The following is a 54,584-nucleotide window of genomic DNA, read 5'->3' as shown; positions in this document are numbered from 1 at the left end:
CGACGTACTCCGCCAGGGCGACGGCTTCACGGAAGGCTGCTGTGTACGTACGGGTGCCGTGGCAGTCGCCCTCGCACTCGTCTCCGTCGCAGAAGTCGACGTACGGGTCACACCCCGGCCGGCATTCCTTCGTGTGGGTGCCAAGGCAGTCCGCGGGGCACCCGCCCTCGTAGACCTGGACGAAGAGCTGGGCGTGGTCCCAGGCGCTCGTTCCGTTTCCGCACTCGTAGACCTGCTCGTCGGAGACTTCGGTGTTCTCGCGTCCCGCGTCAGCGGCGGTACGGATGGCATCGCGGGCGACCTCGAAGTTCGACTTGTCGCCGATCCAGCCCGCCCGGTCGTCGTTCCACGTGAACATCTCTGCGTGCGTCGGAGTGTCCTCCCCTGCGTACGTCCCGGTGTACCAGGACGGCCAGGAGCGGTACGCGTCATCGAGCCGGGCCGCGTAGTTGGCCAGCGTGTCGTGCGATGGGGCGTTGTGCCTGTGGTGCATGGTCCTCACGATTCAGTCGGGAGGGCGCCCCTCCCTGCCTCCAACGCGGGAGGGGCGCCAGTCACAGGTTTACACTTGGGTGTCAGTTGGCGTCGGCGAGGGCCTTGTAGTGGGCCAGCTCATCCCGGAGTACGCGCTCCCGCTCGTCCCGCAGGCGGCGCGTCTCGGACAGCGAGTCACGCAGGATCTCGATCACCATGTTCGCCTCATCCAGGTCCGCGAAGAGGTCGAGAATCTCCTCGGCCATGCCGAGGCCAGCCTCGTGGTACAGGTCCAGCATGGCCCGCGACTCGGCCAGCGCCCGGCGGGTGGTGTCCAGCTCGCGGCCGAGCTGGAACGTGCGCTCGCTCAGGTTGTGCGAAGACTCCATGGCGATCTCAAGGAGGGAGCGACCGGCGAACTGGAGCGGGTTGTGCTTGATAAGGGAAACAGACATGTGACCTTACCTCTCTTGTTACAGGTTAACACTGTGTCGAACGAAAAGGGCCTCGCGGCCCGGACTCGACCCCCGCCCGAAGGCGGGGGGAGTCGGTACCCCCCAGAGGTTTGACCCTGTGAGGGGCTTTGCGGCCACTCGCCAGCGGCGAGCGACCCCGGCTGCATTCGCTGGCCGGTAGAACAAGGTGGGTGATTTCGCTTTTCGGGGCGGACGCTCACTCGGGCGCCCGCCTCACCGTCCATCGTCTTGCCGTTCCCGCTCCTCCCGGTTGGTTTCCCTCCCGGTCGGTCCGTTTCCGGCCGTCCGCTGGACGGTGAGCCCTGGATCGACCAATCAGGCCCCTGCCTCACACCCTTCCCCGACCCCATACCGCGCCTGCATTGGGTGCCCTCCGCAGGTCAGCATGGGTGTAGCCGGTTGGAGTGCTCCCGTCACGCCAGGGTGGATAGTCCCCAGCCGGTACGGCAGTTGCGTTCACTCAGTCGTCTGTACCCGAACCCCATACCCGAACAGTCCAGCTTGCTTCCGTTCCGTACCGCACAGGGTCACCCTGTTAGAACGTCCACGCCCCTTGGCCGAGCGGTGATTCCTCAGACCCCGAAGGGTCAGCGAGCTTCGACACGACTCCCCCACTGGGGGCCGGTCTTCCACCCTTGCGCTCGATCCACACCGGAGAGACCCGGCTGCGACATCCGGCGTCCCACCTGGGGACAGGGGCCGGATCGAGCGTCCATGCAACGTTGGCGTGCTGGGCCTTGCGGCCCGGCGAGTCCGATTCTGTCACAGGTTTACACCTGCGTCGAATCGTTGCCCTTTGCGGGGCTGTGTGCTGCTGGCCTCTGGCGGCGGCTCTCGTGAGCCCCGTTCTCGGTGGCCTTGCGGCGGTTCCGACTCTAGGCGGCCGGTCCGGCGGGTGTCAACCTGTGACTTCCACCTGCCTTGGCTGACCAGCGTTGCCGCGCTGCGGTTGCCCTGGGTACTGCACTGCGTAAGACGCTCCCTTGGGCGGTCTGCCTGCCGTCTTCCCCTGCCTGCCTTGCGGCCGGTCGGTGTTGGCGACATGGAGAACATTAGTCACAGGTTCGCACCTTGTCCAAACGTGCAGGTCAGAGCCTGTTCCCTGCCTGATTGATGCCCGATTCCTGGGCTGCCTGCCTGCCTGCCTGCCTGCCTGCCTGCCTGCCTGCCTGCCTGCCTGCTGAGCAACGGCGGAAAGGTGCGCGCGTTCCTCAGCTCCGCGCGTCACACGTACACGCGCGGTTCCCCCCGGGGGGTGTGGGGGGATGACCCCCGGTACGAAACGGCCGGCACCGCCCTGTCATAGCAGCTCGAAAACTGCCACGGTTCCCGAGGCGTTCAGACGACTATGCCACAGCGCCACTAACCGAGGTTTTCCCAGTTCAGCGACGCTTGCGGTCAGGCTCAACTCGCGTCGGTTGTACGAATTCGGGGGCAGCGGCCAGCTGCTTTCACGCTGCCAACGCTGTGCGCACATCCCATCCGATGTCAGGCCGGGCGCTACTGAGCCGCCCGACCCGTCCGTTTTGCTCGTCAGGCCTTGAGGAACGCGGCTCGCACTTCTTCGTCATTCTTGTACTCACGGTCAGGGATCTTCTCCGCAGTCGCGACTGCTTCATCCAGCCCGCCCCTGCTGCGGAGCTTGGCGATGATCGCCTGCTTCGTCGCTGGGAACCGCAAGCCGGAGAGGTATGCCGCCAGACCTTCCCAGGGCTCCATAGGGATGTGGGTCGCCGAACTGAGCAGGTTGGTCACGTCGTCGTTACCTTGCGCCATGGCTGTCTCCACCCTTTCCAGGTATGTCGCTTTCCGCTACAGAACATCACGCTCCGTACGGGGGTGCAAGTCGGGGCTGCCCCAACGGCACTAGGCAGCCCGCACCTCACCGAGGTAGCGGTACCCGGAGCGTTCCGAGCATCCAAGCCGCTCCGCCAGAGTCGGACCGGTGACCTCCTCGCCGCTGGCTTTCATCGCGGCGATCGTGTTCTTCACGACGGCGAGGGGGACGGCCTTCCGTTGGGTCCTCTGTCGGCGCGGCTTCGGCTCCGTGGCGACGGCCTCCGCCAGTTCTTCGGCGATCTCGTCGACCAGGTCGGCGGCATCGGCGGCCAGCTCGTCAACGATCTCTGCCAGTTCGTCGCACCCGTTGGCGACGCCGTGGCTCTTCGAGACGAGCTGGCGGCCTGCCAGGTCGAGTGCCTCCGCCAGTTCGCCCGCCAGGGAGGCCGCCAAGGGTCTTGCCACTTCGCTGAAGTACGTAAGGCGTCTTCACCAGGTGCCGCCCGGCAGGGCGGCCACTTCGTCTTCGCCGTTGGGCACCCTCCGGGTGCCTCGTCTCCTTCGCCGTCGCCTCACACCCGTGTGAGCACGATCACGTGCTTCCGTCTTTCCAAAAGAGAGATCTTTTAGCGACTTATAAGTGTAAGTACGTAAGTCGCAAGGCTTGAGCCCCTGCCGGGGCTCGCTTAATGAAGACGAAGTACGTACATACGTACTTCGCAAGGTGAGGTTTTCCATTCCTCATTGGAAGGACTCAGGCAGACGTGATCGCCTTCCGTCTGACTGGCCCAAGATTCGACTTCGCATTCTTCGACGTGACGGCTACCGGTGTACTGAGCGCAACCAATACGGGGAGCGCTGCACCGAGTCTGCTACGGACGTCGATCACATACTCCCTGGTGACGACCATCGAGAAGCCAACCTACGAGCACTCTGCGGGTGGCATCACCAGGTCAAGTCCTCCCGTGAAGGAGCGGCTGCCCGGCACCGAGCCCGGCGCCGGCATGCACAGCGGTTCCGCCGGACGGAGGCTCACCCCGGCTTGATCAAGTAGGAGGTGGGTCGTGCCAGGACCGGTACCCAACCGCGAGTCCGATCTCGCTCGCCCCCGCGAGCGCAAGGGCAGCGACATGCAGTCGGTGACGCGAGGAGTCGCCCGCCCTACGAAGGTCCCGAACGGGGATCGGAGCTGGCACCCGATCGCGAAGCGCCTTTGGGACTCCTTGAAAGAGTCCGGCCAGGCTGACTTCTACCAGGCGAGTGACTGGGCCCTCGCCTATTCGCTGTGCGAGGACCTGAGCTTCTACAAGAAGTCGGGGAAACGAAGCGGTCAGATGCTTCAGACCATTTACAGCGCCTTCGAGCGACTCCTCGTCGCCGAGGGCGACCGGCGCCGCGTGCGTATCGAACTGCATGAGCCCGAGCCGGAAGAGCAGTCCGCGGCCGTGCTCGCCATCGCCGACTACAAGCGGGATCTCGGACTCGACTGACCGCAGCTCCCCCCGAGTTACCCGAGGGGGTGAGACCAATCGCAGCCCTGACCGCTGAAGAGATCGACGCCCTCGAACCGTCCTTCCTCGGCCCCACCTGGCAGCGCGAGCCGGATGGCTCGTGGACGCTGCCCGAGCACACCCTTGGGTGGCAGATCGCCGGGTGGTGCGCCGAGTACCTGAAGGCCGAGGACGGCGGACCCTGGCGCTTCACGCGCGAGCAGCTCCGCTTCGTCCTTCACTGGTATGCCGTTGACGAGTCCGGCCGGTTCACACACCGGAAGGGCGTTCTTCAGCGGCTTAAGGGCTGGGGTTGACCCGGCAAGGACCCGCTCCTCGCCGTCATCAGCCTGGTGGAGTTCGTCGGCCCCTCCCGCTTCTCCGGCTGGAAGGACGGGCAGCCGGTCGGCGTCCCGCACCCGCAGGCGTGGGTGCAGATCGCGGCCGTCTCTCGGGATCAGACGCGCAACACCATGACCCTGATGCCGAGCCTTATGAGCGACAGGCTCATCGAGACCTACGGCATCAAGGCCGGGGCCGAGCTGATCCGTGCGAACGGGGGCCGGCAAAGGCTCGAAGCGGTCACCAGCTCCTTCCGCGCGCTGGAAGGTGGCCGGGTCACGTTCACGGTGCTCAACGAGACGCACCACTGGGTGAGCGGCAACAACGGCGACCGCATGTACGAGACGATCGACGGCAACGCCACCAAGAAGGACAGCCGTTATCTCGCGATCACGAACGCTTTCCTCCCCGGCGAAGACTCCGTGGCCGAGCGGATGCGGGAAGCCTTCGAGAAGATCCGCGAAGGTCGGGCCTCGGACATCGGCTTCATGTACGACTCGATCGAAGCGCATCCTGCAACGCCGTTGACGCCCGAGGCGATCCGGATCGTCCTGCCGAAGATCCGCGGTGACGCGGTATGGCTGCGGGTCGAGACGATCCTTCAGTCCATCCTCGACACGACGATTGCGCCCAGCCGCTCGCGGCGTATGTGGCTCAACCAGATCGTTGCGTCCGAGGACGCCTTGTTCGGCCCGGCTCAGTGGGACGTGCTTCGGGACGACTCGAAGACTCTCCAGCCTGGTGACGTGATCACCCTCGGGTTCGACGGCGGCCTCCGCGACGACAGCACTTGCCTCATGGCGCTGCGCGTCAGCGACATGTGCGCCTTCGTGCTGGGTCTGTGGGAGAAGCCGGACGGCCCGGCTGGTAAGGACTGGGAGGTCCCTCGTGAGCAGGTCGACAGTGCTGTGCACGAAGCGGTTCGCACCTTCGACGTACAGGGCTTCTACGCCGACGTCGCTCTCTGGGAGAGCTACATCAGTGAGTGGTCCGAGGCGTACGGCGAGGGCCTGGCGGTGAAGGCGCCGGGGAAGGACGCGATCAGTTGGGACATGCGTACCAGCCTGAAGGCGTCGACCCTGGCGAACGAGCGGCTCATGAGGAGCATCTTCGATCGCAAGCTCGCCCACGACGGCGACCTCAAGCTTCGTCGGCATGTCCTGAATGCCCGGCGCCGGACGAACAACTACGGCGTGAGCTTCGGCAAGGAGTCCCGGGAGTCGCCGCGCAAGGTGGATGCCTACGCGGCGCTGATGCTCGCGCACGAGGCCCTCTTCGATCTTCGTGCCCGTGGCCGGAAGGTCCGGAAGCGGACTGGTCGCGGCTATTTCCTCTGACCCATCTGTAAACCTGTGACTAAGGGCGGTGATCCATGGCCGACCCTTCCCCGCTGGCGCTCGCGCGACAGCTCCTGGCCATCCTGCATCGAGACGGCGATCGGCTGCGCCACGTCGACGACTACCTCCACGGGCGCCACGCGGACCCCTATATGCCGGCCATGGCGGACGACGAGTACCGGCTCCTCGCGCGGCGCGCGGTATCGAACTGGCTGCCCTTGCTCGTCGGAACTCCGGCGCAGGCGCTGTACGTTGACGGCCACCGGCCGGGCAAGGGCACTGAGTCAGCGTCCGCCCCGGACTCGGCTACCCCAGAGTGGGAGCACTGGCAGCGGTCCCGCCTCGACGCGCGGCAGGCGGCCGTATACCGGGGAGCCCTGGCCTACGGGCACAGCTTCACTGTCACGGAGAGGAACCGGTCCGGCGCCATCGTCACCAAGGGCCTGTCGGCTCTCAAGACGAGCGCGCTCTACGAGGACCCGGCGAACGATGACACCCCGTACGCGGCGCTGACGGTGACGGCCTGGCCGAAGGACGACCAGCCGGGCTCCGCCCGGCTGTGGGACTCGCGCCGCGAGTACGCGGTCAGTTTCCTGTCCTTGGACGACGAGAAGTCGGTGCGCGTGCAGGCCGGTTCGCTCCACGGATCGGCCGAGTGCCCCGTGACCCGCTTCGCGGCCTACGTCGACCTGGAGGGCCGGACGCTCGGAGTCATCGAGCCGATGATCTGCCTGCAAGACCGGATCAACCAGACCGTCTTCGACCTGCTCATCGCCCAGACTTACGGCAGCACGAAAGTGCGGACCGTCACCGGCATGGCGCCGCCGATCCAGCGCAATCCGGAGACGGGCGAGCCGGTGCTCGACGAGTTGGGCAACCCCATCCCGCTGCGGGTGAACCACAACTCGCGCAGATTCCTGTTCGCTGAAGATCCAGACGTCCGCTTCGGATCGCTGGACGAGACGCCCCTCGGGGGCTTCATCGAGTCCATCGACATGTCGGTTCGCCACCTCAGCGCGCTCGCGCAGGTACCGCCCCATCACCTTCTGGGGCAAATCGCCAACCTGAGCGCCGAGGCCCTCCAGGCGGCCGAGGTGGCGCTGAGCCGCAAGATCGCGGAGTTCCGGACGAGCTTCGGCGAGTCCTGGGAGCGAGTCTTCCGGCTTGCCGCCGAACTGGCCGGCAACGCCGCCTCCGCCGAGGACCACCGCGGCGAGGTCGTATGGCGCGACATGGAGTCGCGCTCGTTGGCGCAGGCCGCAGACGCTCTCGGAAAGCTCCGCGAACAGCTCGGCATCCCCGAACGCGGCCTGTGGCGGCGCGTCCCCGGGGTCACGCAAACCGAGCTGGAGGACTGGGAGCAGATGCGCGAGGACGACGATTCGGTGGCACAGCTTGCAGGTGCCCTCACTCGGGCAACACCCGACGTCGAGGTCCCCGTCGAGAAGGTCGCGGCGTGACACGTCCCCCTCGGCAGGCCGAGACGGACAAGGTCTCTGCCGCCTTCCACACAGCGCTGACGCAGATCGGCGCGCAGACGACTGCTGGTGCCCTGGCCCTGTGGGCGAACGTGCCGGCCGACCTGCGCGCCGCCACCGCCGGTGGCTGGCTTCGTCGAGCAATCACGCTCGTCATGAGCCACAGGCGGCAGGCCCGGGACCTGGCCCGTGCGTACTACCGGCTCGCCAGGGCCCTTCAGACGGGTACGACGGTGGCCGATCCGTACCACCCGGAGCCGTCGCACATCACGCTCGGCGACCTGCGGCGCGAGTTCTCTGCTCTGGCCGGCACCTACAGCCCGCGCAGCGGGGCGAGCGCGGACGAGGCCGCGACCGGCGAGTCTGGGGAAGCCTCACCCCGTCCGTCCGACGAACCTCGCTCTGTGGACGGCGACGCCCCGGCGGCGCCCGGCGGCAAGGGCCAGGAGATCGACGATGACTTCGACGACTGGGAGAAGGTCCTCGTCGAGGAGTTGGAGGGGCTCCGTGAAGAAGAGGAACGGACGGAGCGCGAAGCCGAAGACGAGCTGCGCACCGTCCTCGACGCTCTCGGCACGCAGAACCTGAACCGGCGCCTGGCCGAAGTCGACGACCAGCAGCCCGCGCGGGACGCCGACGCCGATCGGGCCGAAGCTCACCGACAAGCCGGTGCGCGGCAGGCAGCCGCGGCCTCCCGTGTGGCGATGAACGGCGCCCGGTCTTCGACCTGGACGCACATGCGCCGCGACGGGCGGGCCCTGGGGTACGTACGCCTCTCGCGCACGGGCACCCCGTGCGGCTGGTGCGCCATGTTGATCAGCCGAGGTCCGGTCTACAAGAGCCGGGCGTCCGCCACGTTCAACGACGGCGACAAGTACCACGACAACTGCCACTGCTACGCGATGCCGGTCTGGAGCTGGGGTCAGTACCAGTCGAGCGAACTGACCGCGCTGTCACGGCAGTACGAGGCCCTGTGGCCAAAGGTCACCAAGGGCCACACCGGCAAGGACGCGGTGTCTGTATGGCGCCGGTTCATCCGCCAAAAGCAACGAGCCGCAGCCCTGGAGGCCCGGCAGTCCACGAACACGACCCAGGAGGCGTGACCCGTGCCCGAAGAGATCAGCACCCCGGCCGAGGAGACCGCGCCCAGCGGGGAGCAGCCCCCGGCCGAGCAGCCGACATCCGCCGAGACGACCGAGTCATCCAGCGAAGACGCGCTGCCCGAGTGGGCGCGCAAGGAGCTGGCCAAGGTTCGCGGCGAAGCCGCGAACTACCGCACCCGGCTGCGGGACGCCGAGACGAAGCTCGGCTCCGCCAAGGGCCCCGAAGAGGTCGAGGCAGCACTTGCCGACCTCCGGACGCAGAACGCGGCGCTGGAGCGGTCGATCCTGCGAGCCACCGTTGCCCGCAAGTACGAGCTCCCCGATGACCTCGCGGACGCCCTGCACGGCGAGGACAAGTCCGCTCTTGAGGCGCACGCGAAGGTGCTGGCCAAGTACGTCCCGGTTCCCGGCCCTCAGTCGCTGGGCGGCGGCCTGACGCCTGATGACGGCGGAGACGGAGAGATGGACCCGCGCAAGCTGGCGCGGCTCTCTCGACGCTTTTAGCACATTCACAGAAACGTTCCCCCTTTGAACCCCCGAGCTGAATGGCCGGGGGTTTCCTTATGCCCCGGAGTTGCACCACTTGCCCACTGTTCAGCATCAGGTAGTAAAGCCTCAGAAGCTCGTCAACACTGCGGTCGGAATGCTTGAGCAGGAGCTCATCATCCCGAACCTCTTCACCAAGCAGGGTGTCGACGCTTTCAAGGGCGCCGAGAATGACACTATTTCCATGAAGGTGGAAGGGATTCTCCCTTTCCATGACTACGCATGGCGCAACGACCGAAGCTCTCCGATTCAGTTCGATGAGTATTCGGAACGAACCATCGCCGTTTCCTTCGGCGGCAATGTGTATTCGGCCGTCAAGCTCACGGACGAGCAGTATGATTTCGATATCGACGGCTGGGCGAAGCTCCTGCGCCCGCAGTCCAAGGCTATTGCCCGAGGTCTTCAGCGCCGCGCCGTCAAGCTCCTGACCGGCCAGAACTACAACGTCACCATCGGCAACGCCGCGAAGAACCTGCGCGGGGCGCTGATCGAGGCACGTCGCGTACTGAACGCTTTCCATGCTCCACGCGAGGGCCGCTACCTCCTGGTCGGCACGGAATTCGAGTCGGCACTTCTGACCGATCCGGCCCTGAATCTGGCACAGAATGTTGGCGACTCGGAGGCCGAGACAGCGCTTCGCACCGCTTCGATCGGCGAGCGCTTCGGCTTCAGGATCATCGTCGACCAGACGATTCCCTCCGACGCGGCGTACGCATTTACCAAGTCGGGCTTCATCTTCCTTTCCGGCGCCCCGAGCGTTCCTCAGTCCGTACCGTACGGCGCGACCACGAGTTTCGAGTCCATCGCCCTTCGCTGGGTGCGCGACTACGACTCGCTTTACATGCAGGACCGTAGCGTTGTGAACACCTACGCCGGTTTCCGCAGCGTTCCTGACATCCTCGTCGGCTGGGACGAGAAGAGCGAGAAGGAAGTCATCTCCTCCAAGGAGCATTTCGTGCGCGGGATCAAGCTCCAGCTCGACGGCAAGTCGGACTACCCGGAGGTCGGCTCGGAACTGGCCACCATCACCGGCATCTCGGCGGCGAAGGTCTGGACTCCGACCGGCCCCGCTGGTGAGACCGATCCAGCAAACGCCTGATCCACTCGGCGGCCGCGTAAACCTGTAACAAGGCGCTGCACGGCCGCCGACCCTTTCCGCGGAAGGAGGCTTCTTGGCGTACGCCACACTCGACGACCTCAAGGCCCGCCTGGACTGGGACCTCGACGCGGACGAGCTGCGCATCGCGACCGGCGCCCTGGAAGACGCCTCAACGCTCGCCGCGGCCTACGGCCGTAACTGGCCGGAGGCCGTCGCCCCCCGGCTGGTGCGGACGCTGGTCCTCAAGGCCGCATCGCGGTACATGACCAACCCCAACGGGTACACGCAGTCGCGTGCCGGGGACGAGACGCTCGCCTGGTCGGACGTCGGCCACGACGCGGGCACGGTCTACTTCACCACCGAGGAGAAGCGACTCCTCGAAGGACTGGCCGGCACCCGGCCCGGCCTGGCCAGCGTGATCGTCAGTTCCTGGGAGTCGAACACCCGGCAGTTCGACGGGGGGAGGGTCCCTGTCGACTACGGCGGCGACCGGTTCCCCCTGTACGGGGACGGGGTGACCCCCTGGTGAGCGTCCAGCGTAGGCGCGGCCAGCGGGCCCGGGTCTGGAGAACCGTCGAGGTCACCGACTCGCGCGGCAACACCGTGACCATGGCCGACCCGACCGGGTCCATCGAAGTCCGGGCCGCGTTCATCCCCCAACGCTCGGCCCGCGCCGAGGTCCCCGGTCAGCAGCAGATCAACGTGGTGAGGATGATCGTGGACCCCCACCTCGACGGCGTGAACCTCTGGTCCAGGGTCGAGTACGCCGGGCGCCAGTGGGACATCGTCTCCCCGCCCGCGTATCACCACGGCGACCGCAAGTCCCGGCACTGGTCGATCGACATTCGGGAGCGGCCCTGATGGCAAAGGTCTATCGGAGCATCGGCGGGCGTTCGATCGAAAAGGTCATAGCCGTCAACGACGGCGTACAGGCCGAGCTCACTGTCCGCGCATTCGAGATCGGCGTCCGCGCCGAAGAAATTCTCCTGCGGCACCGCGCGGACGGCCATGCCGAGATCGACATCGAAGCAGGCGACAACAACCGGTACGTCATCCTCTCCGACGATCGAGGCCAAAAAGCCGCCCTCTCCATCGAATACGGTCGCAAGGCTTCCGTTGTTGTCCGTGAGGACAAGTACGGCAAGAAGTACCTCGACGTGATCCCCGAGATGGACGGCCTTTACGTCCTCGCCACCGCCTCGAACCTCCCCAAGAAGAGGAAAGGCAAGGTGAAGCTCGACTAGTGGCCGGCATCCCCGATCACATCAAGGCCCTGGCCGAGCTGTCCCCCGTCGAAGACCTCCTGCTGGCAGTCCTACGTAAAGGGCTTCCCGGGGTCCGCGTAAAGTCCCTCATCGACCGGCACGAGCAATTCCCCCTCGTCCTGGTCCGTCGCGATCCGACGTTCGGTAGGTGGGCAGCGGATACGCGTTTCACCGACTCGGCGCGTGTGGTTGTGAACTGCTTCGCGTCGGACCCTGACGGCGACTCCGACGCCGCGATCCTCTCCGAGGCCGTGCGTGTCGTTCTGCGGGATGCGTGGCTCAACCAGGAAGTAATCCCAGGCCGGGGCCATATCACGCGGGTCGACATGAACTCGTCCCCGCGCCGGGCCTCGGACTGGGCCACGGCCACCGGGCCGGTCCAGTATGCGGATCTACCTACTGGCGTGTGGCGCTACGAGTCGATTTTCGACATCCAGATCCGCAAACCGCGGCAGCGCCCCTTCCCTCTTCAGTAATCCATCCCGCACGCACCCCGATCTGCCACTGGAGCAGCCGGGGCCTCTGACGTGCACATTAGGAGAATCGTTCTTCTTTGGCGCTTAACGACAATTCCACCCTTGTCGTCGGCTCCGGTAATTACCTGACCGCTCCGGTCGGTACAGCCATGCCCGATGACCTTCTCGTGCCCGTCTCCCCGTGGCAGAACGTGGGCCACACCTCGCTGGAAGACGTTTTTGGAATTACTTCCGAAGGCGGCGAGGCGACGACGATCGGCACTCTTCAGAACAAGTCCCTCCGCACCAAGTATTCGGCGCGTGTGGAGACGATGACCTTCACCTTGCAGCAGTTCGATACCGCTGCACTGCGGCTCTACTTCGGCGCGAATGCCCCTCTCCTCCCGGATGGGTCGATTGGCGTTCCCGCCGACCCGCAGCCTACCCAGTCAGCGTTCCTCGCCGTCTTCGTCGACGGTGAAAGCCATTTCGCTTTCTACGCCCCGAAGGCTGAGATTTACCGGGCCGACGACATGGCGATTGCCGACACGGAATCCCTTGCCGGCCTGCCGCTCGGAGTCAAGCCGATGGTCCACGGCAACAACGTCTGGACCTATGCGGTCACCCCGCTCGGCGGCACCCCCGCGACGGGGGCCAGCGCCGGTTCACCCGGCACCTTCACCCCCACGGGAGCAGTCGTCCCGGCCGACCTTGCCGCTCTCCGCTCGGTGATCGCGGCGCCGACCGCGAAGTGGACGACCGGCCAGCACGTCGTGCTCGGCGACGCCTCGAAGGCGCACTGGAACGGCTCCACCTGGGCGGCCGGCACAGCGGCCTGACCCCAACTCCCGGCGCGAACGCGCGGACCCGTTCGCGCCGGGCCCTCCCCCTCCCTGGTCCGCCTCCTTGTTCTTCTATCCGGAGGTCCGCACCCCCATGGCTTCTTTCTCCCTCGACGACATCCGCACCGCCGCTGAGGCAAAGTACGGCTCGACCGACATCGAGCTGGGTGACACCACGATCCGCCTGCTCAACCCGCTCCGCCTGCCCAAGGCCGCACGTACGGAGCTTGCCCAGCTCCAGGAGCGCATGGGCGGCGAGGACGCTGACCAGGAGGAGCTTCTGTCTGAGGCGATCCGCCTGGTCGCCGAGCACCCGAAGGCAGCTGACAAGCTCCTCCAGGCGGTGAACGGTGATCTCGCCCTCCTCGCCGAGATCTTCGACCGCTACGGCCGGGCCACCCAGGTGGGGGAAGCCTCGGCCTCGCGCGACTGATCGACGACTACGGCGAGGGCCTCTACCCCGACCTGCTCTTCCATTTCGGCGTCGACCTCGCCGAGGTGATCGCAGGCCGGGGCCCCTCACCCGCGCTCTGTCTGCTCCTCGTCGCGAGGCTGCCCGACACCTCCTTGACCGTCGCCCTCGCGTCCGGCGGCAGGCACATCTTCGGCTGGGGTCAGGACCGGCATCTGGCCGCCGATCTCTACGACGCGATCAACAGCAACACCCGGGCGACCGGCCAGTGGGGCAAGGGCAAAGCCCCGAAGATCCCCGCCTTCCCGCGCCCGAAGGCCGCCAAGGCCCCGGCGAAGAAGGCCAGCAAGCAGCCCGCCACGGTGGCCGCCCTCTATCAGCACTTCCAGCGGAGGTAGCCCTTGTCAGCGGGCCAGATCATCGGCCGTGTCGCCGTCAAGGTCTCCCCCGATACCCGTGATTTCAGGCGGGAAGCGGAGCGACAGCTCAACCGCATCGAGCAGCAGCTCGACAAGCTCAAGGTGTCGACGAAGATCGACATGTCCGGTGCCTCGCGCGAGTTCGTCGAGGAACTCCGGAAGATCAACCGCCGGAACAAGCAGATGAACGCGCGGAAGATCCGCTTCTACACGACCATCAGCACCGACGGCATGGCGACGGCTGTACGCAACGCCGCCCGCGAGCTTCAGCAGCGGGCCAACAGCCAGAAGGTCGACTTCAAGGTCAACGACCTCAAGGCCACGGGCAAGGTCGAGCTGGAGCTCGACGAGCACTCCGCGGACCGGGTCAAGCGCAAGCTCAAGGACTGGGCCAACGACCTCTCTCCGCTCAAGGTGAAGGTCGAGCTGGACATCGCCAACGGCACCGGGGCCCGGATCTCCGCCCGACTCCAGATGCTGACCCGCCCACGTACGGTCCCGATCATCCCGGACCTAGACAACGCGGCCGTGGCCAAGGTCGGTGCTGCGCTCGCCGCCCTGTCCGGCGCGCGAGTGCTGAACAACATCTTCGAGAAGCTCAGCAACACGCTGCGCAATCTTGACAAGAACGTCCCGGTCATCGGCTCGCTCGCTCTGGCGATTGCCGGCCTGGCCGGGTGGGGGCTCTCGGCGGCCTCGAACTTGGCCGCTCTCTCCTCCTCGCTCGCGAAGATCGGCGCGACCAGCCTGCTCCTTCCTGGCCTGCTCGGCGGCATGGCGGTCGGGCTCGGCGTAACCATCGCCGCCTTCAAGGACTTCAACAAAGTCCTGCCCGAGGTCAAGACCACGCTGAGTGGACTCCAGGACACGATCTCGGAGAACTTCTGGGCCAAGGCCGCGGCTCCCATCCGCGAGATGGTGGATGGCCTCCTGCCCGAGTTCACGGCCGGTGTCGCCAAGACGGCCACCCAGCTCGGCGGATTCTTCGGCGGGCTGGCCACCTCGCTTCAAGGGGCGCTCAACCCGGCGCTCGCCCAGATGTTCTCGGACCTGTCCGAGTCCATCAACATCGCGACGACCGGCACGGGCGCCTTCGCGAACATCATCACTGTCCTCGGCCGGGTCGGAACCAGCTACCTGCCGTCGCTGGCGCAGTGGTTCGTCGATATCTCGACGCGCTTCTCGGACTTCCTCAGCGCCGCTGAGTCGGACGGCCGCCTCAAGGGCTGGATCGACGAGGGCATTCAAAACCTCCAGGACCTCGGCCGGGTCCTGAGCAACCTCGGCGGCATCTTCGCGGGCATTTCCCGCGCCGCCGAAGCGGCTGGCGGTTCCTCGCTCGGCATGATGGCCGACACGCTGGAGCGTATCCACAGCACTGTGGACAGTCCGGGCTTCCAGTCCGGGCTGACCGACGTCTTCCGCGCGGCCCACGAGGCGATGAACAACATCGCCACCCAGTCGGGTCCGGCGGTCAAGTCACTCTTTACCGAACTCGGCCAGCTCCTGACTGCGGTCCTGCCGCAGGTCGGCACGATCATCGGCACGGCGCTCGGCGCGATTGCCTCGGCGCTCGCGCGGCCTGCCGTCACCGAAGGCGTCAAGAGCCTCTTCGACGGCCTCCAGGCCGCAGTCACCGCCCTCGCTCCGGCGATGGCGCCGCTCGGCGAAGCGCTCGGCGCTCTGATGCAGGTCATCGGGGCGTTCGCGGCGATGCTCGGCCCCCTGGTTGCAGCAGCCCTCGTTCCGCTGGCACAGGCGTTCACGGCGCTGGCCCCGGCGGTCATCCCGATCATTCAGCTCCTGGGCGGCGCGCTCACCGGAGCGATCCAGTCCCTCGCGCCGATCGTCGCGCAACTCGTCCCCGTCGTCGGCGAGATGCTCGCGGCGGCGTTCAGCGTCCTCCAGACGATCCTTCCTGTCGTCGCGCAGCTCTTCCAGCAGATCGTCACGGCGGTTGCCCCGCTGGTGGAACAGCTCCTGTCGGGGCTGGCTCCGATCCTGCCGGTGATCGCCCAGTTCATCGCGCAGGTCCTGACGGCGATCACGCCGTTGGTCGCGATCCTGATTCAGATCGTGTCGGCGGTCATCACACCGCTGATCCCGATGCTTCAGGCGATCGTCGAGGCGGTACTGCCGCCGCTCGCGGAAGCCTTCACCCGCCTCGTCGAGGCGATCCAGCCGCTTCTTCAGGCGCTGCTCAAGGTCGTTGAGTTCCTGATGCCGGTCCTGGTACCGGTCATCCAGTTCATCATCGAGATCCTGGCCAGCTCCCTGGTCGGCGCGATCAACGGTGTCGCGCTGGTGCTGGAAGGTTTCGTCGAGATCTTCCGAGGCGTCTGGGACGCCGTCAAGGGAATCTTCGAGATCTTCTGGGGCCTCTTCGAGGGCATCTTCACCGGCAACTGGTCCACCTTCAAGCAGGGCTTCGTAGACCTGTGGAACGGCATCACGTCGTTCCTGAAGGGCATCTGGGACGTCATCGTCGGCGCCCTGGGGGTCTTCCTCAACGTCGGCATCCTGGGCACGGCCGGCAAGGTGCTGAAGGCTGTCGGCGCGCTGTGGAAGGCGGCTTGGGGCGGCATCCGCATGGCGGGCGTCGTCATCTGGGACACCATCAAGGGCCTCTTCTCCGGCTTCGGCTCGACCCTGTCCGGCCTCGGAAGCTCGATGATGTCCGGCCTCGGCCGTCTCTTCTCGGCAGGCTGGAACGCCATCAAGGACACCGCCAGTTCGGCGATGTCTGCCCTGGGCCGCGCCATCTCCACGGGCGTCACCGAGACCATCCGATTCGTCAAGGAACTGCCCGGCAAAGCCAAGGACGCACTCAGCAATCTCGGCTCGACCCTGGTGGATGCGGGCAAGTCCCTTATCCGCGGCCTGATCAGCGGCATCACGTCCATGTTCGGCGCGGTCAAGGACAAGCTCGGCGAGCTCACGTCCAAGCTGACGGACTGGAAGGGCCCGGCCCCGAAGGACGCCGTGCTGCTGTACGACGCGGGACGGCTCATCATCCAGGGCCTCGTCAAGGGCCTGGAGAGTGAGTTCCCCAGCGTCAAGCAGGCCCTCAACGAGCTGACAGAGAAGATCCCGAACGACGCCTCACAGGGCCTGAAGGACCGGATCAACACCGACCGGACCGCCATGCTCAAACTGGCCGCCCAGTGGGACGCCGGGGCCGACCGGCTCAAGGCCGCCCGCGACAAGCTCGACAAGATGCGCGAGGAAGCGGCCTCCTACGCACAGCGGGTCACGGACCGGATCATCGACACCGGCGATGTGACCAAGGCGAAGAGCTCCTCCTTCAGCGGGATCACGAGCGCCCTCCAGACGGCCATCGACAAGGCGAAACGCTTCGCCTCCGCACTCAAGAAGCTCAAGGACATGGGCCTTGGCCAGGCGGCCATGGACCAGATCGCTTCGGCCGGACCCGACGCGGGCCTGGCGGCGGCCGAGTCGATCGCGGCGGCCGGCAAGAACGGCATCGCCGAGATCAACCGTCTTCAGGCCGAGCTCGCCAAGTACGCGGGCCAGGCCGGAGCCACCGCCTCGGACGCAATGTACGCCAACGGCGTCCACATCGCCGAGGGCATCGTCAAGGGTCTACAGAGCCAGCAAGCGGCGATCGAGAAGCAGATGCTCCAGATCGCCGACTCGATGGTGGCGGCGATCAAGAAGAGCCTCGGCATCCACTCTCCGAGCCGGGTGTTCGCCGAACTCGGCACTTACGTCGGACGCGGCTTCGCGAAGGGTATCGAGAGCGAAGCCGACCGCGTGGCGGCTGCGGTCGATGCGATCACCGACCGGCCCAACACGGCGGACTACACCACTGCCGCCCGCGCCGCCTCGGCAGCCGTCTCAAGCGGCCTCAGTACGACAGGCGGCGGCGCGACCCGGGTCCTCAACTACTACGCGGCACCGAACAGTTCGCTCGACTCGCAAGAGGAACTGTTCGCCGCGGCAAGCCGATCACGAATGGTGGGGTGGTAATGACCTCGCTCCTATTGGAGACCGAGCGCGACGTGCTCGACCTCGCCGGGCAGGCAATGACAGGATTCGGGTATCAGGCCACGGCCGGGATGACTGGCCGTGGCCTGCCGGCCGTGGATGTCCAGTGGCTCAGCGGCGCCGGAGACGGCGCCCGCTGGCGCGGCCAACGCGTACAGCCCCGAGACTTGGACATCCCGCTCGACATCCTCGGCCGCAACCGCAGCCACCTGTCCGAGTTGGTCTCCCGGCTCGCGCAAGCGGTCGCAGGCGAATGCCAACTCGTCCTGGTCGACGATCAGGGTGTCCGGTGGTCCACATCGGTCTACCGCACCGGGGGTGGCGACCTCACCGACGACGGTGGCACCAGCCTTCAGACAGTGATCAGCTTTCGGGCGCCGGACCCCTACTTCGTCGCGTCGAGCGTCTCCACCCAGTCGGTCGGCGGCGACCCGGGCAAGAAGCCGTTCCTGTCCAACTTGGCAGCACTGCCGCTTGCGGCCTCACAGGCAATCGGTGACATGCAGCTCGACAACTGCGGCGACGTTGCCGCCTACCCAGTCTGGGAGGTGTACGGACCGGGCCGGGACCTGACGGTGACGGCACCGACCGGTGAGACCCTGCGCTGGCAGGGCACTCTCCCGGCGGGCGAACGACTGATCGTCGATACCCGTAACGGCTCGGTGCGGGACGGCAAGAACGCCAACCGGTACGCCGACCTCGCAGCGGCTCCGCGCTTCTGGACCGTGCCGCCCGGCACCTCAACCGCGAGCGTAAGCCTGCTCGACACCACCGCGGATTCCCGCATCGTGTGCTCTTGGCGCCCCCGCAAATGGATGGTGATCTGACCTGCGCCTGCAAGACCTGACCGTGGAGGTCCGGGACAAGAACCTCACCCGGCTCGGCCTGATACGCCCCGAGGATCTCTCCCTGGAGCTCACCGACACCTTCAACAACGTCGGCACCTGGAAACTGGTCCTCGCCAGCGAGCATCCGCTCGCCGACACCCTGCGCACCCCCGGTTCGGGCCTGATCATCACCGGGCACGACGACGTGCTCATGTCCGGGCCCGTCGTCTCCTCCGAGTACGCGGCCACCCCCGAGGACCGGCGCGGAAGCATCGCCTTCGAGGGCGTCTCCGACACGGTCATCCTGTCCGACATGCTCGCCTGGCCCGAGCCCACCAACCCCGACGTGAGCAAGCAAAAGGCCGGGCACGACGAGCGAACCGGACCGGCCGAGACCTTGATGCACGCGTACGTCACCGCGAACTGCGGTCCGTCCGCCCCACCCGCTCGTCGCAGGGCAAGGCTCGTGATGGGGCCGAACCAGGGCCGGGGCCCGATGGTCAAGAAGAGCGCGCGATTCCCCGCGCTGGGCGAACTGCTCACCGAGATCGCGAGCGTGGCCGCGCTCGGCTTCCGCATTGTCCAGCGCGGCAACCAGCTCGTCTTCGAGACGTACGCGGTCGCCGACCGCACGCGGGAGGTACGCCTTGACGTCCTGGCCGGCACGCTCGCCGGACAGCGCGTCTCTGTGTCGACGCCCGGCGCGACCCGCGTCATCGTCGCGGGTCAGGGCGAACAGGAAGACCGGACGCTCGTCCCCGTCGACAACACCACCTCCATCGGCGCCGAAACAGACTGGGGGCGCCGCATCGAGAAGTTCGTCGACCAGCGCAACACCGACGACGAGAAGGAACTCACCCAGGCCGGCAACGAGGTCCTGGCCGACGCGGGCAAGACCTCAACCGCCGTACAAGCGGTGCCCGTTGAAGATTCGACGATGGAATTCGGCGTCGACTGGCGACTGGGCGACCGCGTGACCGTCGTCGCGGGGGGCCAGGAGCTCACCGCGCCCGTTACGGGCCTGGTCATCAAGGCCAGCGAAGACGGCTTCCACGTCGGCACTCTGCTCGGCGACCCGAGTTCCTTCGACCCCAACGCGGCAGCCACCGCGCAGGCGGCCACCACCCAGTCGCGAGTCTCCGCCCTGGAGCGAACGGCCGAGGCGTCTCCGCCTGGGCCCAGAGAAGTGTGGCCGGAGATCTTCACCCAGGCCAGTGCGCCCACCGCCTATCCAGACGGCGCCAGCGTCATGTTTCTGTCCGCCGAGCAGGCCACGGCGGGCGGTTGGGACTTCGGCGGGAAGTACGGGCACGTCACCACTCGCAAAGAGTCGTGGGGCGACGCCTCCCAGACGTGGAGTCGCGTCCACGCCGCCACCACCCCGCACGAGGAGTGGGTGCGGGGAGGCAACGCCAAAACCGGCTGGTCTCCCTGGCGCATGATCACGTACAAGCAGATCCTCTCGCCCGACGCCATCACCCAGGCCACCGACCCGGCCGCCTATCCGTACGAGGACTCACGCCTGTACCTCGACTCGGCCGCGTCCAAGGCCGGGGGCTGGAGCTTCGCTCCGATGGGCGGCTATGTGTGGACCACCGGCACGACGACCGGTTACACCACCCAGCGCTGGTCCCGCACCCATGGCGGCGCCGAGCCGCATGAGGAGTGGGTCCGCGGTGGCTCCCCTTCGTCTGGCTGGTCACCCTGGCGCCAGACCGCCTTCCGCGACAACACCGCGCGCGGCCTGGTCGCCCTCGCTCCCCTGAGCGCCTCCGCCTACGTGGGCGACACCCCCGCCCTGATCTACTCCTGGACCTTCCCAGCCGAAGCCCGTCGCCTGTACCGCTTCGGGTTGCGCATCACCTCGGTCGACACCGACGGCACGGGCGACTCCGGGTCGGGCACCCGGTACGCGAAGCAGTCTGGATACACGGCCGTGCGATGGGCCTCCGGAACCTCCGTCACCGCATCCAGTCCCGCACTCGGCGACATGCTGACCACGACCTTCAACGACGACTCGGACTCCTCCAGCGGCCTGTCCGCCACCTTCCACCTCAACGGACCGCCCGCCGGAATGACCACCATCGGCGTCTTCTTGAACGCCCGACGCGCGGCGGCCACCTACGGGCAGGTCCGCTACCTCACCGGGGCCGGGTCGGAGCTGTTCATCGAAGACGTGGGTCCGGCCTTCTGACACAAAGGAACACCTCTTCTTGGCAATCACGTCCTTCCCCTTCGACTCCCAGGCCGTCACGGAGAGCCAATACGGCTACCTCTTCCGGGAGTTCCAGGACTCCGGCGTCGTCGCCGCGTACGACAGCCCCGGCTTCCATGTCAGCGCAGGCAACGGCATGACTGTGACCGTGCAGCCCGGTCTCGCGATCCTGCGCGGTCACATGGTGCAGTCCACCGCGACCGAGACGCTGGCCATACCTGCGGCCGGCACGAACACCCGCGTCGACCGGGTAGTCCTGCGGCTCGACCCCGCCTCTAACTCGATCACCTTGGCCGTCAAGGCGGGCTCGGCAGGGTCGTCCACTCCCTCAGCCCTCAGCCAGACCGACACCGGCATCTACGAGATGGCGCTCGCCAACGTCGCCGTGTCCGCCAGCGTCACGACGATCACGAGCGCGGATGTCTCCGCGACTCGGCCCGTGGTCGGCCACCGGGTCGGCGTCTGGTCCACGTCCACCCGCCCGTCCTCTCCGCGCAAGGGGCAGCTCGGCTTCAACAACACCCTGGCTCGGTGGGAGTGGTGGGACGGCTCAGCCTGGGCCGATCTGGCACCGACCGTCTCGTGGGCGTCCCTCACGGGCAAGCCCTCCACGTTCGCGCCGTCTGCCCACTCGCACGCGTGGGGGGACATCACTGAGAAGCCCGTGGTCTTCCCTGTGGCCGAGCACGGCCACCACTGGGAAGGCGTCTACGGCAAACCGTCGTACTTCCCCCCGACGTCCCACAGCCACTCATGGGGACAGATCTCCGACAAGCCCGGGTCGTATCCCCCGTCCGGACACTCGCACGGTGAGTACCTCACCTCCGGCAGCACGATCTCCTGGGCCAACGGCTCGAAGATGCCGCACAACAACAGCGCGAGCGGCTCCGGTACTTGGTACGCGGTGTGGGTGGAGGGGGACGGGACGTTCTGCCGGAACACGTCCTCCATCCGTTACAAGGAAAACGTCCGGGACATCGGAATTGACCCGGCCGCCGTCCTCGCATTGCGTCCCCGCGTTTACGACCGGAAGCCGACCGAGGACAAGCCCCAGTCACGCAAGGACGAGTACGGCCTGATCGCGGAAGAGGTCGCCAAGACACTTCCCGAGATCGTCACGTACGACGAGGAGGGACGTATCGACGCCCTCCGATACGACCTGCTTGGTGTCGCCCTGCTGCCGGTCGTTCAGGACCAGGCCCAGCGAATTGAGCGCCTGGAGGCCCTCGTCGAGGAGCTTGCCCGTGCAGCTTGAGCCCTCCGTGCAGGTGGCTCTCGTCTCGGCTGGCGGCGCTGTCGTCGCAGCCCTCGTCGGAGTCCTCGTCGAGCTCGTACGGAGACAGGGCACCGCTCTGGCCGAAGTGCGCGAGCACGCGCAGGAGGCGCGCGAGCAGGTCTCCAACGACCACTCGACGAACCTGCGGGACGACGTGGACCGCGTGATTCGGGGACTCGATCGCGTCCTCGACGGCCAGGCCCAGCACAGCCGGGACATCGCCGCCCTGCGTACAGACCTCGCCCACGAGAGGACAGAACGCCTCGTGGTCGCCGAGCGACTCGATGCGCACATCACTACTTCTGTCCCCAACCCCATCTGAGTCAAATCCCCTGCATTTGGGCCCCGTTCCGCACTTGCGGACGGGGCCTTCGTCATGTCCCGAAGGAGTAAGTCACTTGGGCAACGCCCAGACCGTTATCAACATCGCCAAGGCTGAGGTCGGCTATCACGAAGGCCGATCCAATGGGCACTGGAACAACTGGCAGAAGTACAGCCCGGCCGTCCCCGGCCTGGAGTGGAGCCAGAACCAGGCGTGGTGTGCCACGTTCGTTTCCTGGTGCGCCATGAAGGCCGGCCTCTCCGGCCTGTACCCGCGTACCGCCTCGTGCTCCACGGCCGTCGACTGGTTCAAGAGCCGCAACCGGTGGAGCGCCTACCCGGCGGTCGGCGCCATGGTCCTGTTCGGGGCTGGGGGCGGCACCCACACCGGCATCGTGTACGCCTACGACTCCACGTACGTCTACACCATCGAAGGCAACACCAACGACTCCGGCAGCGCGGAGGGCGACGGCGTGTACCTGAAGAAGCGCGAGCGCCGCAGCTCGTACGTTTACGGGTACGGCTACCCGGCCTTCGCCGAGGGCATCGACTCTGCGGACCCCGCCTGGAAGAGCAGCAAGGACCAGGGAGACAACACCCCGTTCCCTGGCCGGCAGGCGTTCCGTCTCGGCCAGTCCCACCCGGCCGTGACCGTCCTCGGCAAGCGGCTCGTCGCGCACGGCTTCGGCCGCTTCTACTCCGAGGGGCCGGGACCGCGCTTCACCGAGGCGGACCGCAAGGCGACCGAGGCGTTCCAGCGTGCGCAGGGTTGGAGCGGCTCGGACGCGGACGGCTATCCGGGCCCGTCGACCTGGGCCCGCCTGACGGCTCCGGCAGGTCGCTGATGAGCAAGATGCAGATGCCCGGTTCCAAGCCCATCTCGCTGGTGAGCCTGCTGCCCGTCCGCTACCGCACGCGCGTCGGTGCGGTGCTGTCCGCGGTGGGTGTCGCGGTGTCCATCGCCGCCATCGTCTACGCCGACAGTCCCGAAGTCGCCGTCATCGTGCAGATCCTGACGGCGCTGGGGGTGGTCGCTCCGAGCGATGACGACACCGAGGAGTAACCGAATCCCCCCGCTGACCCGTGTGGTCGGCGGGGGGATTTCCTGCGTTTCAGCTACCGTCCTTGGCCCGTGCTGCGGCCTTCTCTGCTTCGATCTGCTCCGGGGTCAAGGTGCGGGCACCGAGACTCTTCCGACGGGTGGCCGTCTTCTTAGCCGTCGTACTCTTCGCGGTGGCCTTCTTCGCTGGCGCCCTCTTGGCAGCCGCCTTCTTGGCCGGGGCCGCCGGTTCGCGTGCCGGCCGGGCCGTCTCCCTCTCGTGCCCTTGCGGCCCGTCGAGGGTCACCGTGGCTTCCGGGGCAGCGGCCTCGGGCTCGAAGAAGAGCGCGACGACCGGGGCAGCGTCTTCGACGCAGAGATCCTTACGGACGGGCTCCGTGTCCCCCACGGCGAGCAGGTACTTCTTCGCGGGCCTGTCCTGTCGCTTGCAGACATCGCAAACAACCATGGTCACTGTTACTTCCACTTCTCCGCGTCTCCTCGCCGTGCGGGACTCATCGTGAGGATTGTCCCGCACGGCGAAGGTTGGCGGGGTTGATCAGCCGGTCGGGGCGTCGTTGAGCATGGCGAGGTAGCGGGAGCCCTGGCGGCGGTGCCGTCCCATGGCCTTCGCGAGATTGGGGCCGTTCACTTCCTCGCCCTGGGCTCGGAGGGTCTCGGCGGCCTTCTTCAGATCCTCGATCGAGGGTCCGGGGCGTCCGGGGCGGCGCCGGGCGCGGGCCTGGGCCACCTCGTCGACGGGGATCTCGATGTCGAGGGCCTCCTGCTGGGGCTCCTCCTGCGGCTCGTCCGGCCGGGGCTCGTGCGACACCTCCTCCAGGTACTCGCTCGCGTGCGTGTCGAGCTGCGGCTCGACGACGGCTTCCTGGCGGGCGGCCCGGATGATCATGTGGGCGACGTGGCCGACGACGATCGCGGGCACCGAGGAGACGGCGGCGGTCAGGGCCATGGATGACTGCATGTCTCCGGCGGCGATCCAGTGGGCCACGACCTGACCGGACAGTGTCATCGTCAGCGCGCAGATCGCCCCGACGATGGCCGTGCCTCGCCCTTTCTCGCCCTTGCGCCTGGTCTCGACGAACCAGACGGCGAAGGCCGTGTAGACGGACATGCAGACCGGCATGCCGGCCGCGACGAGTTCGCCCCATCCGGCGACGCGGGCGAGCTGGTACTCACCGGGGGCCGACATCATCAGGGCGACGACGAGGACCAGGCCGCCGAGGACGTAGGCGTACCAGGGCAGGCGGGAGCTGGGCATGGGTGTTCCTATCGGGGTGCGCGGTGAGAGGTGTGCGGCGGCGCCGGTCAGGCGCGGGCGGCCTTGCGGGCGCGGATGGCGGCGATCAGTTCGGCCCCAGCTCCGGTGACGTGACTCAGGAGGTCGCCGTCAAGCTCGGCGTCACGGACGAGCTCAGTGAAGAGCGGCGGCGGCACGATGCCAGCGCAGACGGCGCAGATGCCAGAGTCCTGCCCTGCGGGCAGGAGTCGGCCGCAGCCGTCCGCGCAGTCGGCGTAGGTCTTCCACTGGCGGCGCGGCTCGGGCATCTTGCGCTGGAGCCGGTCGGCGACGAGCTTCGCGGCAGAGTACACGCGCTGCGGGAGGCCCTGGGTGGTGGCGTCGGTGATCTCGGCGATGGTGGCGCCACGGCTGAGCCATTCAGCCGCAAGGGGTGCGAGGGCGGTGGTCTGCTTGGCGGTGAGCTTCAGGCGGCTGTCGACGGAGCCGAGGCGGGCCAGGAGCCGTGCGGCCTCCCGTGTGTGCTGCGCGTCCCCTTCCCCGCGGTCAGCCGGAGCCCCCTCGGGCTCAGCGTCCGGGGAGGCGGGAGGGGTCTTGTCTTCGTTCTTAGAGACAAGATCCTTAACTCCCGAAGGGAGGCTTCCCGCAGAGCCAGGCGTCGGGGCGCCGGTTCCCGGCATGGCGGGAGTCGGAAGGAAGGTCTCCTGCGGAGTGTCGAACACGTAGGTGTCCGTACGTACGCGGCCTCGGTCGTCCCGGTAGGTGTGCCGGAAGTAGTAGCCCTTGGAGATCAGCTCGTCCACGGCGTCCCGGATGCCTTTGCGGCCGATCTTGGGGTTCTTGTCGGCGAGCTTGCGTACGTCTTCGTCGGCGCCGTCAGGGAGGCTCAGCAGGTAGCCGAGGATGCCTCGGGCTGTGAAGGACAGCTCACGGTTGCGGAGCACGTCATTGCCCACGATCGTGAAATGGGCACGTCGAGGGGTACGCTGAATACGCACTGGGAGCTCATATCTCCTGGTGTAGTACCCGAAAGCGTTCGCGCGCTGCCGGGTAGAGGCCCCGGACAGCGTTGGAGCGCTGACCGGGGTCATTTCTGTGTGCCGTCAGCGTTGGAGCGCTGACGATCTTGGTCTTGTTACAGTTTGACAGCTCGAAGACCCCTGCGCAACTATGTAACAAGAGTTCGACCCTGAGCAGGACTTCACCTGAGACGAGAGACCAGTGGGAGCCAAGAAGATCGTCGACGAGTCCGAGGTACTTCGCTGGTTCGAGGAGAACCGCACGTACGACTGGATGATCGAGACGTACGAGAAGAAGTACGGGATCGAGACCACCCGGGGCATGTGGGCGACGTTTCGCCGCCGTCGCGGGCTGGACCGTCGCAATGTTCGAGATGACGAACTGATCCCCTGGAAGGTGAAGGAGGAGCATCGGTACGCGTACCCCGTGCTGATGCTGCGCGCCGAGGCACGCCGGAAGGCCGGCAAGGAGCTGACCCCGGAAGACACCAAGCGCCTGGCCTCCTGGAAGGCCGACCTGAAGGCGGAGGACGTCGTTGTCCACTACGACCCGGAGCACCCGGACGGCTGGTTCTACGTGCCCCGCACCGAAGGAGACGCGGAGCTGATCCACCCGCCCGCAACGAAGACGGGCAACAAGGCGCAGGATTGATCCTGCCGTACTCGAACGACTGTTCGCATCATCCCCCTGTCGGAGATCCGGCGGGGGGCTTCTCATTCTCGGGGTGGATATCGGACGTACCCCCTCCGCATAGCCTTAAGTCGCCCTTAAGGGGCAGCTCAGGGGCGTGCGGGGGATCACAGGTTCGACACGTAAATCCGACTTGACGGAAATTTTCCCTACGCATAGAACTGTCTTAGTTACAGATTTACAGAAGGAACATAGCTGCCATGAGCGCAACTGTGTCCCGGGGGGACACTTCGCGCGTCGCCGAAGGCGCCGTGCTGTACGTCAACGAAGAAGAGTGGGACTACCACCTCACCTTCGACCAGGACGTGACGACCACTGTGGTGCGCTCAGCTCTCGAAGCCATCCGAGCCCGCGGCCTGGAGCCTCTCGACGAGAGCGAAGGTGAGCCGTTCTTCCTTGGTGACGGGCGTATCCGCATGGACCTCGCCCGATGCGTTTTCGATCAGGACACCTACCTCGAAGGAGCCGCTTAACCATGAGGTTTGTCGACATCACCGCCCCCTCCCCAGGGGTGCCCCGCGACGGCTGGGACCGACCGCTCGTCGTCCCCAAAGGGGGTGGGAAGCCAACCGCCTTGACCCGGACGACCACCTTCATCGACGCGATCGAGGACAAGAGCTCCTTGACCGCCTGGGGCAAGCGCATGACCCTCGTGGGCGCCGCCCGACAACCCTCGATCCTGAACGCCGTACGCGACCTCAACCCCGACGACGCAGCCGACAAGCGGCAGCTCAACGCCCTGACCGAGCGGGCCGTCAGCCTTTCCGGCGCCAACGCCAAGCGCGAGCGCGGAACCCACCTCCACACCCTGTCCGAGTACGTTGACCGCGGCGACCCTCTACCCGCCACCACCTCGGAACTCGACCTGCGGGACATGTCCGCCTACATGGCCGCGACAGTCGACTTCGACATCCAAGGCGTCGAACAGTTCGTCGTCGTACCCGAGTTGGCCGTCGGCGGCACGTTCGATCGGCTGCTGTCCTACAGCGGGCCCGGCCCGGACGGCGAACCCCTCGACGGGCTCTTCATCGGCGACCTGAAGACGGGCTCCGTCCAGTACGGCGCACTGAAGATGGCATCCCAGCTCGCGGTGTACTCGCGCGGCGAGTTCTACGACCACACCCGCTTCCCCGTGGACACCTCGAACCGCAAGGCGCTTACGGCCTGGAAGAAGGCGTCCGTGCCGGCCAAGGAGGCAGTGACGGCGTACGCGCCACTGCCCGAGGTATCGCAGCAGTGGGGCATCATCATCCACCTGCCCGCAGGCTCCGGCGAATGCACCCTGTACTGGGTGAACTTGGAGATCGGATGGCGAGCCGCCAAGCTGTCCCGCGACATCCGGCAGATGCGCGGCGTCCGCGACGCCATGCGCCCCTGGGTGACCCGGATCACGCACTCCACGGCCGCTTAACTCGACCACAGGTGTTAACCTGTAACAGCAGATCAGAGAGAACGACGGAGTGAGTGAGTCGCACGAGCACGGCATCACCGTAACGATCAAGTACGGCAAGGGCTACGAGGACACCTGGGCGGTCTTCCGCGGACCCTCGGAGGTCGTCCGCAAGCAGATCATCGACTACTTCGGGTTCGAGTGTGAACCTGTTACTAGCCTAACGCTCAGCGAGCTGGTCGTCGAGGCGACGAGCATCGCGCACGGCACCGGCAACATTGCCGGCCTACTGGGCGGGCGGATCGTCGCCACCGAGGCCCCTTCGGATGAGGACGACCCGTGGGCGGCTGCAAGTGCCACACCGGCGCCAGCCGCGAAGGAAGAGCCGAACGGCTGGATTCTCGGCGAGATCGCCAAACAGACCAGCGTGGCCGACCTCCAGAAGGTATGGGCCGCCAACCAGTCGTTCTTCGCCGACCCGACTGTCATGACCGCCTACAAGGCCAAGGGCCGGGCGCTGAAGCAGGTCGCGTGAAAGCCGCTCGCCCCGCCCTCGCCATGACCATCGCCGCAGCCTTGCTCGCGGCATCCATCTGGACCTGGGTCGCAGCCCCGTGCGGGCTGTGCACCCCCCTGAAGGCGGGCGACGCACCCGCCCGCTGCATCAACGAGTGAATCCCCAAAACCAGGAGACAGACTTAGTGACTCTGAACTTCATCGACATCCCCACCCAGGGCGGCGGCTGGTTCAAGCCGAAGGACAACGTGGACGCCATCGCGATCCTCGTTGAGGTGAACTCCTTCGACCGGCAGCGCCCCACCCCGAACGGGCCGAAGGACTCGGCCCTCTGCGACATCTCCGTCTTCAAGTCCCGCGAGCAGCTCGCAGCGCTCAGCCCCGAGATCACCAAGGGCACCCGCGTGGAACAGACGCTCCTCGCCCGCGACCTTGAGACCGTCATCGGGGGCGCGACCATCGTCACCGTGACCCAGGTGCCCCCGAAGCGTCCGGGCGCACATCCCGCATGGGTCTGGCGTCCGGTTGCGGACGCCTCGGTCCGCCAGGCCGTCATCGACTACGCCACGAAGCGCGAAGCCGCGGTGGCCAAGGCCGTCGCCGACGCGCCCGACTTCGACTGACACCGCGAGGTGCGGGGGCTGACCTGCGGGTCGGCCCCCTCTCGCCCCTGGCCCTATTTCCGAGAGGAGAGTTCCGAATTGCTCACCCCAGCAAGGTCACTCGCCCTCCATGCCGAGTCCGGCAAGGAGCTGCCGCGTGTCGAAGCGTTCGAGGCCCTGTACGCGATGGGCTGCCGCCCCCGGCATGGCGAAGTCATCATGATCGCCGGAAGGTCCGGCACCCAGAAGTCGGGCTTCGCGCTGTACTGGGCGGCCCAGATGAACTTGCCCACCCTCTACTTCTCCGCCGACATGAGCGCCTTCACTGCCTCGTCGCGGCTCGCTTCGATGGCGACCGGCGATACGACGGAGATGGTCGAGGCAGGCATGGCGGCCGGTGGCCGGCATCGCCAGGAGTACCTGTCCTCGCTCGCGGGCTCGAACATCACCTTCTCCTTCGGCAGCCCGATCACCTGGAAGTCGGTGGACGAGGAGTTGGAGGCGTTCATCGAACTATGGGACGCCTTCCCGCAGCTCTTCGTCTTCGACAACCTGATGGACTTCGAGGGCGCAGAGAGTGACTACACCGAGCAGATGGCGGTGATGTCGGGGCTGACCGAGTTGGCCCGTGCGACCGGAGCCACGGTCATGGTGCTCCACCACGCCAGCGACAAGTCGTGGGAGGCGAAGAGCGACCCGTGGGCTCCGCCCAGCCGGGATCAGGTCAAGGGCGGCTTGAGCGAAAAGCCCGAGCTGTCGCTGTCCGTGGCGCTCGATCCGACCTCGCACGAGTACCGCGTCGCGGTGATCAAGCAAAGGATGGGGCCCTGCGACCCGACCGCGAAGCGGTACGCGTCCATGCGTTGCCACCCGGAACTGACCCGGTTCTCCAAGCTGGAGACACGCATCCCCGTCGCGTCGCCCTCCCAACCCTGGTCGCCGACGAAGATCCTCAACGCTGCCTAACGTGTTAACCTGTATCTAGCCCGCAGGAGCGGGCATTCCTTTGACGGAGATGTAAACCTGTGACTGAGATAGCGATGCGCAACAAGGCCAACCGGCGCAAGGGCGCCGTGTGGGAGACGGATCTGCGGGAGGGCCTGCGGGCCCTCGGGGAGGACGTCGAGAGCCTGCGCCTGGCCGGCATCGAAGACGAAGGCGACATGGTCATCCGCGAGGACGACGGCCGCTTCCTGGTGATCGAGGCCAAGAACGCGAAATTCGAGCCCGGCCCCTTCCTCGACGAGGCGATGCGCGAGCGCGAGAACTTCGCCAAGCACCGCGGCCTGGACGCGGACCTCGTCGATTCCGTGGTCGTCGTCAAGCGGCGCGGAAAGTCCTGGCGCAAGGCTTTCGTGCTCACCACGGTCGAGGAGTATTTCGACCTGGACCCCGAGTGATCACGTACGAGGAGGAAGCCGAGCTGGTGCGTCTAGCCAAGGAGCTAGGCGGCCTGTTCCTCGAATTCGCGCAGCCGCAGGGACTCGGCGACCTTGGCTATGACACCATCGGCGGCTTCTTTCGGGGGGAGCAGATCGCGTGACCCCGGCCGAGGAAGCATGCGGCTTCGACGCCTTTCTCGACTGCCTCAACGACCCCGAGTTCGACGGGCAACTCCTGGTGGAAATCGAGGAGTTCTATGACGTTCCGATGGCCGACCTGAATTGGATGCTGCTATGAGCTTCAGCGAAGACCACGACGAGAAACCGACGCTCGAAGCCGTCTTCGAGCACTACGACGTCGACTACAACGCCGAACGGTCCATCGGCATGACCCGCTGTCCCCTGCACGAGGACAACACCCCGTCGTTCTCGTACAACCTCACCCGGCAGCTGTGGAAGTGCCACTCCTGCCAAGCGGGCGGTGACAGCTACGAGTTCCTCATCCGCTATGCCACAACCGTCCTTGAGAAGGAGATGACCTTTGTCGGAGCGAAGTCCCTTGCAGCCTCTCTCGGACTCGCAACGCAAGACGCTGGAGGAGGCGACAGCCACCTATCAGGCAGCGCTTACGGCGGACGCCGCCAGGTACCTGCTGGATCGCGGGATCGGAAGGGCCGAAGCGGCTACGTACCGGCTTGGCGTCGTCGGTGACGACGCCTTCCCTGGACACGAGCGATTCCGCGGGATGCTCGCCATCCCCTACCTGGGGCGTGCCGGCCAACCGCTGACCATCCGCTTCCGGTGCCTGCTGGAGCACGATCACCGCGCGCACCACCACGGCAAGTACAACACCATCACCGGGGACCCTCCGAGGATGTACGGCGTGGATTCCATCCACGCGGCCGGGGACACCATCGACGTGACCGAGGGCGAGCTCGACAGGGTCGTCCTGCGCATGCTCGGCCTGCATGTCGTTGGCCTTCCTGGCGCTTCCCTCTGGCTGCCCCGCCACCGCCGGATGCTCGCGGGCTTCAACGTCGTGCGCGTCTGGGGCGATCCGGACGATGCCGGCGCGGAGTTCACCTCGAAGGTCTGCCGTTCCCTTCCTCGCTCCGCGCGAGGCATGCGGCTGCGGATCGGCGACGTGTCCGAGACCTACAAGCAGGGAGGCGCTCAGTCCCTACTGAACGTGATCAAGGAGAGTGAGAAGTGACCGAGATGAAGACGAAGCGGTCGGCACCCGTGACAGCGATCCTGGCCGAGGTCCGCGCAGCCCGGAAGTCCGTTGAGGACCGCACCGTTCCCGTGGCCGGAGGACATCGCCCCCACAAGGGTCGATCTCACCACCTGCATGAGGCGAGCCGGTGGCGGACGATCAACACCAGCCGGGACCTCGACGGAGTACCCGGCTGGGATTCGACTCTCCTCGCCGCGGCCTTCGGCACCCTCGCCGAGCAGCGGCCGGAGGACGCACGTGCCGGGCTCGTCCATCTGGCCGCCCTCGCTGTGGCGGCCGTCGAGTCGATCGACAGGGGGCCGTGTGAGTGAGGCACTGCCCGGACAGCCCGGCCCAACTCTCCAGAGCATCTATGACGAACTGGAGCCCGACGAGCGCGAGTCGATGGTGATCCGGCTCCTCGACGGCTCCTCCGCAGAGCGGCTCGCGCTCGTTCTCCGCAAGCACGGACACCACGTGTCCGCCTCCACCATCCGCACGTACCGCCGATCCCTTCAGGAGGATGTGTAAACCTGTGACTGACACTCTGCTGGCTGACCTGCTCGCCACGCCGACCCCGCCCCCTGTATCCAGCCGCCAGGCCGATCCCGAACGCGACTACACCCGACAGATCGAGGTCTCCGGCGACGCGGCCGAGGTCACCGTGCGCGGCCCCGCCGAGATGGACCCCGATTCCTCGGCCGCCGACGTGCTCCGTGCTCATCACCTCGACCCTGCCGACTGGGACGTGAAGGCGTTCCGAAGCTCCGAATGGACGATGCCGAACGGCGAGCTCGGAGTCTCCACCCGTTTCACCTTCGCGCGACGCCAGTCCGTAGAAGCACAGCGTCCGAACCTGGACGAGCTCCTGGCCCTGGTTGACCAATACGACCCGCCCCGCCTGCTGACCGCCCAGCGACAGGGCGACCACACCCTGATCATCGCGCTCGGAGACATGCAGTTCGGGAAGGCGGATGGCGACGGAGTGGCCGGCACGCTCCAGCGCACAATCTCCTGCATCGACAAGGCCGCCGACCTGCTCGCCGAGTACCGCAAGCGCTTCTCGATCGGGCACGTTCACCTCGCCTGGCTGGGCGACCACATCGAGGGCTACCAGTCGCAGAACGGCGCGAACGCATGGCGGACCGCCCTCACGTTGACCGAGCAGATCCGCATCACCCGCCGGGTGATGGCGCACGCGGTGCTGCGTCTCGCGCCGCTCGTCGAGCGCCTCACCGTCGCGGCCGTACCGGGCAACCACGGCGAAGCCGTCAGGTTCAACGGCAAGGGCGTCACGCGGTACGACGACTCCCACGACACCGATGCCCTCGTCGCCGTCCAGGAGGCCGTCTCGCTCGCCCCGGACGAGTTCGGCCACGTCGAGTTCTTCGTGCCCGACACGGACGAGCTGACTGTGGTCGTCGAGTGCTCGGGAACCGTCGTGGCGCACGCCCACGGGCACCAGTGGCGCAGCGGAAAGCACTTCGAGTGGTGGAAGGGCCAGAGCTTCAACAAGGCCAGCGCCATGCACCAGGCCGATGTCCTCCTTGCTGGCCACCTCCACCACGAGTTCGTGGACACGGACGGACCGAGGACGTTCATCCAGGTTCCGGCCATGGAGTCCGAGTCGACGTGGTGGCGGCACCGCACCGGCACGGTCGGCGCCCCCGGACTGATGCTCCTGATCACTCGGGACGGCGAGGTTCCCGTGAAGGAGGTGGTCCGGTGAGCGAATCCGCGGACTGGTCAGTTCTCTCCCCCGACGTGATGGCCGTCGCTGGCCGTGCCGCCCGGCGCATCGCGGACGGCTACGAGGACCGGCTCACGATGGAGTACGACGACGCCTTCCAGGAGGCCGTCCTCATCCTGGCGACGAAGGCCGCGATGGTGCGCGAGTGCCTGAACGACCCGGGCCTCGGACTCGGCGTGCTGTACCACCGGCTCGTGCTCGACCTGACGGACAAGATCAAAACGCAGGCCCGGCACCGAGCCCGGCACACCTCGTACGAGGCGGCCTGCGAGCGTGTCGGCGCAGGTGAACGATGAGCGGCTACGACCGGCGCCTGATCGAGCACCTGTTGCCGGCCGTGTGGGACGTGGAAGCGGCCTACGGCATACGCAACCCCCAGGCGCCGGACGCCGACATGCCGAAGGGCACGGTCGACAAGAAGGCCGCGGGCATCCTGTTCGCCCACCTCGCCGACATCCGGCAGGCATGGAGGATGTGCGAGCTGTCACTCGGCGAGCGCCGGGCGCTCTTCCTTCGGTACTGCCTCGACTGGCCTGACAGCCTGATCGCCGCCCGTGACGGCGTAACTGACCGGGCCGTGCGGTACCGGCTCGAACGAGGTGTCGGCAAGATCGCCTCCCACCTCAACGGCATGGACTACGTGGACAGTTACGACCAGATGGAGGCTGCGGCTTGAGCGAGCTCATGCCCGAAGGGGCGATCGAGTATTGGGACGTCGCCACCCGCACGTACTACGAGCGCCGCGAGGACGGGACGGTCCTCTCGCGGCCGTACAACGAGGCGGAGAACGCGCAGGCGGATGCCCAGACGAACCGGCGGGCGCTAGTTGATCGGGTGCTCGCGGCGTCGCGGGCCACCGCAGACGACATCGCCGAGAACGCGGTGTTCCTCACCAGGTCGGAGCCGACGTACACCGAGCTCCTCCAACAGGTCCAAGCCCTGACGCGGCAGAGCACACGACAGGGCGAAGAGCTGTCGGACTTGACTCGGCTCGCGCTCAGTCGGCTGGGGTCAACCGCGCTGGTGGTCGAGTAACGAGTCGCCGCCCGCTAGCTCCGAGGCGGCTAGGGCCTGTCCGATGGGTCGCGTGGCAGGGTGGAGAGGGAATCGTTCCGTCCGGCATGGGGCGGGATGTGACAGGGGTGGGGTGGGCTTACTTGGCTTGCGCCCGCAAGCGTCAGCCGCGCGACCTGATCACGGCACGTCGATGTGCCCGACGGGCGATCCGACATTGTCTCCGATGTTGTGCTGCCTCCAGGCAGCGTCGACCTCGTCCTTGGTGATGTTGTCGGCGCCCGGGGATTCCTTGCGCGCCTTTTCGAGCGCCGCGCCGGTGGTCATCCCGCCCTGCGTCATGTAGCTGATGGCCTTGGCGATGATCGCCGCCAGCTGTTGCGTCTTCGTTGCCATGGTGCAGCCCTCTCGCTCGTCACTGATTGTCACGAGTAAATCACGGAGAGGAGTCGCTCGCCTATCCGCTGCACCCATTCAGGTGACAGCCGGACCCGCCGGGCAGGCCTTAGGCGGCGGCGTACCTGGTTTGATCAACTCGCGGCTGCGAGAGCATCAGTGATCCGGCCACGGCTGCAAGAACGCGGCTGATCTTCATCTCCCTCTCATGCCCGCAGGGCTCATAGCCTGCTGCCTTCAACACCGCCGCCCTGGCAAGTTCTGGCAAGTTTGTCGCCTGCCACCAGAGTTAGGGGCAAGCTCTGGCACATCGATCGTTACCTTCAACGGAGGTGGACATCATGGCCCTGCGTAAGCTCGGGAAGGACCCGGAGAGTCCGAGCGGCGGCTCGCCCACGGTCTATCTGGATGACGTGAAGAACACGTACCTCGTCCAGGGGCTGAAGGTCGAAGACGCCGAGCGTCTCAAGCAGATGGACATTCCGGGCCACGAGTCGGTGGTGGAGATTCCCCGGCGCATGGTGCAGTTCTTCTTGGAGGTGAAGGGTGACGAAGATCCCGACGTTTGAGGAGCTGTTTCGCGACTGCCAGCGGACAGCGGTCCACCTGGAGATGCGCGATTCGTACATGCGGTCGGACCCGGCCTTCGTCGACTGGAAGGCCGGAGTGGCACTCGACCCGGCTGAGCGCTGGGCCGACTGGCACACCATCGTCACGGAGGCAACGTCACGTGGCGTCGAGGTTCGACGCGCCCGTATCGTTTCAACACCAGTCAGCGAGTACATCCGCTTCGAGTACGACGTGACGGACGGGCTGAACATCGCTGCCGGCGAAAACGTGCGGTGGCTCTCGCGACGCCAGGCGACCGACATCGCGCTTCCGGGCAACGACTTCTGGGTGTTCGACTCCAGCCTCGTTCTCGTCAACTACTTCGACGGCGAGGGCGAGAACATGGAGCTCGAACTCACAGAAGACCCGGAGGTAGCGAAGCTCTGCGAGTCGGCCTTCGAGGCCGTGTGGAAGCGGGCAACTCCGCACGTAGAGTTCGAGTTGGCCTGACAACCCGAACTGCACTGTCACACTGACATGACATCGCCATCTTCGAGCGTCCAGGAAGCCCGCAAGGCGCTCGGACAACGCATGGCCGAGATCCGGCAAACAGCCGGACTTACCAAGCGTGCGCTGGCCCACAACCTGGGTTGGCATGAGTCGAAGGCATCGCGCTTCGAGAGCGGCACCCGTGCCCCCTCGGAGCGCGACCTTCGTGATTGGTGTTCCGCATGCGGCGCGGATGGTGAGGCCGAGGATCTCATCACCACAGCCCGCGGAATTGAGGGCATGTACGTCGAGTGGCGCAAGATGGAACGCCACGGCCTCAAGTGGGCGCAGGAGTCGGTTGTTCCCCTCTGGGAGCGCACCCAGCGGTTCCGCATCTACTCGCCGTGGCTCATCCCCGGCCCCGTACAGACGTCCTCGTACATCAAGGCGCTCCTGACCTCCATTCGGGACCGCCGGGGACTCGTCGACGACGTGCCGGCGGCTGTTGCCGTGCGCATGGAGAAGCAGAAGGTCGTCTACGGCAACCACAAGTTCGCCATCCTTCTCGAAGAGAGCGTTCTGCGCTGTCGCATCGGCGGCTCGGACGTACTGGCTGGCCAACTCGGTTATCTGCTCAGCGCCATGGCGCTCCCCTCCGTGAGCATCGGCATCATCCCCCAGGACGCGGACCGCTCAAATCTCTGGCCTGTCGAGGGGTTCTTCCTCTATGACGACGAGATCGTGAACGTCGAGCTCGTCTCGGCCCATCTCACCGTCGTCCAGAAGCACGAACTTGCCATGTATGCCAAGACGTTCAGCGACCTGGCGGAACTTGCCGTCTATGGCGTCGCCGCCCGTGAACTCATCACCGCAGCCATCGATTCTCTAGGGTGAACGCCTGGCAAGTTCAGGCACGTTCGTGGAGCACTCTCTACCCCCCTTCTTAGCTTGATTAGCACCGCTCAAAACTTGCCCGAAGGGGGCAGTGATGGCTTTGGCAAGTACCGGCAAGGCGCTAGGGACGGCCGGGGGCGCTGCGATCGGCAACCTCCCCATCGATGTCGAGGGGATCTCCTCGCGCACCGAATCCGTCCTCGCCATGCGGATGGACACCACGACTCGCGCGGCCATGGACGGCGCCACCCCGGCCATCGTGGGTCACCTGAACCTCCTGCTTTGTGAGGAGCTCGGCGCGAACGAGGATCAGGACGTAGAGGTACTGGTCCGCAAGGGATACAGCCTGATCGACTACACGCGCCGACCGTCCGAGAGCACCCCCACCTTCGGCGCGTACATCTACATGCGGGACGCCGCCCTTCTAACTCGACGGCTCCTGTGGATCTACACGCAGCGCAACGGGCTGGGTGCGCCGTGAGTGTCGGGGAGGATCAGATCGTTCGGGAGCTCAATCGCTACATCCACAGACACCCGGAAGATCAGATGGCCTTGATGCCGGCCTACGACGCAGCCCTCGACCACTCGCGCCGTCAAGCCTGCACCCACAGCCAGCGCTGCCCCCTCGTCATGGCGGCTGCCGTCGTCGTCGACGAACAGGATCGCGTCCTGTGCTTGCGGTACGAGAGGGGCTTTGCCCTCGCAGAAGCTGAGCCGGAAGACGAGGACAACTCCCTTGCCGAAGCGGCTCTCCGCCTCTTGGCTGAGGAGGTCGGCATCCGGGACGTGTGGACGCAGCCCGCCGACGAGGGCCCCTTCTTGGTCGACGTAACGGAACCGAGACGACACACGTACGGGCCACGCCTGCGCGTTGGGTTCCGCTACCTCTTCCGAGCGCACTCGGGTGCGGTCTTCCCCTCGGCTATCGAAACGGGCGCGGCGTCCTGGGTGCCTCTCGCAGAGATCGGCATCACGTCACTGCGAAGCCGCCTGGAAAGCCTTCTGATCGGAATCTGATGAGTCACCGAAACCACCAACTCGCGTACGTCCTCAGTCTCGTAGTTCTCGGCGGGGCCCTTTTGCTGGGCATCTGGAGGGGCTGAGTGTACGAGCGCAGAACCGAGGAGCAGCCCGCCATCCCTCCTCCGCCCATCGGAACGGTGAAGGCAATGAGGCCGCCAGCAGATGTCCGCGTTGGCGACTTCATCTACCTCGACGGCAAGTACCAACGGGTCCAGGACATGCGGTCGGCCGGCACCGCGGCTCACCGTGTCCTGCTCTTCGCTGGACGCCCCCCGTGGACCATGCGACGGGCCCAGGACACCTTCCGTCCCGCGTCGCCTCACTGATCGCGGCTCACCAGGGCCTAGCGCCATCCGTCTCACCCCCATCACGCGAGGAGCTTCGCCATGCGCTTCCGCAAGATCCATGGAGCGGGGAACGACTTCATCCTCCTCTCCGACCCCGAGCCCGGCAGCCAGAAGGACTGGCCGAAGGAGGCTGAGCGCCTCTGCGCCCGACGAACTGGTGTCGGCGCGGATGGTCTCGTCATCAGCAGCCTGATCAGCAAGGCGCCCGCGCTTCTCGAAGTCGAATGCTTCAACGCCGACGGCTCGATCGCCACGATGTGTGGCAACGCTCTCCGGTGTACCGCCTGGGCCGCCCATCGCGACCACGGCTTCGGAGAGATGAGCCTGCGCATGGCGGGAGTGACGCACGAGGCGCTCGTCAAAGACGACTCCATCTGGGTCACCGCCGAGGTCGGCGTGATCCAACCCCGGCGAGTGCACACCGTCATCCATGGCAAGCCGACCTGGTTCGACAGTGCCCACACAGGCACCGAACACGTGGTCGCCGTTGTCGACGATGTAGAGGCCATCGACGCGGTCATGGTCGGGCGCCTTGTCCGCCACCACGCCGACCTGGCCCCTCTGGGGACGAACGTCAACTTCGTCCAGGCCCTCGGAAACCAAGCCCTCAAGATCCGGACGTACGAGCGCGGGGTAGAGGAAGAAACCCTCTCCTGCGGCAGCGGAGCCGTTGCGGCCGTCGTCATCGCCACTATGCGCGGGCTCGTGGCACCGCGCGCCGTCACCGTTCACAACCGTGCCGGGGAGCCGCTCACGGTCCGGCCGCACAGCAACCGACCCCACCGGACCCAGTGGGTCGGAGGTCCAGTCACCAACACCTTCGAAGGGGTGCTCGCATGACTCTCTTCCTCACCTCCAGTTCGGAACGCGCGGTGCAGAAGGCCGCCACTTCCCTTCGCGACTGGCAGCGCGACCGACAGGGACTCCACGTCGCTCTGATCTACGGACCGGTGTCTGCCGAGGACCGGCTCTACCACTCGAAGTGCCCCGTGGACCAGCGCTCCGTGACCGCCCTGTCCGAGGCCCTGGACGACATCGGAGCCCAGTGGAAGGTACTGAACCCCTGCGAGCCTGACTTCATCACGGAACTGGCCGCATACGACGTGGCCCTGTCCAACCTCCACGGCCCCTTCGGCGAGGACGGCCGGTTGCAGGGCCTTCTCGACTACCTGCGCGTGCCCTACTGCGGCAGCGGGGTACAGGCATCCGTAGTGGCCGCGGACAAGATCCTCTGCAAGCGAGTGATGCTGACCCTCGGCATCCCGACCCCCGCGTGGCGCGTCTGGTCGGGCGGCCCGGCGAACTGGAACGGCCGCCCCGTGATGGTCAAGCCTCCCTCCGGCGGGTCCAGCGTGGGCATGAGCCTCGTACGCGACCCGTTGGACCTGCCCCGAGCTCTGGCGGACGCTGTCGGCACGGAAGGCGGCGAAGTGCTCGTCGAGGACTACGTGACCGGCACACCGCTGACGGTGGGTCTTCTGGAGCTGCCGGGAGGCCCGGTCGTCGTCTTTCCGCCGCTGACCACGGAGGCGACCGAGGCCGACTTCTACGACGCCGACACCAAACTCGACGTGAACTCCAAGGGCGCCGTCGCCGTGCGGGCCGCAGAGCTGTCGCCTGATGTGCTCGACAAGATCACCAGCGACGCCCGCGTCCTGTGGGACGGGATCGGCCTGCGCGGCTCGGCACGCATCGACTTCGTCCTCACCGAGACGGGTGAGCCGTACGTGCTGGAGGTCAACAGCACGCCGGGCATGTCCCGAGACAGCAACTTCGCGGTAGGGGCAGCGATGGTCGGGCTCACGCACACGGACGTCGTGCTGGCCATGCTCCACGAAGCCCTTGCCCGGCCGCCGTACGATGTGCCCCTGCCCGCTCCCGTATTCGCCCGCTCGACTTCGGTACGGGAGGCTGCTGCCTGACCCGTAGGAGTCCGCCGCTGTGCCGCGCGTCCACGAAGTCCCCATGTGTCGTCAGCTCATCACCTCTCCGGAGTGGGATTTCCACGGGGGGTGGGCACTGGGAGACAGGATCGAATGGTCCAACCGGGCGTGCGGCCTAGCGTCGCTGAGAATGGTCCTGCTCGCCTATGGCCGCGAGGCACCCACCGTCACCGAGCTGCTGAAGCTCGCGGTCAAGCACGAGGTTCTGACGCCCCGTGGAGCACTCCACGCCGGGATCGCGAGCCTGGCCACTGACCTCGGAGTCCCATCCACCGCTGAGCCCATTCCCGTCGAGGAGCTGCCGGCACGACTCGACTCAGCACCACTGATCGTGTCCGTGACCGAGCAGCTCCCCGACGACGGCCGCAAGGGCGGCCACCTGATCATCCTTCGCGGCTACGACGGTGGCCCAGATCCGACCATCCACTTCCGCGACCCATCGGCCTGGGGCCAGGAGCACGACCACGTTCCGCTCAGCCGCCTGGCCCACTCGTACACCGGCCGCGCGATCACCTTCGCGCCCCTGAACGATGGAGAGTCTTGATGACCGAGGCAGACGGCGGAACGCCCCAGGCCGAAGGCGGCCGGACGATCGCCGTACTCGGAGAGATGCTCGAACTGGGCGACGAGGCTGTGGAGGCACACCGCAAGGTCGGACGCATGGCCGGTGAACTCGGCGTCGACATCGTGATCGGCGTTGGCGGCGACATGGTGAAGCAGCTCGTTCTCAGCGCGGGCGAGGCCGGTGTGGAACAGCTCGCGCTGGTCGCCGACAACGCGACCGCCGCCGACTTCCTCGAAAAGATCCTCCTCCCCGGCGACAAGGTGCTCGTCAAAGCCTCACGAGGCGGGATGTTGTGGCAGGTCGCCCAGCGGCTCACTGGACAGCCCGTCACGGGGCTCGGGGACCACTAGGTTGGCAGGATGGACGACGAACCACTGGAGGAGTGGGCGGAGCGCCGAAAGGCGAAGATCGGCCGTCTACGCGCAGTTCCTATCGTCTCGGGCTACGGCCCCAAGGGCTCGCATCTGAATCCGAATGCTCCCCGCGTCATCGAGCGGTGGAATGGGCACGCCTGGGAGCCGTGCGCGTTCGCGGCCAACCTCGCTGAGACAAAACGCATCCTGTACCCCGAGGCCCAAGAGCCGCCAACTCCGGGTCCGGCGCCGAAGCCCCTTGGCTCAGGCACCGGCAAGCACCGGAAGCCCCAGGCGCCCAGGTCTGACCGGCGCTGACCTTCACGGGCGCCCCGGCCCGTCCGCTCCCCCTGTGGCGGACGGCCGGGGCCTCCCCACCTCCGGAAGGGTCTCCCGGGCCTTGTCGGCGCCCTCGACTACCTCGTCCTTTACTTCCGCTTCCCCGGGCTGGACGTTGTTGTCCGTGGCGGCGGTGACGACGGCCTCAACGACCTCGCCTATCGCAACCCGCGGAATGTCGTCGTGGCCCTCAACGGTCTGCGTTTCGGTCGCGACGGTCACGGTGTCCGTCTGGGGGTCCGTGACAGTTACCGAGACCGTGGAAGGCGGAGCATCGGGGGTCTCCTCGACGGGCGCCTTGACCTCGACGGTGACGATCATGCTGTCGGTCATCTTCGATTCGGCGGTGACGGTGACCATCCCGTCTTCCGGCTCGGACACCATGAAGGTCGGCGCGCTGCCGGGCGCGCTGATCGCCTTCATGTACGACTTAAACGGCAACAGGCGACCCACGAGGTCTTCGACGGGCCCTTCGATAGCGTCCGGGAGGATCGCGTCAGCCGACCTCTTGAGGTTCTCCTTAAAGCCCCTACTCTGCGGCTTGCCCGACTCCTCCTTGCCTGGCTTCTCGGCATCGCGCCGGCCGTACGTCTGGGGTGCAGACGAGCCGTCGTCATTCGGCAGCGCGCCTTCGCCTCCCGAGCCATCCCCGGACTTGCCCATCTCCGCCGGGGCGATTTCGCGGTAGACCGGTCCGGCTGCCAAGACGGTGGAGCCACCGAAGGTGGGTGACTTCGCTTCCGGCTCCGCGTCCGGAGTGGACACGTTCGACTCTCCGTACGCGAGGGAGTGAGCGTCCTCGGCCGAAACGCCGCGCCGCAGGGCTTCCTTCACGACCGCTGCCCGTTGCTCCTCGGTCAGCTGCACTCCGGCGATGCCGCCACGCCCGTCAAAGTACGTCGGAACGTACCCCTGCTTCGGCTTGCGGCGGTACACGTCACCCGCGTCCGGGTCTGCGTCGGGCAGCGCTTCGGCGGGCCCCTTGGCCGCTACCGATTCATCGGCGGTCTGCGCAACGCTGAAGGTGCCCGTGAACACGACGGCAGTGGCGAGGATGCCGTACCCAAGCTGGGCCGTCCGCCTCTGAGGCGCCCCCTTCGGCGGCAACGCAAGGGCCCAAGACACAGGCGTACGACGACGAGACATGGGCAGGTTCCTTCCCCCTGAACAACTGGTTCCGCTTACTTTTAACATGGAACAGCAGTTCGAGGACAAGGGGTATTTATTGGATCTTCCGGCTCCTCCTTGAGGCTGATTAGGTCCAACCCTTGGGGTGGACGACACGAGCCATTCACCCCGTTACCGGCGGGTAAGACAGCGCGCACCCCGGGGCGCCGGAGCAGCCCCATGCCGCGCGACACGCATCCAGCACCGATCCAGCACGGTACGGATGAAGAGGGGTGATGAGAGGTGACGAGGCGTCAGATTATCCAGCACCGATCCAGCACGGGAAAAACTAAGGGGCCCACCCCCGGAGGAGTGGACCCCTTCCGACCTGCATGTTTGCCAGATCAGCGATGTGGTGATATGTCAGCCGCTACACATTGAACCGGAACTCCACCACAACCCCTCTGACCTGCGTAGATGTAGGCGCATCCCAGCACCATCCCAGCACGGGATTCACGGCAAAGTACAAGAAGATTCGACGCCGACAGCGCTATCCAACATCCGCAGACGTCGGTCCATGGATGCTCGAAGCTCTGGCCGAGCAGGCCCCCGCCCTCACCCCCGCCGTGACATGCCTTGGGCACGGCATCCGTGTTCCCGCCTCAGTCGGCGGTGCCGGGCTCCACGACCCACTCGGCTTGCAGCCCGCTCACCGAGGCGATCATGTCGAAGTCGCCGTCGTAGTGCAGGACCGTGGCCCGATGCCGTTCGGCGGTTGCCGCAATAAGAACGTCGGCCAGCGACAGCGCCCGATGGAAACCAGCGTTCAGGCCCAGGGCCTGGATCTCGAGCGCCCGCTCGAACTCCTCGTCGTTGCACGGCAGGTAGTCGAATCCACGGAGCAGGGTACGCAGTCGCAGCGCCTCGGATTTTCCTCGCGCCGAGTACAGCACCTCATACTCGGTCGGGGCGCACACTGCTAGGAGCCCATCTCGGTCCAGCGCATCCAGCCGAGCCCGCACTGCCGGTTTACCCCGGCGGGCCAGCGCTGACTTATCGATGAGGTAGCGCCCCTTCACGCCGCCGAAGCCCCGCCTTCGCGCTTCAACGAGCCGTCCGGGTTCCGCGGCCCCGTCTGCGACCGGATCTCCGCGAACACGTCCTCGAACTCCCCCTCGTCAATGGCATCGAACAGCTCCCGGCGCAGCCGCAGCCTCACCCCCTCCTCCATGGCTGCCCGCACTGCGGCGGCCTTCGTCTTCACCCCGTACACCCGCATCGCCTGCTCGACGATCTCCTCGTCCAGATCGATCACAGTCCTGGCCATGAGTTATCCCTCCACAACCCGACGACCCAACAACGATATCAGTTTAGAATCGAAAATGACATCACAATGCTGGAGCGTGTAGAGGGCACCTCGATCAGGGGCGGGAACAAGGCCCCGGAGATCGATCACCAGCCGGATCGTTCAGCTTGCAGTTCAAAGTCTCGCCCAGACCCTCGAGGGCGTACGGCCGAGTCACTCCGCGTAGAACATTCCGTACCCGCCCTCACGATGCAGCGGACGTACATGAAGATCAGAGCGGGGACGTCGTTGCCGGCCCAGTCGGCCACCCGGGGCAGGCGGGAGGTTACATGCGCACCCGCAGGACCATCTCCTCCACGACCTCGCGAGGCGTGTAGTACGAGCCACTCTTCTGCCGGAGCTGTTCGTCGTAGACCTCAAGGAACGACTCGTACAGATGCAGATAGGCATCACGACGCCCCTAGCGGATGGACTCCCAGCGCACTGCGTCGATCACGCGCACGAGTAAGTCCAGCGTCACCTCGAAGCTGTCGGTGACGTTGTCGGTGAACAACTGGAGGGCCTTGCCCACCAGGGCATGCCCGGCATCGAGTCGTCGGCCAATCTCGTGCAGCCCGGTGTCCGTCAGGCGTAGGTCCTCCGTGCGAGCCAGCAGCAGCGCGAAGGTAACAGCCTGCGCGTAACCGTCCGCGAAGGTGGCGTCGCCTGCCGTCGGGAAGAGAAGCTTGCGCCGATCACCCATCAGACCGGTGAACCGAAGATCCCTCGGACGCGCCCCATCGGCGGTGGGCGGGCAGGCGACGGCCGGCGCAGACGGTGTCCGATCCCACTGCTTGTGGGGAAGACCGCCTGGGCCGATCTCAAGCTCCAACTCCAGTCGGCTGCGTTGTCGTTGGCCCGACGAGAGGGAGCGTCCCGTGAGATAGGCTTTTACTGCTGCGCACCTTCCCGGAGGGTACGAGGCGGAGTCCACGGTCCAGTCCACTGGCCGTGAGTGACGGATGGCGCGGATGCCCGGTAGGGCGGTCCTACCATTCCAAACTCACACCATGGAGTGGGCCTTTATGGAACCGGTCGAGTACAAGCCTGCGCGTCGTCCCTGGATCCGCGAGATCCTGGCCGGCGCCGCCGCGAGCGTGATCTCCAACCTCGTGTGGGAGGCACTGGCGGTGGCAGCGCGCCACCTCATCTGAGGCAGGCATGTGGCGGGCCCGGCGAGCCCGCCACTCTTCAGTCTGTCTGGCTTCAGCCCTACGGCGAGGATCCTTCAGAAGAGCAGTTCCTGCCCGGGAGGGGTGTCATTACCCTTCCTCTTCGGGCTGGGGAGATGTGGTATCCGTGCCTCGGCAGGGAGGTTTTCCCACGTGGGCCGCAGGCCGTGTATCTGCACGTCACCTACGCAGCTCTTGAGGTACGCCTGTGTCTCCTCATCCGTGGAGTACAGCACCGTCGCCCGGCTCGCCCTGGTCATGAGCACGTGGTACGCGTGCCGAACACATCGCGCGAACTCCTCCTCTTTTTCTTCCTCGCTTCCCGTCCCCTCACGGAGCTTCATGTCGAACGAACCGGGCACTTTGACACGTTTGACCTTGCTTTCCGCCTCCTCATACCACTGCCCCTTGCGGTAGACCCAGCGGTCGCCGCGTCTCACCATGTCCTCACCGAGGATCACCCCGCACCAGTCCCACTCGAGGCCCTGAGCCGTGTAGACGCAGCCGATCTGGTTGATGCCATACGGGTGCACTGACCATTTCGTGGACGGGGGCACCGCTCCGTTCTCGCGGAAGGAGTCGCCTTTGGCGTTCCACGGTCGGTGCCAGTCACCGATCCGTACGTCTGTCTCCAGGCGCGCGGCCTTCCCCTGTCCCACCGGCTCGGTCCACGGCCAGCAGAAGCCGGCCACCATGCGAGCCGTCGCTCCCGCCTCCGCCTCGGTCCTGATGATGTGCTCGAGTTCCTCTGGACTGTCCGCGACTTCGACATGCATCAAACCGTCGGGGGTCCACTCGGTGGTTCCTGCCTCGATGTCGAGGACAGCCCGCACCCAGCGGATGTAGGCGTCACTGCCCCCACAGCGCCATTCCTCCCTGAGGCCATAGCGGAGTGGAGTGATCCCCCGCGCTCTTGCGGCTCCCTCGATCCGGCTCACCGTTCCGACTTCCTTGGGTCGCACGGACTGGCTCTCGTCGAGAAAGAACACTGTGAGGCGGGAGGCATCGAGCAGATCGTCCACCTGAGGCTGCTTGCCCGACTTCTCCTCTCGGCGGTATATGTCGATGGTTCGCTCTCTCAAGCGATGCGCCTCGTCGCAGATGAGGACGTCCAAGGGAGGGTCCGGGGGTGTCACGAAGTGGCTGAAGTAGGCGAACCTCTTCCTGAACTCCTTGTCGGTGTAGCCCACCTGCTCCTGGAGCGCCCCGTTGAAGGCACGGCTGCCGCTGGCGTACTTCACCGTTTGTCCGGCTGCCTCGAAATCGGCCCTGAGCTGTAGGCCCACGGCGCTCTTTCCGGTACCTGCGCCACCCGTCACGATGAACACGGCTCGTCCGTCGTCCGGCGGCGGAGCGGGCTGATCGGGATTGCCGAGAACCAGGGCGGCTCGTTGCAGAACACTCGCCGCCACTCTCTTCTGCTGCCCGCGCAAAGTGAACACCGTGTCCTCTCCGCGAGATCTGATCATCGCGTCGAGAAGCGGCGTGTTGCGCAGGTTCATGAACCGCAGGAATTGCTCGGCCTCGGAAGCCGCGCCGTCCTCCGCGAAATGCCGTCGCAGGTCCACAAGGAGCAGGTCGCGGCTGTCGCGGGTGTACACACGCTCATAGGCTCCAGTCGGCGCCAACGTATCGAGCAGCGGTCGAACTGAGTCGTCGGTGGCATTGTGCAGATACGCGAATCCGCCGCATTCGACCGTGATGTCACGCAGCGGTCCCTGGTCTCCAGTGAACAATTGGTATGTGTTCCTGAGTTGCAACGCAGGATGCTTCTTGGGCCTTTTGTATCCCGGCACACTCACGAGCTTCGCGGTGGCGGCTTCCACCTGCGTCACCATTGACCATCGCTTCAGCTCGACGAGTTGGAACGACGGCAGACGCGTCTCCGGGTGTCTGCCCACGAGCACGACGTCGATGAGGGGCGGCTCCCCCTTCTTCGGTTCGTCGACCGTCGCCGCGCACTCGACGACCATCTCGACGTTGCCCCGCTCCGCCTCAACCAGGTCTTCCGCCAACTCGACCAGGCTCTCGGCCCATGCCTCCCGTTCTGTATCGGACACATCGCGCCCTCGGAAGTACCGGTATCTGGCGGCGAGATGCGGCACCATCCGCCGCCTCGAGTTCAGAGTGAGCAGGTCCTGCGCAGACAGCCTCAGCAGGAGCATGGACACGAGGTGGTTCCCCCAGGGCACGAGTGACTCGTGCGGGTGGGGGCGTGTCCTCGCGTAGAGGAAGCCCGTCGGGCCGCAATTGGTAAGGGTGATCTTAGGGAGCTCGGCAGCTCACGCGAACTCCTCCCGCCGACTCGTGGCATGTCAGCGGCAAGTTGGCGAAAAATCTGTTAGTTCAGGCCGGTCGTTTACGCCGTGACAGCCACGCGCCGCCTGGCACCCACCAGTTCTCGTAGTCTCTCCTGCGTCTCCCGATCCGTGGAGCAGACGACCGTGCCAACCATTCCGCGGGTCAGCAGCACCTTGTACGTGTTGCGGATCAGGCGATCCACATCGGCGTCCGGTGTCGAGCGCTTGAACACCGGGTCCTTGGACGCCGTACGGTCCGTCACCCATCGGTCGCCGCGCCACACCAGGTCGGGGCCGATGATGACGCCGGACCAGTCGTACTCGAAGCCCTGGGCGGTGTAGACGCAACCGATCTGACCAAAGCCCGCCGGGTCCGTGGCCCACAGGGCGGACGGCGGTGCGCCGGAGACAGAGCGGTCGCCGCGCAGGTTCCAGGGGCGCGCCCAGGCGCCGATCCTCACGTCTGCCGGAAGGGGCTGTCCCGGCTTGGGTTCCGGGGACCACTGCCAGCAGTAGCCGGCTGAGATGCGAGCGCTGTAGCGCTGGCCGCGGCGGCCGTCCAGGAAGCTTTCCATCTCCTCCGGGCTGTCGGCCAACAGGAGTTGCATGCGGTCATCCGGGTCCCACACCACCGGGCCGCCGGGCTCCAGCCCCAGAAGCCGCACCACCCAGCGCAGGTAAACTTCGCTCCCGCCGCAGCGGAACTGGCTTTCCAGCCTTACGACGGGGCAGTTCAGCCCCCTGCGTGCCGCTGCGGCTCGAATGTCTTCCACCGTGCCCATCTCGCCCGGGCGCACGACCTGGTGCTCGTCGAGCAGGAAGACGGGCACTTTGGCCACGTCTATCAGTTCGTCGATCTGCTGCTTGCCGGTCCGGCGTGCGGCCGGCGTGTACCGGTTGGCGGACGTCTCACGGATGCGGTGGGCCTCATCGCAGACCAGGACGTCGAGGCTGTTCTTGTCCGTCGTCATGAAGCTGTTGAAGTACTTGAAGAGATCCTGCACTTCGCGCTTCCTGGCACCCGCGACCTTGCGCATCGTCTTGGTGAAGGACTGGGACCCGGTCGCGTGCAGAGCCGGGATGCCTCGCCGGTACAACTCGCCGAGCAGGGAGAGCGCGATGACGCTCTTGCCGGTGCCAGGACCACCGCTGATGACCACGACCTCCTTGTGGTCGGACTGCTGGGCCTTGCGTACCGCGTTGAGGACCTTGCGGTAGGCGACCTGCTGTTCGTCGAGGAGCACGAACTGCTCCCTCTCACGGACTTCCTGTGCTGCGACCGCCATCAGCTGCTTCGAGGGGACCGTCTTGCCCGCGAGCAGCGCGTCAGCGGCTGCGGCGCCCGGATACTCAGGGCTGAGCCGGGCACGAACGTAGTCGATGAACCCACCGCGGGTGTCGCCCGCGAACAACTGGCCCCACTGGTCGGACTCGATCTCGCGCAGTGCAGCCACATCGAACTCGGTTGCGTTATGCAGGAAGGCCACTCCCCCGACCCTCTCCGGGTGGCCGGCGACAGCGCCGTTGAAGTTGACGAGGTACTCGCAGTAGCGGCGCACCTGCTCGATGGGGTTGAGGACCGGCTGAGTATAGGAAGGGACGTGGCAGAGGACTGGGTCGTCCTCGTCCGGGACTACATCGCTCCACTGCTTGAGCTCCACCACGACATAGGAGGGGTCGCCCGTGCGTGGGTGGATCCCGGCGAGAACCGCGTCGGCTCGCTTGCTGTTCATCGGGAGCGCGTACTCAAGCATGACCTCCACGTCACCGAGTCCCGCGTCATTGAGCGCGGCGGTCAGCGCGGGGATGCTCCGCTCCCAGGACCGCGCCTCCGAGGGGTTGGGCCGGAAGCCGTGCATGTGGGTGAACTGCTCGGTGCGGTGGAGATAGAGCGAACTGTCGAGCGCCATGGCGGCGACCGTTTTCGCAGACGCGCGGAACAACAAGGACTTCCCCCCGGGCAGCACGAAATAGGTCGTGCGGGTGGGGGCCTGTCCTTCGAGACTCCACGGGGTGGAGCGGAAGCCCGTCGGGCCGCGTTGACGGTGTGTTTGAGGGTACCTGGCGGTATTGACTGTCGTACCGGTGGTCGCATCGGCGGCAGCACGCGTCGCCCTTGGGGCCTGGACTCCTCTGCGGGTACCCGACCATGAGTCGACAAACCGACTGCGACTGAACACTCCATGTCGAGCGAGCGCCCACCCCACATCGTCACTCACCGGCACGGCCAGAATGCGCCCCCGGGCGTTTTCCGTCCGGGGAAAAGGACGTCTGAACTGTGGGAATGTGGAGCGGCAGACGAGTCGGACTCTTCGCCGGGTTCTGTCCCAGCACCGTCAGCCCATCCGCATCCCGGCACAATCCCAGCACGGTACGGATGACCAGGGATGACGACAGGTGACGAGGGGTCAGCTATCCCAGCACCATCCCAGCACGGGAAAAACAAAGGGCCCGACCCCGAAGAGTCGGGCCCTCCCTGACCTGCACGTTTGCCAGATCAGCGACGTGGCGGTATTGCACCCACTACACGTTGAACCGGAACATCGACGACTCCGCAGCGACCTGCGGTGATCGCCCGATTCCGGACGCGATCCAGCGGCGGTCCAGCAACCGGGCCGCACCGGTGACCGGCCCCGGGCCGCGCCACCGCGGGCGCGTCGGCCGGCGCCGGGCCCAGCGCCCGTTCCAGGGCCTGCCGGCACCGCTCCCACGCGGCGGGCACCAGGTGCCCGTAGATGTCGACCGTCGTCTTGATCGACGTGTGCCCGAGCCACCGGGAGACCTCGTGGAGGGGCACCCCGTGCGCCAGCGCGGTGGAGGCGAAGAAGTGGCGCAGGGTGTGCGGGGTGTACCTGGGGGTCCGGTCCTGGCCGATGAGACCGGCCGCCCACACCGCCCTCCGGAAGTCGGGACCGTAGGTGGTCCCGTCGCCATGGTGCCCGCCGCCGCTCCGGTTCGGGCGAATAGCACGTGCCGGTCTCCCACCAGGGTGGCGCCCCAGCGCCGCAAGTGCACGTCGATCTCCTGCTCCAGGAAGGCGCGCAGCGGGACGTCGCAGTAGGCGCCGGGGGTGCAGTGTTTGAGGGGCCAAAGCAGTCCGGGCAGTCGGCGCGGTGCGCCGTGCGGCTCACCAGCTCCCGTATCCGGAGGACGTCGGCCCGGCGGCACACGGGCGATGAAGGCAGCACCGACCTCGTTGAAGAGGGCGGCGGCTTCGCGGTGGGCACCCGCCAGGAAGCGGACCTGGGCCAAGGAGAACATGAGGTCGTCGTGCAGGACGCCATCCTGGGCACGATGGATGGCGCCCGCGAGCAGCCCGGCGGGAGCTACAGGCTCCGCTATCCGACTCGGGAACCGACTCGCTGTCTACGGGAGCGGTCTGCACCTGGACAGCGTGACCACCGCCCGGACACCCCCCCGACCAGCTCAGCTGATCTTCGCGTCCGCAAGTTGCGACAACCAGGATTGCAGCGAAATGAGCCGGCCACTCGCGATTCGTTTATGCATTTCCGGTGCGGCACCCCGCACGTCAGAGCCATAAGCGGCAGACGGCCCCTCTGGATTCAGATGAATAACACGTGAGAACAGTGGGGAGTTCTGGGCTCTATTATCACAAGCCCGGACGAGCCGCGCGGCATCGAACTCGTTAGTTACGAGCACATACTCGAAGTCTTCACCATGAGACTCAAGGTCTGCGTAATCCGCAAAGTCGGCCCTGAATTGCTCCTCCCTATCACTTCGAACACTCCATTTAGCGGTGATCAGGATCCGATGGCCATCTCGCCGGACCAAAGCAAGATCAACCTGGCGACGCTTAGTGGTTTTACGGGCCGGCCTGAAACCCGGGATCTCATCCAACCACTTACGCACCAGAACTTCGTGTGTCCCAGCTACCTCAGGTATTCTGCGCAGAATCTCTGCTAGAGTATCTTCGAACCCTTCCCCAAGTAGATTCTTGCGCTTATTCTCATTGGCAAGATGAGCGGTCACGCGCTCAGAAAGCTGCCGGCGGACGGAGGCTGACAGGGGGGCACTCAGGGCGTCACCCAGTGTGTTAACTACGATGTCAACTAGCTCCGGATCCTCGCCAGGCTCCGGGAAGAAGCGGCCTTCGAAGGGCTGTCGTTGCAGAGCGGCTTTCGACAACTGGTCAGACATCATTGCCGCGGAGGCAGCAGACAAGGAAGTAATAGCCTGACTGAAAAGCCAATCGACGTGCTGTTGCAGCTTATCCGGCCTTATGCTCAACTGGCTCGTCACCCAGTCATGGAATCTCAGTGACCGCAAATACCAAGGCCGCCCCGGCTGGCACTTATCGCTCTCATAACAGTGAGCTAGGCCAATGCGCCTGTCCACCCACAAAAGCAACCGATAGGCGTGAAGCCACGCATTTTCTGGCGTGACCTTATCATTTTCAGCAAAATACTGACTCAAAAGGCGAGCACGGTTTTCGACACCAAAAGCCCCCTTGGCCACATCCTCAACGCGCTGCGGTAAATCGCCAGCCGTATCGAGAGGGAGCTGAACGCGGTCAGACATTCCGGCTTACTCCTGTAGAAGCGGGCTTCACAGCGGCGCAAACAGCACGAGCAATTGCAGCAGCCAGAAGCGGCGGAACGGCGTTACCGACTTGACGGTAACGCGAATGGGCGGCCCCGCCATCGATCCTTCCTGGAAGACTGCCCTTTCTTTCATCAGTCGTGAATACGAAGTGATCCGGGAAGGACTGCATCCTGGCAAACTCTCGCACACTGAGAGATCGAGGCGCGTCATAATGGTAAACCGAATCCGCCTTTGTGTTGAGCGTCCATGCCCACATCTCGGGGTGTAGGCGGCGGTAGGCATAGTAATGACGACGCCCCAGTTTCCCGGAGCCGTTGCTAGGTCCCCACTTTTTCCCAGAGATATACCGCTCAAGGAAACGCTCAGGCAGATCTTTATGATTGCCGCCAGGCGGGATCTCCCGGAGCCTGAGAGCCGTATCTTCGTTCACTCGGGGGAGGCTGACGTTTTTCAGCATTCCGGCGCTTTCTCCGCGCATCAGCTTCTGATACGCCGATTCAGCTTCCGGCAACTTGCTGAAAGATACCTCTTCGCCTCGCCGCCCAGCTTTCATGCCACGCAAATCCGAGATAGCTTGCGCAGCACTCACCACGCTGAGGTCGTGGGCGTCCATCAAGCGTTGTAGCAACGTTGCGGCGTTCTCCCCTCGGGCTTGAACGCTGTATCCCTCAGTAGTTCTAATCAAGTTCAGGGCATTCACTGCTCCGGTTCCGATTAGCCGAGGTGGAGAAATGGAAAGTTGACGGTGAATCCCGATGAAAATGATCCGCTTTCGCGTCTGCGGGACGCCGAAGTCTGCCGCGTCCAGAACCTGCGGCAAGACTGAATACTCTCCTTCAAGGGCCAGGTCCGTAACTACTTGTTCCAGTACGCCCATTTGCGCCATACCTGGAACGTTCTCCATTACAAATGCCCGCGGCCTCATCTTGCCGATCATGGCAACAAACTCGCGATAAAGCGAATTTCTGGGGTCGTCAATCAGCCTGGAGTGATTGCGCACCTGGGAAAACGCCTGGCAAGGAGGCCCACCCACTAGAATGTCTAGGTTTTCCCCAGCATTCAAAACCTGTTCGCGGACCTCGTCCTGGCGGATATCACCGTTAATGCACATAGCCTGTGGGAAATTGACTCTGTACGTGGCGCAAGCGTCCGGGTCCACATCCGATCCCGCCAGTACATGTGCACCGGCTTGCCGGAACCCTTCCGACAGACCTCCGGCACCCGCAAAGAGATCCATGACGGACAAGCCTGCACCGGGCATGGTGGCTGGGTCACCCAGCCCACTCCGCAAGTCTTGCCCCACAGTGAACAGCGGCACCTGTTCCACTACTGTCACTGTCTCTCCTTGGCAGCCGGGCCCGAGTGGTGCGGGTCGCGAGTGACTGGGGTAGCCTACCTTCCCGCGTCAAGCTGTGAGTCACGAGGCGGCAAGACATTGGCGGCTCAACTCGTTGCAGTACAGCTGGAACCCTCGACGGCCAACATCTCGGCCGCCTGCCCACGCTTGGGGACTCAGTCAGAGGAGAGAAGGATGTCTTCCGCTGAGAACCGCAGAGTCAGAGCATGGGAGAAAGGGCGCAACCCTCGTCCGCTCAGCGAAGGCCGCTCGCGGAACATGCAAGCGATCCGGCGTACAGGGACCAAGCCTGAGGTAACCCTGCGGTCAGCTCTCCACGCCGATGGGTTGCGCTTCCGCAAGGACCTGCGCTTGGACCTAGCAAGCAGCGTACGGGTCAGACCAGACATTGTCTTCACTGCTCGCAAGGTGGCAGTTTTCGTGGACGGGTGTTTCTGGCATTGCTGTCCCAAGCACGGCCGGCAGCCAACCGTTAATGAATGGTACTGGACTCCAAAACTACGCCGAAACGTAGAGAGAGACCGGATCGCCGACACCGCTCTCGAAGAAGCGGGGTGGGTAGTTGTGCGTGTGTGGGAGCACTCCACGGTCAGCGAGGCTGTCCGCGCGGTAAAGGATGCGCTGCGACGCGAGAGCGACAAATAGGAGCAAAACGGCTCCTGATATTCGGCCACGTCTGCGTCGGCGCCGGCCTGGTGGTGCTCCTTCAGCGGCGCCTCAACGTCCCGGGCGACCTCCGCGCACGTGGCAGCCGTCGAGACGATACACGGCGGGAGCGGCACCAGCCGCACCCGCCCCGCAACCGCCACGATGGCGCAAATGCACAGGTCAGCGCCGCACGAACAACCAGCCATGTTTCGCGGCTCCATCCAAGCAGTTGAACCTACAGCCAAACACTGACGGTCTATCGCTTCAGCCCGACGACCGTCTGGATCACCAGCTGCCCACCCTCAGTCAGCGGCTTTCCGTTCCCGCGTCTGGGTCCCCCGAATGGCTACGAGAGGTCGTACGTGCCCTCGACGGTCACCATGGATCCGGAAATCGGCACGTCACGCCCATTCCCATCTGCGTCACGCCCCGCCGGGGGCTCGAACCTGCGGCCCCGAAACATCAACAACTCCGCTATCACCCGCGGTGATCGTCCGATTCGGGCCCGATCCGGCGTCCGGGCCAGCCCACGACCGACACGGTTCTTGCCCGATTAGGGCGCGGGCGAGCCAGGGCGCAGTGCGGTCTGCATCACCGTCCGGCAACGGCCCCAAGAGGCGGGGACGAGATGCCCGTAAACGTCGACGGTGGTCTTGATCGATTTGTGGCCCAGCCAGCGGGAGACCTCGTGGATGGGGATGCCGTGGGCGAGTGCGGTGGAAGCGAAGAAGTGGCGCAGACCGTGCGGGGTGTACTTCGGGTCCCCGTCCGGCTTGACGATGCCCGCGCCCTTGAGGGCCTTCCTGAAGTGGTAGGCGTAGGTGTTCGCCGTGGGCATGATGCCCTTGCCCCGGTCGCGCGGCGCGAACAAGACCTCCACGCCCGCCGTCGTTACCGTTCCCCACGCCTGCAGGTGCGTGTCGATTTCCTGGGCGAGGAAGGCGGGCAGGGGAACGTCTCGGTACTCCCCCTCGGCTCGATGTTTGAGCGGTTTGAAGCGAGTCTTGCAGTCGTCGCGGTGCGCCTTCGAGCTGACCTGTCGGCGCACGCGCAGGAAGTCGGCGCGGACACAGTCAATGGTGAAAGCCAGAGTCTGTGCCTCCCCTCGTAGTGTGGAGATGTCCGCTATGAGGAAGTTCGATGGCAGAGATAC

71 protein-coding genes (1 of these 71 running past the window's edge) are annotated in these 54,584 nt (G+C 65.9%); 51 read left to right on the top strand and 20 right to left on the bottom strand.

Translation table 11 applies throughout. The features are described 5' to 3' along the window. From IEZ17_RS00335 to IEZ17_RS00320, 4 genes are all read right to left on the bottom strand, one after another. A protein-coding gene (locus IEZ17_RS00335) for a hypothetical protein (protein ID WP_189295070.1) crosses the window boundary here: on the bottom strand, positions 1–493 show its 5' portion. The gene continues 314 nt to the left of window position 1, outside the view; only the first 493 of its 807 coding nucleotides appear in the window; the start codon lies at positions 491–493; the stop codon falls past the left edge of the window. A gap of 82 nt (positions 494–575) precedes the next feature. Continuing rightward, positions 576–929 (bottom strand): hypothetical protein, encoded by a 354-nt coding sequence (locus IEZ17_RS00330; protein ID WP_189295068.1) that lies wholly within the window; start codon positions 927–929, stop codon positions 576–578. A gap of 1,554 nt (positions 930–2,483) precedes the next feature. Beyond that, positions 2,484–2,726 carry a DUF2795 domain-containing protein gene (locus IEZ17_RS00325; RefSeq protein WP_189295065.1) on the bottom strand — a complete coding sequence of 81 codons (243 nt, stop codon included), beginning with the start codon at positions 2,724–2,726 and terminating at the stop codon, positions 2,484–2,486. Positions 2,727–2,816: 90 nt separating this feature from the next. Next, the gene (locus tag IEZ17_RS00320; RefSeq protein WP_189295063.1) at positions 2,817–3,194 is read right to left on the bottom strand and encodes a hypothetical protein; all 378 of its coding nucleotides are present in this window, start codon (positions 3,192–3,194) and stop codon (positions 2,817–2,819) included. A 599-nt stretch (positions 3,195–3,793) separates the two neighbouring features. On the opposite strand from IEZ17_RS00320, the gene IEZ17_RS00315 reads away from it, so the two are divergent. From IEZ17_RS00315 to IEZ17_RS00255, 14 genes are all read left to right on the top strand, one after another. Then, positions 3,794–4,219 carry a phage terminase small subunit gene (locus IEZ17_RS00315; RefSeq protein WP_189295061.1) on the top strand — a complete coding sequence of 142 codons (426 nt, stop codon included), beginning with the start codon at positions 3,794–3,796 and terminating at the stop codon, positions 4,217–4,219. A gap of 29 nt (positions 4,220–4,248) precedes the next feature. After that, positions 4,249–4,536, top strand: coding sequence for a hypothetical protein (locus IEZ17_RS41840; protein ID WP_229851623.1), 288 nt, complete (start codon positions 4,249–4,251; stop codon positions 4,534–4,536). 36 nt (positions 4,537–4,572) lie between these two features. Next, the gene (locus IEZ17_RS00310; RefSeq protein ID WP_229851621.1) at positions 4,573–5,898 is read left to right on the top strand and encodes a terminase large subunit domain-containing protein; all 1,326 of its coding nucleotides are present in this window, start codon (positions 4,573–4,575) and stop codon (positions 5,896–5,898) included. Positions 5,899–5,933: 35 nt separating this feature from the next. Continuing rightward, positions 5,934–7,358: a phage portal protein gene (locus IEZ17_RS00305; protein WP_189295059.1), complete on the top strand. Its 1,425-nt coding sequence runs from the start codon at positions 5,934–5,936 to the stop codon at positions 7,356–7,358. Continuing rightward, positions 7,355–8,479: a VG15 protein gene (locus IEZ17_RS00300; protein WP_189295057.1), complete on the top strand. Its 1,125-nt coding sequence runs from the start codon at positions 7,355–7,357 to the stop codon at positions 8,477–8,479. The genes IEZ17_RS00305 and IEZ17_RS00300 overlap by 4 nt, the downstream gene beginning before the upstream one ends. A 3-nt stretch (positions 8,480–8,482) precedes the next feature. After that, positions 8,483–8,983, top strand: a complete 501-nt coding sequence (locus tag IEZ17_RS00295; protein WP_189295055.1) for a DUF7239 family protein — start codon at positions 8,483–8,485, stop codon at positions 8,981–8,983. A gap of 139 nt (positions 8,984–9,122) precedes the next feature. Next, positions 9,123–10,124, top strand: coding sequence for a phage major capsid protein (locus IEZ17_RS00290; RefSeq protein ID WP_229851619.1), 1,002 nt, complete (start codon positions 9,123–9,125; stop codon positions 10,122–10,124). 73 nt (positions 10,125–10,197) lie between these two features. Next, positions 10,198–10,653, top strand: a complete 456-nt coding sequence (locus IEZ17_RS00285) for a hypothetical protein (RefSeq protein ID WP_189295052.1) — start codon at positions 10,198–10,200, stop codon at positions 10,651–10,653. Beyond that, positions 10,650–10,985, top strand: a complete 336-nt coding sequence (locus IEZ17_RS00280) for a head-tail adaptor protein (RefSeq protein ID WP_229851618.1) — start codon at positions 10,650–10,652, stop codon at positions 10,983–10,985. The genes IEZ17_RS00285 and IEZ17_RS00280 overlap by 4 nt, the downstream gene beginning before the upstream one ends. After that, entirely contained in the window at positions 10,985–11,368 is a 384-nt protein-coding gene (locus IEZ17_RS00275) for a DUF5403 family protein (protein WP_189295050.1), read from the top strand. The genes IEZ17_RS00280 and IEZ17_RS00275 overlap by 1 nt, the downstream gene beginning before the upstream one ends. After that, positions 11,368–11,865: a phage tail termination protein gene (locus IEZ17_RS00270; RefSeq protein ID WP_189295048.1), complete on the top strand. Its 498-nt coding sequence runs from the start codon at positions 11,368–11,370 to the stop codon at positions 11,863–11,865. Before IEZ17_RS00275 ends, IEZ17_RS00270 begins: the two co-directional genes overlap by 1 nt. A gap of 77 nt (positions 11,866–11,942) precedes the next feature. Continuing rightward, positions 11,943–12,683 carry a phage tail tube protein gene (locus tag IEZ17_RS00265; RefSeq protein WP_189295046.1) on the top strand — a complete coding sequence of 247 codons (741 nt, stop codon included), beginning with the start codon at positions 11,943–11,945 and terminating at the stop codon, positions 12,681–12,683. Positions 12,684–12,780: 97 nt separating this feature from the next. Then, positions 12,781–13,119 (top strand): phage tail assembly protein, encoded by a 339-nt coding sequence (locus IEZ17_RS00260; RefSeq protein ID WP_189295044.1) that lies wholly within the window; start codon positions 12,781–12,783, stop codon positions 13,117–13,119. Between the two features lie 65 nt (positions 13,120–13,184). Further along, positions 13,185–13,496: a hypothetical protein gene (locus IEZ17_RS00255; RefSeq protein ID WP_189295042.1), complete on the top strand. Its 312-nt coding sequence runs from the start codon at positions 13,185–13,187 to the stop codon at positions 13,494–13,496. A 6-nt stretch (positions 13,497–13,502) separates the two neighbouring features. Here the strand turns inward: IEZ17_RS00255 and IEZ17_RS41835 are convergent, their stop codons facing one another. Further along, the gene (locus IEZ17_RS41835) at positions 13,503–13,871 is read right to left on the bottom strand and encodes a hypothetical protein (RefSeq protein WP_229851616.1); all 369 of its coding nucleotides are present in this window, start codon (positions 13,869–13,871) and stop codon (positions 13,503–13,505) included. Positions 13,872–14,045: 174 nt separating this feature from the next. Between IEZ17_RS41835 and IEZ17_RS00250 the strand changes: the two genes are divergently transcribed. The 7 genes from IEZ17_RS00250 (at position 14,046) to IEZ17_RS00220 (ending at position 23,227) form a co-directional block, all read left to right on the top strand. After that, a complete protein-coding gene (locus tag IEZ17_RS00250) occupies positions 14,046–17,507 on the top strand; it encodes a phage tail protein (protein WP_229851614.1) in 3,462 nt (1,153 codons plus the stop codon). 14 nt (positions 17,508–17,521) lie between these two features. Beyond that, positions 17,522–18,352, top strand: coding sequence for a phage tail family protein (locus IEZ17_RS00245; RefSeq protein ID WP_229851611.1), 831 nt, complete (start codon positions 17,522–17,524; stop codon positions 18,350–18,352). A 22-nt stretch (positions 18,353–18,374) separates the two neighbouring features. Continuing rightward, complete coding sequence (locus tag IEZ17_RS41830; protein ID WP_229851610.1) at positions 18,375–20,546, top strand: siphovirus ReqiPepy6 Gp37-like family protein; 2,172 nt, start codon at positions 18,375–18,377, stop codon at positions 20,544–20,546. Between the two features lie 19 nt (positions 20,547–20,565). After that, positions 20,566–21,822, top strand: coding sequence for a tail fiber domain-containing protein (locus IEZ17_RS00235; protein ID WP_189295037.1), 1,257 nt, complete (start codon positions 20,566–20,568; stop codon positions 21,820–21,822). After that, positions 21,812–22,165 carry a hypothetical protein gene (locus tag IEZ17_RS00230; protein WP_189295034.1) on the top strand — a complete coding sequence of 118 codons (354 nt, stop codon included), beginning with the start codon at positions 21,812–21,814 and terminating at the stop codon, positions 22,163–22,165. Before IEZ17_RS00235 ends, IEZ17_RS00230 begins: the two co-directional genes overlap by 11 nt. Before the next feature lie 76 nt (positions 22,166–22,241). Further along, positions 22,242–23,009: a peptidoglycan-binding protein gene (locus tag IEZ17_RS44090; RefSeq protein WP_308427574.1), complete on the top strand. Its 768-nt coding sequence runs from the start codon at positions 22,242–22,244 to the stop codon at positions 23,007–23,009. Continuing rightward, entirely contained in the window at positions 23,009–23,227 is a 219-nt protein-coding gene (locus tag IEZ17_RS00220; protein ID WP_189295029.1) for a DUF7439 family protein, read from the top strand. The genes IEZ17_RS44090 and IEZ17_RS00220 overlap by 1 nt, the downstream gene beginning before the upstream one ends. A gap of 49 nt (positions 23,228–23,276) precedes the next feature. Here IEZ17_RS00220 and IEZ17_RS00215 read toward each other — a convergent pair whose 3' ends face one another. The 3 genes from IEZ17_RS00215 to IEZ17_RS00205 form a co-directional block, all read right to left on the bottom strand. Further along, positions 23,277–23,690 carry a hypothetical protein gene (locus IEZ17_RS00215; protein WP_189295027.1) on the bottom strand — a complete coding sequence of 138 codons (414 nt, stop codon included), beginning with the start codon at positions 23,688–23,690 and terminating at the stop codon, positions 23,277–23,279. 72 nt (positions 23,691–23,762) lie between these two features. Next, complete coding sequence (locus IEZ17_RS00210) at positions 23,763–24,482, bottom strand: hypothetical protein (protein WP_189295025.1); 720 nt, start codon at positions 24,480–24,482, stop codon at positions 23,763–23,765. Between the two features lie 47 nt (positions 24,483–24,529). Then, positions 24,530–25,405, bottom strand: coding sequence for a helix-turn-helix domain-containing protein (locus tag IEZ17_RS00205; protein WP_189295024.1), 876 nt, complete (start codon positions 25,403–25,405; stop codon positions 24,530–24,532). A 277-nt stretch (positions 25,406–25,682) separates the two neighbouring features. Here IEZ17_RS00205 and IEZ17_RS00200 point away from each other — a divergent pair, with 277 nt between their 5' ends. From IEZ17_RS00200 to IEZ17_RS00115, 18 genes are all read left to right on the top strand, one after another. Continuing rightward, positions 25,683–26,132, top strand: a complete 450-nt coding sequence (locus tag IEZ17_RS00200; RefSeq protein ID WP_189295022.1) for a hypothetical protein — start codon at positions 25,683–25,685, stop codon at positions 26,130–26,132. 239 nt (positions 26,133–26,371) lie between these two features. After that, the gene (locus IEZ17_RS00195; RefSeq protein ID WP_189295020.1) at positions 26,372–26,644 is read left to right on the top strand and encodes a hypothetical protein; all 273 of its coding nucleotides are present in this window, start codon (positions 26,372–26,374) and stop codon (positions 26,642–26,644) included. A gap of 2 nt (positions 26,645–26,646) precedes the next feature. Continuing rightward, on the top strand, positions 26,647–27,582 hold the full coding sequence (locus tag IEZ17_RS00190; protein ID WP_189295018.1) for a hypothetical protein: 936 nt from the start codon (positions 26,647–26,649) through the stop codon (positions 27,580–27,582). A 49-nt stretch (positions 27,583–27,631) separates the two neighbouring features. Continuing rightward, a complete protein-coding gene (locus IEZ17_RS00185; protein ID WP_229851607.1) occupies positions 27,632–28,096 on the top strand; it encodes a hypothetical protein in 465 nt (154 codons plus the stop codon). Then, positions 28,093–28,236, top strand: a complete 144-nt coding sequence (locus IEZ17_RS00180) for a hypothetical protein (protein ID WP_189295017.1) — start codon at positions 28,093–28,095, stop codon at positions 28,234–28,236. The genes IEZ17_RS00185 and IEZ17_RS00180 overlap by 4 nt, the downstream gene beginning before the upstream one ends. A 26-nt stretch (positions 28,237–28,262) precedes the next feature. Beyond that, the gene (locus IEZ17_RS00175) at positions 28,263–28,700 is read left to right on the top strand and encodes a hypothetical protein (RefSeq protein ID WP_189295015.1); all 438 of its coding nucleotides are present in this window, start codon (positions 28,263–28,265) and stop codon (positions 28,698–28,700) included. A gap of 78 nt (positions 28,701–28,778) precedes the next feature. Then, positions 28,779–29,645, top strand: coding sequence for an AAA family ATPase (locus IEZ17_RS00170; RefSeq protein WP_189295013.1), 867 nt, complete (start codon positions 28,779–28,781; stop codon positions 29,643–29,645). 59 nt (positions 29,646–29,704) lie between these two features. Next, a complete protein-coding gene (locus IEZ17_RS00165) occupies positions 29,705–30,079 on the top strand; it encodes a hypothetical protein (RefSeq protein ID WP_229851605.1) in 375 nt (124 codons plus the stop codon). Beyond that, entirely contained in the window at positions 30,076–30,222 is a 147-nt protein-coding gene (locus IEZ17_RS00160; RefSeq protein WP_189295011.1) for a hypothetical protein, read from the top strand. The genes IEZ17_RS00165 and IEZ17_RS00160 overlap by 4 nt, the downstream gene beginning before the upstream one ends. After that, a complete protein-coding gene (locus IEZ17_RS00155) occupies positions 30,219–30,359 on the top strand; it encodes a hypothetical protein (protein WP_189295009.1) in 141 nt (46 codons plus the stop codon). Before IEZ17_RS00160 ends, IEZ17_RS00155 begins: the two co-directional genes overlap by 4 nt. After that, positions 30,356–30,772, top strand: a complete 417-nt coding sequence (locus tag IEZ17_RS00150) for a CHC2 zinc finger domain-containing protein (RefSeq protein WP_189295006.1) — start codon at positions 30,356–30,358, stop codon at positions 30,770–30,772. Before IEZ17_RS00155 ends, IEZ17_RS00150 begins: the two co-directional genes overlap by 4 nt. A gap of 34 nt (positions 30,773–30,806) precedes the next feature. Further along, positions 30,807–31,274: a hypothetical protein gene (locus IEZ17_RS00145; protein WP_189295004.1), complete on the top strand. Its 468-nt coding sequence runs from the start codon at positions 30,807–30,809 to the stop codon at positions 31,272–31,274. After that, positions 31,271–31,609: a hypothetical protein gene (locus IEZ17_RS00140; RefSeq protein WP_189295002.1), complete on the top strand. Its 339-nt coding sequence runs from the start codon at positions 31,271–31,273 to the stop codon at positions 31,607–31,609. Before IEZ17_RS00145 ends, IEZ17_RS00140 begins: the two co-directional genes overlap by 4 nt. After that, positions 31,602–31,808, top strand: a complete 207-nt coding sequence (locus IEZ17_RS00135; RefSeq protein ID WP_189295000.1) for a hypothetical protein — start codon at positions 31,602–31,604, stop codon at positions 31,806–31,808. Before IEZ17_RS00140 ends, IEZ17_RS00135 begins: the two co-directional genes overlap by 8 nt. A gap of 4 nt (positions 31,809–31,812) precedes the next feature. Further along, positions 31,813–33,006: a hypothetical protein gene (locus IEZ17_RS00130; RefSeq protein WP_189294998.1), complete on the top strand. Its 1,194-nt coding sequence runs from the start codon at positions 31,813–31,815 to the stop codon at positions 33,004–33,006. Further along, on the top strand, positions 33,003–33,323 hold the full coding sequence (locus IEZ17_RS00125; RefSeq protein ID WP_189294996.1) for a hypothetical protein: 321 nt from the start codon (positions 33,003–33,005) through the stop codon (positions 33,321–33,323). Before IEZ17_RS00130 ends, IEZ17_RS00125 begins: the two co-directional genes overlap by 4 nt. Continuing rightward, a complete protein-coding gene (locus tag IEZ17_RS00120; protein ID WP_189294994.1) occupies positions 33,320–33,703 on the top strand; it encodes a sigma-70 RNA polymerase sigma factor region 4 domain-containing protein in 384 nt (127 codons plus the stop codon). The genes IEZ17_RS00125 and IEZ17_RS00120 overlap by 4 nt, the downstream gene beginning before the upstream one ends. Further along, positions 33,700–34,062 (top strand): hypothetical protein, encoded by a 363-nt coding sequence (locus IEZ17_RS00115; protein WP_189294992.1) that lies wholly within the window; start codon positions 33,700–33,702, stop codon positions 34,060–34,062. The genes IEZ17_RS00120 and IEZ17_RS00115 overlap by 4 nt, the downstream gene beginning before the upstream one ends. A 159-nt stretch (positions 34,063–34,221) precedes the next feature. Here IEZ17_RS00115 and IEZ17_RS00110 read toward each other — a convergent pair whose 3' ends face one another. Then, complete coding sequence (locus IEZ17_RS00110) at positions 34,222–34,437, bottom strand: hypothetical protein (protein ID WP_189294990.1); 216 nt, start codon at positions 34,435–34,437, stop codon at positions 34,222–34,224. 341 nt (positions 34,438–34,778) lie between these two features. Here IEZ17_RS00110 and IEZ17_RS00105 point away from each other — a divergent pair, with 341 nt between their 5' ends. The 10 genes from IEZ17_RS00105 (at position 34,779) to IEZ17_RS41815 (ending at position 40,918) form a co-directional block, all read left to right on the top strand. Then, a complete protein-coding gene (locus tag IEZ17_RS00105) occupies positions 34,779–35,006 on the top strand; it encodes a hypothetical protein (RefSeq protein ID WP_189296139.1) in 228 nt (75 codons plus the stop codon). Continuing rightward, positions 34,984–35,496 (top strand): DUF6879 family protein, encoded by a 513-nt coding sequence (locus IEZ17_RS00100; protein ID WP_189294988.1) that lies wholly within the window; start codon positions 34,984–34,986, stop codon positions 35,494–35,496. The genes IEZ17_RS00105 and IEZ17_RS00100 overlap by 23 nt, the downstream gene beginning before the upstream one ends. Before the next feature lie 27 nt (positions 35,497–35,523). Then, complete coding sequence (locus IEZ17_RS00095) at positions 35,524–36,369, top strand: helix-turn-helix domain-containing protein (protein ID WP_189294986.1); 846 nt, start codon at positions 35,524–35,526, stop codon at positions 36,367–36,369. A 94-nt stretch (positions 36,370–36,463) separates the two neighbouring features. After that, positions 36,464–36,850, top strand: a complete 387-nt coding sequence (locus tag IEZ17_RS00090) for a hypothetical protein (protein ID WP_189294984.1) — start codon at positions 36,464–36,466, stop codon at positions 36,848–36,850. Continuing rightward, on the top strand, positions 36,847–37,386 hold the full coding sequence (locus IEZ17_RS00085) for an NUDIX domain-containing protein (protein ID WP_189294982.1): 540 nt from the start codon (positions 36,847–36,849) through the stop codon (positions 37,384–37,386). Before IEZ17_RS00090 ends, IEZ17_RS00085 begins: the two co-directional genes overlap by 4 nt. 392 nt (positions 37,387–37,778) lie before the next feature. Beyond that, a complete protein-coding gene (gene dapF / locus IEZ17_RS00080) occupies positions 37,779–38,579 on the top strand; it encodes a diaminopimelate epimerase (protein ID WP_189294980.1) in 801 nt (266 codons plus the stop codon). Continuing rightward, the gene (locus tag IEZ17_RS00075; RefSeq protein WP_189294978.1) at positions 38,576–39,661 is read left to right on the top strand and encodes a D-alanine--D-alanine ligase family protein; all 1,086 of its coding nucleotides are present in this window, start codon (positions 38,576–38,578) and stop codon (positions 39,659–39,661) included. The genes dapF and IEZ17_RS00075 overlap by 4 nt, the downstream gene beginning before the upstream one ends. A 151-nt stretch (positions 39,662–39,812) precedes the next feature. After that, positions 39,813–40,226, top strand: coding sequence for a cysteine peptidase family C39 domain-containing protein (locus tag IEZ17_RS00070; protein ID WP_506005241.1), 414 nt, complete (start codon positions 39,813–39,815; stop codon positions 40,224–40,226). Next, positions 40,226–40,597: a glutamate ligase domain-containing protein gene (locus IEZ17_RS00065; RefSeq protein ID WP_189294973.1), complete on the top strand. Its 372-nt coding sequence runs from the start codon at positions 40,226–40,228 to the stop codon at positions 40,595–40,597. The genes IEZ17_RS00070 and IEZ17_RS00065 overlap by 1 nt, the downstream gene beginning before the upstream one ends. 9 nt (positions 40,598–40,606) lie before the next feature. Continuing rightward, positions 40,607–40,918 (top strand): DUF6087 family protein, encoded by a 312-nt coding sequence (locus IEZ17_RS41815; RefSeq protein ID WP_229851602.1) that lies wholly within the window; start codon positions 40,607–40,609, stop codon positions 40,916–40,918. A 3-nt stretch (positions 40,919–40,921) separates the two neighbouring features. Here the strand turns inward: IEZ17_RS41815 and IEZ17_RS00060 are convergent, their stop codons facing one another. From IEZ17_RS00060 to IEZ17_RS00045, 5 genes are all read right to left on the bottom strand, one after another. After that, positions 40,922–41,977, bottom strand: a complete 1,056-nt coding sequence (locus tag IEZ17_RS00060; RefSeq protein ID WP_189294972.1) for a hypothetical protein — start codon at positions 41,975–41,977, stop codon at positions 40,922–40,924. 731 nt (positions 41,978–42,708) lie between these two features. Further along, entirely contained in the window at positions 42,709–43,125 is a 417-nt protein-coding gene (locus IEZ17_RS00055; RefSeq protein ID WP_189294970.1) for a PIN domain nuclease, read from the bottom strand. After that, complete coding sequence (locus IEZ17_RS00050) at positions 43,122–43,373, bottom strand: type II toxin-antitoxin system VapB family antitoxin (protein WP_189294968.1); 252 nt, start codon at positions 43,371–43,373, stop codon at positions 43,122–43,124. Before IEZ17_RS00050 ends, IEZ17_RS00055 begins: the two co-directional genes overlap by 4 nt. Before the next feature lie 304 nt (positions 43,374–43,677). Beyond that, positions 43,678–43,794 carry an N-6 DNA methylase gene (locus IEZ17_RS41810; RefSeq protein WP_268249799.1) on the bottom strand — a complete coding sequence of 39 codons (117 nt, stop codon included), beginning with the start codon at positions 43,792–43,794 and terminating at the stop codon, positions 43,678–43,680. An 18-nt stretch (positions 43,795–43,812) separates the two neighbouring features. Beyond that, positions 43,813–44,094 (bottom strand): hypothetical protein, encoded by a 282-nt coding sequence (locus IEZ17_RS00045; RefSeq protein WP_229851601.1) that lies wholly within the window; start codon positions 44,092–44,094, stop codon positions 43,813–43,815. Between the two features lie 307 nt (positions 44,095–44,401). On the opposite strand from IEZ17_RS00045, the gene IEZ17_RS00040 reads away from it, so the two are divergent. Beyond that, on the top strand, positions 44,402–44,545 hold the full coding sequence (locus tag IEZ17_RS00040; RefSeq protein WP_189296250.1) for a DUF6408 family protein: 144 nt from the start codon (positions 44,402–44,404) through the stop codon (positions 44,543–44,545). A gap of 74 nt (positions 44,546–44,619) precedes the next feature. Here the strand turns inward: IEZ17_RS00040 and IEZ17_RS00035 are convergent, their stop codons facing one another. From IEZ17_RS00035 to IEZ17_RS00015, 5 genes are all read right to left on the bottom strand, one after another. After that, positions 44,620–46,728, bottom strand: coding sequence for a DUF2075 domain-containing protein (locus IEZ17_RS00035; protein ID WP_229851726.1), 2,109 nt, complete (start codon positions 46,726–46,728; stop codon positions 44,620–44,622). A 194-nt stretch (positions 46,729–46,922) separates the two neighbouring features. Then, complete coding sequence (locus IEZ17_RS00030) at positions 46,923–48,809, bottom strand: DUF2075 domain-containing protein (protein ID WP_189296137.1); 1,887 nt, start codon at positions 48,807–48,809, stop codon at positions 46,923–46,925. A gap of 551 nt (positions 48,810–49,360) precedes the next feature. Further along, entirely contained in the window at positions 49,361–49,756 is a 396-nt protein-coding gene (locus tag IEZ17_RS00025) for a tyrosine-type recombinase/integrase (RefSeq protein ID WP_229851599.1), read from the bottom strand. 533 nt (positions 49,757–50,289) lie between these two features. Then, positions 50,290–51,402, bottom strand: a complete 1,113-nt coding sequence (locus IEZ17_RS00020) for a hypothetical protein (RefSeq protein ID WP_229851596.1) — start codon at positions 51,400–51,402, stop codon at positions 50,290–50,292. Further along, positions 51,395–52,762 (bottom strand): DNA cytosine methyltransferase, encoded by a 1,368-nt coding sequence (locus IEZ17_RS00015; protein WP_229851595.1) that lies wholly within the window; start codon positions 52,760–52,762, stop codon positions 51,395–51,397. Before IEZ17_RS00015 ends, IEZ17_RS00020 begins: the two co-directional genes overlap by 8 nt. 195 nt (positions 52,763–52,957) lie before the next feature. Between IEZ17_RS00015 and IEZ17_RS00010 the strand changes: the two genes are divergently transcribed. Further along, complete coding sequence (locus IEZ17_RS00010; RefSeq protein WP_189294964.1) at positions 52,958–53,428, top strand: very short patch repair endonuclease; 471 nt, start codon at positions 52,958–52,960, stop codon at positions 53,426–53,428. Between the two features lie 556 nt (positions 53,429–53,984). Here IEZ17_RS00010 and IEZ17_RS00005 read toward each other — a convergent pair. Next, positions 53,985–54,584 (bottom strand): site-specific integrase (locus IEZ17_RS00005; RefSeq protein WP_189294962.1); only part of this gene is annotated, 600 nt, incomplete at its 5' end.

Origin of the sequence: Streptomyces albospinus (genome assembly GCF_014648695.1) — a bacterium.
Taxonomy (GTDB): Bacteria; Actinomycetota; Actinomycetes; order Streptomycetales; family Streptomycetaceae; genus Streptomyces; species Streptomyces albospinus.
Note: the sequence above shows the minus strand (reverse complement) of the source record. Positions and strands in the feature narration are given on the sequence as shown.

Excerpts from the sequence above, each read along its gene's own strand:
- IEZ17_RS00330 (WP_189295068.1), bottom strand. The coding sequence starts at position 929 with ATGTCTGTTTCCCTTATCAAGCACAACCCGCTCCAGTTCGCCGGTCGC.
- IEZ17_RS00325 (WP_189295065.1), bottom strand. The coding sequence starts at position 2,726 with ATGGCGCAAGGTAACGACGACGTGACCAACCTGCTCAGTTCGGCGACC.
- IEZ17_RS00305 (WP_189295059.1), top strand. The coding sequence starts at position 5,934 with ATGGCCGACCCTTCCCCGCTGGCGCTCGCGCGACAGCTCCTGGCCATC.
- IEZ17_RS00290 (WP_229851619.1), top strand. The coding sequence starts at position 9,123 with ATGCTTGAGCAGGAGCTCATCATCCCGAACCTCTTCACCAAGCAGGGT.
- IEZ17_RS00275 (WP_189295050.1), top strand. The coding sequence starts at position 10,985 with ATGGCAAAGGTCTATCGGAGCATCGGCGGGCGTTCGATCGAAAAGGTC.
- IEZ17_RS00260 (WP_189295044.1), top strand. The coding sequence starts at position 12,781 with ATGGCTTCTTTCTCCCTCGACGACATCCGCACCGCCGCTGAGGCAAAG.
- IEZ17_RS00220 (WP_189295029.1), top strand. The coding sequence starts at position 23,009 with ATGAGCAAGATGCAGATGCCCGGTTCCAAGCCCATCTCGCTGGTGAGC.
- IEZ17_RS00210 (WP_189295025.1), bottom strand. The coding sequence starts at position 24,482 with ATGCCCAGCTCCCGCCTGCCCTGGTACGCCTACGTCCTCGGCGGCCTG.
- IEZ17_RS00195 (WP_189295020.1), top strand. The coding sequence starts at position 26,372 with ATGAGCGCAACTGTGTCCCGGGGGGACACTTCGCGCGTCGCCGAAGGC.
- IEZ17_RS00190 (WP_189295018.1), top strand. The coding sequence starts at position 26,647 with ATGAGGTTTGTCGACATCACCGCCCCCTCCCCAGGGGTGCCCCGCGAC.
- IEZ17_RS00150 (WP_189295006.1), top strand. The coding sequence starts at position 30,356 with ATGAGCTTCAGCGAAGACCACGACGAGAAACCGACGCTCGAAGCCGTC.
- IEZ17_RS00145 (WP_189295004.1), top strand. The coding sequence starts at position 30,807 with ATGCTCGCCATCCCCTACCTGGGGCGTGCCGGCCAACCGCTGACCATC.
- IEZ17_RS00120 (WP_189294994.1), top strand. The coding sequence starts at position 33,320 with ATGAGCGGCTACGACCGGCGCCTGATCGAGCACCTGTTGCCGGCCGTG.
- IEZ17_RS00110 (WP_189294990.1), bottom strand. The coding sequence starts at position 34,437 with ATGGCAACGAAGACGCAACAGCTGGCGGCGATCATCGCCAAGGCCATC.
- IEZ17_RS00105 (WP_189296139.1), top strand. The coding sequence starts at position 34,779 with ATGGCCCTGCGTAAGCTCGGGAAGGACCCGGAGAGTCCGAGCGGCGGC.
- IEZ17_RS00095 (WP_189294986.1), top strand. The coding sequence starts at position 35,524 with ATGACATCGCCATCTTCGAGCGTCCAGGAAGCCCGCAAGGCGCTCGGA.
- IEZ17_RS00090 (WP_189294984.1), top strand. The coding sequence starts at position 36,464 with ATGGCTTTGGCAAGTACCGGCAAGGCGCTAGGGACGGCCGGGGGCGCT.
- dapF (WP_189294980.1), top strand. The coding sequence starts at position 37,779 with ATGCGCTTCCGCAAGATCCATGGAGCGGGGAACGACTTCATCCTCCTC.
- IEZ17_RS00075 (WP_189294978.1), top strand. The coding sequence starts at position 38,576 with ATGACTCTCTTCCTCACCTCCAGTTCGGAACGCGCGGTGCAGAAGGCC.
- IEZ17_RS00070 (WP_506005241.1), top strand. The coding sequence starts at position 39,813 with ATGGTCCTGCTCGCCTATGGCCGCGAGGCACCCACCGTCACCGAGCTG.
- IEZ17_RS00065 (WP_189294973.1), top strand. The coding sequence starts at position 40,226 with ATGACCGAGGCAGACGGCGGAACGCCCCAGGCCGAAGGCGGCCGGACG.
- IEZ17_RS41815 (WP_229851602.1), top strand. The coding sequence starts at position 40,607 with ATGGACGACGAACCACTGGAGGAGTGGGCGGAGCGCCGAAAGGCGAAG.
- IEZ17_RS00050 (WP_189294968.1), bottom strand. The coding sequence starts at position 43,373 with ATGGCCAGGACTGTGATCGATCTGGACGAGGAGATCGTCGAGCAGGCG.
- IEZ17_RS00045 (WP_229851601.1), bottom strand. The coding sequence starts at position 44,094 with ATGGGTGATCGGCGCAAGCTTCTCTTCCCGACGGCAGGCGACGCCACC.
- IEZ17_RS00040 (WP_189296250.1), top strand. The coding sequence starts at position 44,402 with ATGGAGTGGGCCTTTATGGAACCGGTCGAGTACAAGCCTGCGCGTCGT.
- IEZ17_RS00035 (WP_229851726.1), bottom strand. The coding sequence starts at position 46,728 with ATGCTCCTGCTGAGGCTGTCTGCGCAGGACCTGCTCACTCTGAACTCG.
- IEZ17_RS00020 (WP_229851596.1), bottom strand. The coding sequence starts at position 51,402 with ATGTCTGACCGCGTTCAGCTCCCTCTCGATACGGCTGGCGATTTACCG.
- IEZ17_RS00010 (WP_189294964.1), top strand. The coding sequence starts at position 52,958 with ATGTCTTCCGCTGAGAACCGCAGAGTCAGAGCATGGGAGAAAGGGCGC.